This is a genomic window from Mesorhizobium sp. LSHC420B00, from assembly GCF_000503055.1.
In the GTDB taxonomy this organism is placed as follows: domain Bacteria; phylum Pseudomonadota; class Alphaproteobacteria; order Rhizobiales; family Rhizobiaceae; genus Mesorhizobium.
Genome location: NZ_AYVY01000003.1, coordinates 172,806 through 230,476 on the forward strand (window position 1 = coordinate 172,806; position 57,671 = coordinate 230,476).

Here is a 57,671-nt window from a genome sequence, read left to right on the forward strand (position 1 = left end):
CAGCTGCAGCCAGAAGCCGACCGACCAGCCGAAATGCATGACCATTGCCGAGACCCCGGCAAGCGCAATGTCGGGTTTGCGCTGACTGACCGCGGTCCAGAAGCCGTAGCCAAGGCAGACCGAGACCCATAGCAAAAGCGGCACGGCCGCCAGCCAGTGGACGAAGGAAAAGGCGGCGAGAAGAACCACGGGAAACACCAGAAGCGGCACCATCTGCCGGATCTTCGGGATCATGCGGTGCTTGAGAACGTTCTTCGCCCGGCCGCGGCCATAGCCGAGATACTGAAAATAGAGGCCCTTCAGCGAGGAGCGCGGGTAGTAGACCATTTGTGTCTTACCGGTCATCCAGATCCGGTAACCGGCCTGACGGAGCCGATAGTCGAGTTCGGCATCCTCATTGTGGCTGAACGTCTCGTCATAGCCGCCGACCGCGGTGAAGGCCGATATCCGGATCAGCGCATGGTGGCCATGATCGACCCATTCCCCCGCCGAAAGGTGCCGATGCTTGGAGCCGCCCGTGCCGAGCCTGGAATTCTGGGCCGCGGCCGCCGCCTTCTGCACCATGCCGCTGCCACTGGTCAGCATCGAGACGACGACCGAATCCGCCCCGGTGGCCTGCGCTTCTTCGACCAGCCGGTCGCAATAGTCGGAGGGATAGCCGCCATGCGCGTCGATGCGAATGAGATAGTCGACGCCCTCCCCGAACCTGGCAACGGCGAGATTGATCGCCGCGCTCTGCAAGCGCTTTTCATTGTGGAGCAGGACCACCCGCTGATCTTTTGCGGCGATATCCGCGACGATCGTCCTGGTGCCGTCCGTACTGCCGCCATCGGCAACGATGATCACCGCGCCCAGCCTCTTGGCCGCAGGGCGGAGCTCTCGAAGCAACGCGCCGATATGGGGCGCTTCGTTCAGGCACGGAACCACGATCATGCAGGATGGGAGCGTTTCGGTTTGCGTCATCGGCCGTCCTTCTATGCCAATGCTTCGGCAGCATATGGACCGGGCGCCGCGGCAAGGCCGCGGAGTTTTTCGACGAGCGCCCGGCAATCGGCGCGGTCGTAGCTCCAGGTGCGCGGATTGCGGGCGAGAACACGTGCCCTCAATGTCTCGAACCGATGCTGCTCCATGGTGCCGAGGGCAGCTTCGAGCGCCTCGGGCGTGGCTTCTGGCAAAAGAACGCCGATGCCTTGCCGATCGAGGAACCGGCCGGTCTCGGTGTTGCCCATCGAGATCGGCACGGCTCCGAAGCGGCAGCCCTCATAGAGACGGTTGGGCAGCAGCCATTCGGAATTCAGGCCCTGCTCAAAAAAGTCGATGGCCCAGGAAAAGTGAACCTCGCGGTAGATCGCCGCCATATCCTCCGGATTGCGATAGGGTCCGCCAAACGAGAGCCAGGGTTCCGATTCAACAAAACCGTGGAAATCGGGAAATTCGGACAACGCCGGGCGGCCTCTGAGGACGATTTCGAAGCGGCCGTCGAGGCGGCGCGAAAATTCGGCCAGAAGCTCCAGGGAGCGGCGGCAGCGGAGCGCCCCGAACCAGCCGATTCGCCAAGGCGGCGCAACGGGATTCTCCTCCGTCATGCGGTCATCCAGGGAAGCCGCGGCTGGCTCGAAATACTTGTTTTCGAGCAGTTCGACCGGCGCGGCAATCTGTCCGAACGGCTTGAAATAATTGGCGATGAAGGCCGGAGAGCTGGTCACCAGAAGCTTCACATCCCTGGCCAGGAAGCGTTCTGCGCCGCGCATCGCCCAGCCCAGCGGATCGTCGCGAAGCAGCAGACGATGGATGTCGAGGCACTCGTAGACAATCGGCACCGTTGCCTGGAAAGCCGACCTGGCCCGCCGGGCAAGCGCCAGCATTTCCAAATTGCGCGCGATAATGAGGTCGGGCCGTTGCATTGAACCCAGCTTGGAGCCGGTCGAGACCACCGCCTTCATGATCGCCGCCAGACGCTGGGCGAATCGGCCATCACGCGTCGGGCCGAGATCGATCGGCTGCAAGCCCTCGACATCAGCAACCGCGCTTGCCGTTCGACGAAAGCCCGCCAGCGTAACCTGGGCGCCGCCTGCCTTGAGCATTATGATCCGCCGGCGCACTGCCGGGTCGGAGACGTCGTGTACCAAGTACAAGACATGCAGCATGAAAACTCGACCGCTGTTGGCCCGCCCGCGACAATGCTAGTACAGCTCTTGCTGCATCGCAACATTTTTGGTTGCAGCGTAGCAAAGATCCACATTTTTTGTTGCACTGCAAAATCGATGGGTTAATCTCGCTCTGCTTGGGCCGCATGGACCGCGCGTTGGCCCTGCCATTGGGCTGCGCGCCAATAATCACGACGCGAGGACCATCCTTGGCGTGCAGCATTTTCGGCCAACCCGCACCTCGGCATCCGTCGACCGAACCGCGGGACTACTCACGAAATGAGGTCATTCAATGAAGATCGCGGTTGAAAACACCGTCTGCCTGAATACCGGAGACGCAGCGATTCTCCTGGCGATTCGCCATGTTTTCAAGACGATCGTGCAGGACGATATCCAGTTCTACGTCTTCGACAGCCAGCCGGAGGTGGCGGCGAGGCTCTACACGAAGAAGGAGTATCCAGATCTCGAATTCCACAAGCTGCTGTCGGAATCGCTGTTCCGCTACAAATACGGCAGTGGGCTGAAGAACCTGTTCAAGCCGATCTACAATCGGCTCGTACTCAATGCCCTGCGGCGGTTCGGCATCCGCGGCGTTCTCGGGCGTTTGTTCAGCTCAAGCAATCGCCGTGGTCTCGAGATCTACAAAGACGCCGACCTCGTGGTCACGACAGGCGGAACCTATCTCGTCGAGACCTACAATCTGGAACGGCGCCTCAATCAATTCCGGATCGACGCGATTCTGGGCAAGGACCCGGTCTTCTTCACGCAATCGCTCGGCCCGTTCAACAAAAGTTACAATCGCCAGGAGTTGAGCCCGATCTTCGACCGGAGCCCGCTCATCCTGCTGCGCGATGAACGTTCGAGAGGCCACATTGTGGACATGGTGAAAGACCCCGGCAAATGCCACGTCGTGGCCGACGCCGTCTTTGCGCTGGCCGATACCGACAGGATCGGAAGTTTTCTGGCCTCCGGCCAGTCGGCGACTGTCACCGGCCGCGTCGCCATTTCCGTCCGTCACTGGAACTATGTCAGCGACGGCGAGGGCGGCATGCGCCGCTACATCGACTCGATCCGCGAGATTGCGACCATCCTGGTCAGGGACCACGCCAAGCAGGTGACCTTCGTCTCTACCTGCCAGGGCGTGCCGGAATACGCCCATGACGATTCCAAGACGGCGCGGGCGATCGTTGCCGAACTCGATCCGGAGATCGCCAAGCATGTGAGCGTGGACGCTTCGTTCCACACGCCGGAGCAACTGATGGCCCTGGTGAAAGGCTTCGACTTCGTCGTCGCGACGCGCATGCACATGATGATCATGTCGCTCTGCGTCGGCACGCCGGTGCTGCCGATCGCCTATGAATTCAAGACCAAGGAACTCGCCAAGCGGATCGGCGTCGCCGACCTGCTGCTCGACATCGACACGGTAACGCCCGAGGAAGCGAGCGAGAAGCTCGGCAGACTTACCGCCAATCTCGACCTCTATCGCAGGACGAGCCTTCAGGCAGTGCTTGAGGAGCATGCGTCGGCGATGTCGGCAGGTGAGCTTTTGAGGCCGGTTATTGCCTGCCTAGCGGGCGTTGCGCATGGCGCTGGAAAGCGTGGTGAACAACGCACTGCGCGACTGGCGAAGGGCAAGCATGAGGATCAGGCCGATCGAATAATTGAGGGCAACCGCCAGGACCACCGCGAGCAGGTCTGACTGGCCGGTCAGCGATACGGGCAACTCCCGGTAGACGGACCAGGCAAGCAGCGACGACATGATGAAAAGCCCCTGCATGATCAGGAAGTCGGCTGCGGTCACCGGGCCGACCCGGTGGACAAGAACGGCAAGCACCGGGACGCGCAGCATATAGCCGCTGATCGCGTAGGCCGCGGCGACACCGACGGCGCCCCAGTGCAGGCCGATGATGAAGGCGGCGACCGTCGTCAGCGACGAGTAGATGCCCCAGTGGAACATGGTCTTGGTCTTGCCCTGGCAGATGAAGATCCATCCGGTGGTGCTTGAGACGGACTGGATCAGGCTGGCGATGCCCAGCCAGGCGAAGATCGGCGCCACCGCTGTCCAGCGCTCGCCGAAGAGAAGCCCGACGACCTGGTCCGACGTCAGCGTCAGCGCCGCGATGCCGGGCATGGTGATGGCCGCCAGCATCCAATTGGTCCGCACATAGATGTCGCGAAACCGCGCCTTGTCCTCATGGATGCGGCTCAGCAGCGGCACCATCACGCGTGTCAGCGGCTGGTTGATGTTCTGCAGCGGAAACAGCAGGAGCTTATAGGCGCGGTCATAGTAGCCGAGTTCGATCGCGCCCGAATATTTTCCGATCAGGATGTTGTCGAGATTGCGCGAGAAGAAGTTGGCCAGATTGAAGCCGGTCAGATTGGCGCCGAAGGACAATATGTCGGTATCGACCTTCAGGTCCGGCCGCGACGGCGTCCAGCGCGCCACCTGCCATGCCGCGGCCAGCGCGACAACAGCCGAAACCGCCGGGCCGATGACCAGCGACCAGTAGCCCAGTCCCGCATAGGCGGCGATTGCGGTAGTCGCAAGTCCGGCAGCGGCGGTTATCACATCGTTCAGCGCGAGCTGGCCAAAGCGCAAATGACGGTTCATCAGCGCCAGCGGCACCGCGGCGAGGCTGCCAAGAAGCAGCGGCAAGGCAGAGCCGATGGTGATCCCGACCATGCGTTGATCGCCGTAGAAGGCGGCGATGGCGGGCGCCAGGCATGCCACCACCACGGCACTGCCCAGCCCAACCAGCGCACTGATCCAGAATACCTGGTTGAGCTGTTCGGTGCTGATGTCCTTGCGCTGGACCACAGCCTGCTGCAGGCCTAGGTTTTGAAGCAATCCGACAAAGGCCACGATCGGCCCGACGGAAGCCACGAGACCAAAATCCTCGGGGACCAGCAGACGCGCAAGCACGATGACCGAGAGAAACTGGATCGCCATCTTGAAGCCTTGCGCGCCGATCGTCACCACGCCGCCGCGCAGAGCGACGCGACCGAACTGGGGGGGCGGGTTGGCGTTCATGCCGGGCGCCTGGCTTCGGCCAGTTGAGCAACGATCTGCGCAAAACGTTCGTTGAGCAGGTCCGCGTTGAAATCCTGCTCGATCTTGCGGCGCGCCGCACGTGCGATGCGCTCGCATTTGTCCGGGTTCTCGGCCACCCAGACAAGCTTGCGGGCCAACGCCGCAACGTCTCGCTCCGGTGCGAGGAAGCCTGTCTCCTGATCCTCGATCAACTCGGGGATGCCCGAGTGATAGGTGCTGACAACAATCAGCCCGGCGGCCATAGCTTCCATCAGCGCCACCGGAATACCCTCGAGATCGCCGTCCTGTGCAGCAACGCTGGGCAGCAGGAATACGTGGGCGTCGCGCAGGCGCTGCTTGACCTCGGCGTGCGGGCGCGGCCCGAGGAAAGTCACCCTGTCGGCAACGCCGAGATTTGCGGCGAGCTTCTTCAACTCTTCCAGCAATTCGCCGCCGCCAATCACCGTATAGACCCAGTCGCGCCGCGGAAGGCCGGCGAGGGCGCGCAGGGCGAATTCGATGCCCTTCTTTTCGGTCAGCCGGCAGACCGAGATGAAGGACAGCGTGTCCCGGTCCCAGGAACGCCAATGATAGCTGATCTCGCCCGGCCGCACGCCCATATGGTGAACCATGACTTGCGCGGCAGGCGCGCCGACGCCGATCAGGGCGTCGCGGAAAAACGCGTTCACCGGCAGCTGGAGAACGCCCTTTTCGAAAACAACCTTGTAGCGCGCGAGCGTGTCGTCATGCAGCGGTTCGCCGACATCGCGGCCGTGGAATATGGTTACCAAAGGAGCGGAAATCCGGCCTCGTTTCATGGCGCGGGCAACGCGCATGCCGTTATTGCCGAAATGCGCGACGATCACATCGGCGTTCTGCAATTTGCGCGCAAAGGCGATGTCGATAACGGTCGAGAGCTTATCCCAGAACCTGCCCGACCATCTCCTGAGCGTCGGGCGAAAGCGCCCCAGTCCGCCCCACCAGCAGACGACCTTGCCAGGCAGCGCCTGCCAGCGGCGATCGTCGATGTTGCTGTCCTTGCCGAACGACGTCTCGTTGCAGACGACGCCGACTTGCATGCCGCGCTCGAGGCACCCTTCTATCTGGTCGAGGACGAAGGTCTCCGACAAAGAGGGGAACTTATCAACTACGAAGCAAATCTTCATCGAATGGACGATCTTTCGAGGCCGGTCGGCGATCTGCTCGCGCGGATGAGGGCTGAAGCCCGTCGCCGCCGTGCGAGGCGCCCCAAGCGTCTGGTGTTGTGCGTGCCGTTGTCCCAAAGCAGCTCCCACCCCGGTCAGGCGCGAGAGCCGGCTTTTGGGCAACGTGTATGGTTTTGGACGAAATGCATCAGGCGGCATGCTCCAGCGCGCCTTGCCTGGCGTTGTCGAGAACACCGAGGAAGGTCGCGAACTGAATGTCTGGATTCATTTGCGGCCGCTCCGAAAACAGCTGCGCCGCCGCCGACAGCCTGTCGTACTCGGCCTTGTCGCTCCATAGCCGCCTGACCGCGGCGACCCAGTCGTCGAGCGGTGCGTCATAGTCAAGTACAACGCCGCCGGCGCCGATCGCTTCCGGCAGGCCGCCGCGGCGGGACCCGACGACCGGAATGCCGCTGCAATGGGCCTCGGATGCCACGCGCCCCCAGGCCTCTTCCCATTTGCTGGGCGCCAGCAGGATCTTGGTGCGGCCATAGACCGTCTTCATGTCGCTGGTACGGCTTTCCAGCCTGACGTTGCGCAGCGGCGCGATGGTCCGTTCGATCTGCGCCCGGTGGTCGTCGTCGAGCTTCCAGCTTTCGACGAACAGAAACGGGATTTCGGGGCATTGGCCGGCGATGCGCACGGCGAGTTCGAACCCTTTTTCATTGTAAGGGTTGATCAGCGTGACGAATTCGCCGGTCGTCGGGGTGCTGTAGAGCCCGGGATTGATGGTCGGCGGAATCACGGTCGAGTCGATGCCGAACCTTTCCTTATAGGTGCGCGCGGTGAATTCGGAGTTGGCGATATAAAGCGCCGAATGCAATTCGCGCAGGTCGCCGGCCAGCTCGTGGAATTCGACGTTCCGCAGATAGACCACCAGCGGCACGCCGAGCGCCTGCAGCGCCTTTCCGATCGGCACCGATTTGTGGCACTGCACGACGGCGACATCGGGATCGAGCCGTTCGACCGCGAAGCGCGCCGCCTCCCAGGGAAACCATGCCCGCACGACCGGATAGCCGGGATAGCTGTCGATGACCGCACGCTGGCGAAGCAGCTTCATCTTGGCGCGCGCCTTGAAGCCGAACATGCCATCACCGAACAGTGCCGCCAGGACCGAGGCGTCATGACCGTGCTCGCGCAGCTGCTCGACCAGATGGTGCGTGCTCGACTGAACGCCACCGCTGAACTGCGGCGTGTAGCCGTTGCCGCCTGCAAACAGAACTTTCATGGACCTGGCTCCTTGCTGGACCGCCCTATCGTCACGCCGCCATTCTGCCGATGCTGTGGTATTCGATGCCGTGGCGGGCGATGACCTTGGGGTCGTAGAGGTTGCGTCCGTCGAAGATGACGGGCGTGGTCAGCGCGTCCTTCAATGCATCGAAGGACGGCGCACTGAAGCTCTTCCACTCGGTCACGATCAAGAGCGCGTCGGCGCCTCGCACAGCGGCCTCTTTGGTGCCGCACAGCTGCAGGTCGTCGCGCAACCCGTAGATCGCCTGGCATTCCTGCATCGCCTCGGGATCGTAGGCCTGCACATTGGCACCGGCGGCCCAGAGCGCCTCCATCAGCGTGCGGGCCGGGGCTTCGCGCATGTCGTCGGTATTGGGCTTGAAGGCCAGGCCCCACAGCGCAAAGGTCTTGCCCTTGAGATTGCCCTTGAAATAGCGGTCCACCTTCTCGAACAGGACCGACTTCTGCTGGTTGTTGCGCTCCTCGACGGCACGCAGCAGCTTGGCGTCGAACTTGATGGCTTCGGCGGTCTTGATCAGGGCGCGCACATCCTTCGGGAAGCACGAGCCGCCATAGCCGAGGCCCGGATAGATGAAGTGGTAGCCGATCCGCGGGTCGCTGCCGATGCCCTTGCGGACCTCCTCGATGTCGGCGCCCAGTTGCTCGGCCAAATTGGCCATTTCGTTCATGAAGCTGATCTTGGTCGCCAGCATGCAATTGGCCGCGTATTTGGTAAACTCGGCACTGCGCACGTCCATCACGATCATCTTTTCGTGGTTGCGGTTGAACGGCGCGTAGAGCTCGCGCATCACCGCCTCGGTGTCCTCGTTGCTGGTGCCGACGATGATGCGGTCGGGCTTCATGCAGTCGCTCACAGCGGACCCTTCCTTGAGGAATTCCGGATTGGAGGCGACGTCGAAAGCCAGATCCTCGCGCCCGCGCGCCCTCAGCGTCTCGGCAATCCTGGCCTTTATCCTTTCGCAGGTGCCGACCGGCACGGTCGACTTGCCGACGACGATCTTGGGCGCGTCCATCTCACGACCGATAGCCTCGGCGACGGCCAGCACATATTTCAGGTCTGCCGAACCATCCTCGCCCGGAGGCGTGCCGACCGCGATCATCTGGATCTGGCCATGCTTGATCGCCGCGGCGGCGTCGGTGGTGAACTTGATGCGGCCGGCGGCATGGTTCTCCTTGACCATGTTTTCGAGCCCAGGCTCGAAGATCGGGACATGGCCCTGGTTGAGCCGCTCGACCTTTTTCGCGTCGATGTCGACGCAAACCACCTGATGGCCGACTTCGGCAAGCACCGCCGCCTGTACAAGACCGACATAGCCGATTCCAAAGACAGTCAAATTCATTCGGTTTCATTCCTGTTCAAGGCTTCGGGCCTGTTCGAGCTTCGGGCTTCGGACCACCTTCGGCCCGGCCGGTTCAGATGCGCTTCTAGTTCGTTTTGCATGACAGCGATTCCGGGAATTGGCAGGGCTGGCCGAGTGCGGTGAATGCAACGCGGTCCACTTGCATGGCGAGCTTGCGGCCCGGATCCGAGAACGGCCCCATCCAGCCCTTCATAGTATCGCTGCCCCACAGGCTGAAATAGATCCTTTGCGAATGGGTGGGCAGCTTCGCCGGATCGGTGATCTCGTGGACAAGCTTGCCGTTGACGTACCAGCGCAGCCGGTCCTTTTCCCAGACGAAGGCGTAGTCGTTGAATGCCTTGTCGGTGCCGCCGGCGACGTCGACCAGCTTCTCGTTCTTGCCCTTGCCGGCTATGTAGGCGTTGACCTGGACCTTGGACGTGTCCTTGGTCAGCACCTCGAAGTCGATTTCATCATGCGGCTGCTTGTCGGCATCGCCGACGAAGCTGAAGAATGCCGCGTTGACGCCGGAGCCCGTGTCGGTCTTCATCCGCGCCTCGTAGGTGCCGTAGCCGAAGCGCTGCTTGGTCTGGATCTCGGCGCAGGCGAATTCGCGATCCTTCAGCTTGCGCTTCTCGAAACCGAGCGTCAGCATGCCGTCGGAAAGGCCGATCAGGCTTTTGGACCAGGTGCAGTTCTGATGCTTGCCGTTCGTCCAGCCGTCGGAAATGTACCAGCGCGCGCGACTGAGGCTGGTGAAATCATCGACAAAGGACGGCGCGGTTGGGAGATCCTGGGCGCGGACGGGCACCAGGCCCGCAACCAGGCTGCCGAGAACGATCAGCAGAAACGCGCCGTCTGAACGGAGCCGCCGCAGCTTGCCTGGGGTCGGGCGCGTGAGCGGGGTGCCGCCGGTTGCCGGGGTGGACGTGCTTTTAGGATCTGCGTTCATATCAAACTCACCTTTGTGCTGTGCGCCCCCAAAGCGATCGTTCGAACCGTGATGAAACAAGCTAATCTTGACCTCTTCGCTCCTAGGCTCCTGTAGCGTGCCCAAAACCATTGCGCCGACCCCGGGATGTTCGCTCAACCTGTGCCGGGACCGGCGGGTTTCACAAAATCGGTCCTTATGTCTGGGCCGTTCTGCCGATCCTCCTCGAAGATTTCATCCAGCGAATGACGGAGATCCTTCATCATCTGCTTCTGGCGCGAGAGCGCAGCGATGCGCCGCTCGCAATTCAGGATCGACCTAGTCAGTTCGCCAACTTCGGAAGACCTGCGGGAGGAGACCGCCCCGTTTTCCATGGCCTCGACCAGGAAGGCGGCATTGGTGGCCGTTGTCCTGTAGCGGTTCTCAAGTCCGTTCTTCTCCGCCTCGACCTCGGCCGCGATCTGGTCCAGCAGCTTCGCCAAGCGATCGAGTCGCGCGGTGTCGGTCTGCGTGTCGCGCGCCGGATCTCTCGATCGGAAGCGAAAGATCGAGGCCATGCAGTCAGCGCCCCATCATCGTCGAGACGATGACCGGCCTTGGCGCCCGTCCACGTTCAAAAGACATTTCTCGCATCGTCCAGCTCCTCTGACAGGGGATGTCTCGGGCCAGTTCGGTTGGCCGTCCAAAATTGCTGCACCGCAACATAGATTGCCATTCCCCGCGCGCATAGGCAACCACCTAGATCGTAAACTCATAAATCGCGTCGAAATGGTGCGAGCCGACCGAGGTAAGGCGATCGCCACGTTGACGAGCCTAGCTTTCGCCGGCTGTGCTGGTTCCGGCCATGAGGAAGCGCAGCGGCGGCACATGCTGACGCTTCGCGGCGAAGCCAGCGCGGCGAAACAGCGCATCCAGCTTGTCGGAGGCAACGCCGCGGACGACGGCCGTGAGGTTGGACGAGCCGGCCAAGGCATAGGCCACAGCCGGCGCCAGCCCGCGCTCAGTCTTCACGTCTAAGAACTTCCGCAACCGGTATTTGTCGCGAATGTGCCGCTCGTGCCTTCTCAGCGCAGCCTTCGATGCCTCCGGCAAACTGTCGATCGCAAGCAGTGCCAGGTCGGCATCGGCCAGATGCTTCAGATCCTGGGTGTTGTGCCGTCCGCTCAGCGAATCGGCGCGCACGATCGCGCCGTAGCCACAGGATTTGATGACCTTGAAGCGCGCGCCATGCGCAACCGCGCGCGCATAGAGTTCATAGTCTTCGCCAAGGCGCAGCTTCTCGTCGTAGCGCAGCCCATGCCGATCGAGGAAGGCGCGGCTGATCACGGGTTTGAGGAAGCCCAGTTCCCCTCGTTGCACACGGCGCCTGGAGATGTTGGCGTCGATGAAACCCTCGAAATCGAGGAATTCCGGCTCGGGCGAAAACGGTGGAGCGACGATTTTCGAGACGTCGGTTGCCGCGTCATCCCTGACAAGCATGATGTTGTCTGCCGCGAAATCCCAATCGGTGCTGGCGAACAGTCTGTGAAACCTGCCTTCGAAAAAGAAATCATCAGCGTCCAGGATGCTGATGAACGGCGACCTGGAACCGGCTATCGCGGCGTTGCGGGCAAAGGAGGGGCCGCGATTGACGTCGAAGCGGATGACGGAAAGGCGGCCCGTGCCGTCGTCGGCTGCATGGGCGACTTTCGCGGTATCGTCGGTGGACGCGTCGTCGACGACGATGACTTCCGCAACCTCCGGCTCGCGCAATGCCGATGCAATGGCAGCCGGGATTGTCCGCGCCGCGTTACGGGCAGCGATGATCACGCAGACTTGGGATGATGTCATGGACATGCCTCTCGATTGCAGAAATCGTTGCGGATTTCCTCGCCCTCCCCGCTCAATGCCTCACCGCCCGTCTGACATGCATCGGCCCAAATGCCTATGCTGCAAGTGCGAAGCAAGCATCGCCAAAATCATCGGCGCCGTCCAGTTTTTCATTTGGTTGGGTGTCATGACGCGGCTGGGCAGGCGGCGAGCCGCAATCGGGATAGCTCCCGAAAGGCGCCGCTTGGCAGAGCCGCTCCTGCACGGCCCGGATCAAGCCACTGGCGCGCTCAGTTGGCCAACCAGTCACTGCCGAGTAGGTCGTGGCGATGGAGAGCGGCCGCTTGGTGGAGGCCGGGAGCATCGAGGAATTGAAGAAACGGGATGCCGACTTGCGGCGTGTTGCTGGAGGCCAACGCCCGAAATCAGTGAAGGCCTCTCCTGGCGCTTAATTTCTCGCCTTCGGCCGCTTCGTTCGAACTCAGCTTTCGTTCTGCGTCGCGAATTTTGTCGGCCGAGGTCGGGGCATTTCTTGCGACCATGGCAAAGACCAGCAGAAAATAACCGAGTTGGATGACTATGGCGCAGCCGATGACGCGAAAAAGCGTCGTGCCGAGCGAGGCGCCGCCCAAATAGGACCAGACGACCACGATCGCCAGCGCAAAACACATTCCGATAATGAACTTTGGCAGTGACATACCCGATGGCCCATCAACCGGCTCGGGAAAAAATGTCGACAAGCCCACCCCGAGCACCTCCCTTAAACTCTGCGAGCTTGTTTAGGTTGCCCGCTTCTGGCCGGTTGCTTCCGGCCTTGCCCAATCTGTCCATACTCCGACAGAAACAATTTGCAACTCTATTGAGGCGAGCAATAGGCGGCAAGGGCAGCTACGGAATAATTTTAAGCGAATCCTCAGGATCGCCTCTGCCATGGTGCAATGCACACGTCGGCATCACCACTGATTGACGGATATCGACTCGCTCCAGTAAGATTTATAATATTGACCAGTATCTTATCATAACATCAGTCGATATTTTGAACTTCTAAATGACGGCAAAGCTCCACAACCGGGTATAAAGAGCGATTCGCCCAAAATCAGCCCCAAAATTGGACTAAATTTTCCAAAATTGCCCATAATCTGTCGCCTTTGCGACATAAAGGCAAAATTTTGTGCAGGACGAGTTCATTATTTAGTCAGTTCATGACGCGACTATTACAGCCGGCTGGGAAATTGTGTGTTGCGCTGCAACATTTTTTTGGTATCGTGCGCTAAACCATCCGTTCAACGTATGGAGTTTACGCATGAGGGACGTAGCCAAGCCGGCCGACGCGGATTTTTCGCAGGCCGGCGTCGATTTTCCGCCGCCGATCGGCGGCCTGCTCAAACGCAGCTTCGATATTGCCGGTTCGCTGATCGGCCTGGTCGCTCTCAGCCCGCTGTTCGTGATGATAGCGCTGCTTGTCAGGTTTTCCGATGGCGGGCCGATTTTCTATGGTCATAGCCGGATCGGCCGCGGAGGACGGATTTTTCCGTGCCTCAAGTTCCGCACTATGGTTCCAGACGGCGAGCGGGTGCTTGCTGCCTATCTAGCCGCGAATCCGGAGGCCAACGCCGAATGGATAGCGACCCGCAAGTTGAAGAACGACCCGCGGATCACGCGCGTCGGAGCGGTGCTGAGGAAGCTCAGCCTCGATGAGTTGCCGCAGATCATCAACATCCTGCAGGGGGATATGAGCCTGGTTGGGCCTCGTCCCGTGGTACGCGATGAGTTGGAGATCTATGGCAATTCGGCCGTCTATTACCTGAAATCGCGCCCCGGCCTGACCGGGCTCTGGCAGGTTAGCGGACGCAACGATGTTTCCTACGACAGCCGCGTCGCGTTCGATCGACACTATGTCGAGAACTGGTCGATGTTCGAAGACATTCGCATCATCATCAAGACCGTACCTGCGGTCTGGATGTCGCGAGGCTGCTACTGACGGCCGCTTGCTGGCCGTGCATCGAGGAGCGACTGTCCAGAATTCGAGCCCGGAACTCAGGCATCGGGACTCAGGCATCGGGCGGGGCAAACCAGATCGGAAACGCTCAGTTGAAAGCAGATATAATCGATATCTTTTGCACCGGCATTCTCTCCAGACGCATGCGGCGAGTACGACTTTTGACGACTTGCCTCACGCTGGCGACCGGCCTGTCGCTGGCCCTGCCGCAGTTTGCCTTCGCCGATGACTATCGGCTTGGAGCACAAGACAAGCTAACCATCCGCGTAGCGGAATGGCAGACCGTCGAAGGCACGTTCCGTGACTGGTCGGCCATCAATGGAGAATACACGGTCGGGCCGGCAGGAACCTTGTCGGTGCCGTTCGTCGGCGAGATGCCCGCATCCGGCAAGACGACCTCGGAGATCGCGGCATCGCTCGGCGAGGCGCTACAGCGTAAGCTCGCCCTGGCTGACAAGCCCGAGGCTTCCGTCGAAATGGCGCAGTACCGGCCGTTCTATATTTCTGGCGAGGTGCAATCGCCCGGACAGTATCCTTGCGTGCCTGGGCTGACGGTGCTGAAAGCGATGAGCATTGCCGGCGGAACCCGGCGGAACTCGGAGAGCGGGCAGCGCTACGACCGCGACCTGATCAATGCCAAGGGCAATTTCGACGTACTTCAAGACCAACAGGTCAGGCTGATCGTCAAGCGCGCCCGCATCGAAGCGGAACTGGCGAACAAACCGTCATTCGAAGTGCCGAAAGAAGTGGCCGACGATCCGAAGCTGCCCAGCATCGTTGCCGATGAGACGGCGATCCTGGCGGCCGACCAGAAGAAACTCAACCTACGCTTGCAGGCGCTCGACGACTTGAAGGCGCTGCTGCAGAGCGAGATCGATTCGCTGCAGAAAAAGATCGTCAACCAGCAGAAGCAGGTCGATCTGGCGAAGGAGCAGCTCAACGGTATCGGCTCGCTGGCGCAAAAAGGCCTGGTCGTCAACACCCGGGTTTTGAATTCCCAGCAAACCATCGCCGACCTCGAAGGCCAGATACTGGATTACGAAACGGCGATTCTCACGGCCAAGCAGTCGATCAGCAAGGCCACTCAGGACGCTATCGATCTGGAGAACACCCAGAACTCCACCCTCGCGACCGACCGGCAACAGACGGAAGCCGACCTCAACGAAGCGACGCTGAAGCTGAATATGGAAAAAGGCTTGATGACCGAAGCCCTGTCGGGCAACCCCATGCCGCAATTCTATGGCAACAACGAACCAGCCGCCATGTCGTTTTCCCTGGTGCGGGTGGTCGACGGCAAGACCAGCGAAATCACCGCCGACGAAGACACGCCGGTGCTGCCCGGGGACGTGATCAAGGTCAAACCGGCGCCCCTGGCCATCCAGTAGCTTCTTTCCACCGGAGCGAAGCACCCACCTCGCAGGCGGCGGCCTGCGGGGTTTTGGGCTTCGTATTTTATGGATCAGAAAACAAGGCGGCCTTTGGGCGACGAACAGCCCGGATCGGCCCGCTCTAGCCTCGCACGGCGTCCGGTTCCTCGAGATGGTTCGCGGCGCTCCACCGGGAACGGGCGACGGACGGCACCTTCACCAGCTTGAAGTAGCTGTAATACAGCAGGAACGATCCCATGATGTAGGGATTGAGGGTCTCGACCTCGACGAAGGAGCGGATGAACAAAAGCACCATGACGCCTGCGAGAATCACAGACTCGGCTTGCCATGTCCTGAATATCAGCGCCGAGACGTGCCCCCAGAGCGTGCGCAGGATGATCAGCGACAGCAGTGTCGCTCCGACGAAGCCGAGTTCCACCAAGGTCTCGATGTAGGTGTTGTGGAAGTGGAAGCCGCTTCGGGCGGCGATGTAGAATTCATTCCACAGCCGCTCGGCCTCGGAGAAGCCCTGCACCCAATACGCCGCGTAGCCGACGCCGAGGATGGGCGATTGCTGCGCGGCATTCCAGCCCTGCTGCCAGAGGTAGGTTCGTCCGGTGAGCGTCGAATCCTTGCCGAAGAGGCCAAGGACAAAGTCCATTAGCCCGAGATTCAGCGCAATCACGGTGCAGGCGACCAGCCCGCCTGCACCGATCACGAAAATCACCCGGCGATGGCGGAGCGAAAGCAGCTTGCCCATGGAAAGCAGCGCGACCAGGGCGAGAACCGCCGGGGTCGATGCCATCGAAGTGGCCGAATGCGACACGACCAGCAGATAGCCCGACAGAAGGACGATCGGAACAATCAACAAAAAACCTATGCGGCCGCGCCTGAGAAAGGCCAGGTAGACAACGCAGAAATAGATGCCAAGCGATGCGACAAAGCCGATCTGGTTCTTGGAGCTGAAAGCGCCGACGAAATTGTATGTCCCGTCGAGAACGTCGTAGGAATAACTCGCGACCTTGAGCGAGTAGAGCAGGACGACGAAAATCCCTATCAGGGCGCCTATGGTCAAGGTCCGGACGCTGACGGTGCGAGCGGCAATGTAGGCGCAGGCGATATGGGAACAATATTGCACGGCCGTCCTTGCCGTCGTGCCGGGAGCTGCCGACCAGAATACCGAGAAGCAGACATAGGCTGCAAACGCCAGCGGAAGCCAGGCGCTGGAAGCGTGCCTTAATATTTTCCGGTAGTCGACCAGGATGAGCGGCAGCCAGACCGCATAATAGGCCAGGATCATGGCCTGGCCGAAAATGGTCGAGTAGGAGAACGCCCAGATCGAGAGGGCAACGGCAAAGCTGCCATAGACCGTGTTCTTGTCCGGATCGATCAACAGAGATTTTGGAATCTTCATCTCGGTATCGGTTTTCCGCCCTTGCAGCTCAATGCCGATTTCATGGGCCGCTCATGAGTCGATTCATTGGATCGATGGGAGCCTCGCCTGCAGGCGCTCGCATTGTGCAGTGCAATATAGCGCATCCGGCGCCGCATGTCACCTGGATGACAAACTGGGCGAAGTCGTTCCTGCAGTTCTCCCATGCCGGACGAGACGATTTGGCCAGGAGGCAGTGCCGTTCAATTGCCTGGTGCTGGCCCATCACGAAGCTGTTCGGAGGCTGCAAGTCCGCGCTTGAACTTGTCCGCCGTTGACTTCACATTCGCCGCCGATTGGGAGGAAGACCACATGCCGATGAGTTTCGCGGGACGATTTGCCGGACGATCTGCTGTTATCACCGGCGGCGCCTCAGGCATCGGCCTTGCCGTCGCGCAAAGGATCACTAAGGAAGGCGGGCGTGTTTCGGTCTGGGATCGCGATGCCGCCCAGATCGAGCAGGCCAAGGCCATTGTTCCAGGCCTGCACAGCGTCACCTTAGACGTCGCCGACCCCATAGCGGTCGAAGCCGCCGCCCGAGAGACGATCCAAGCGCTTGGCGCAGTCGATGTCCTTGTCACCAGCGCTGCCATCACCGGACCGAACATGACGACCTGGGAGTATTCCGTAGAGGATTGGCGCCGGGTCATCGACATCAACATCAACGGCGTCTTCTTCTGCAACAAAGCGCTGGTCCCGCATATGCTCGAACGCAATTACGGCAGGATCATCAACATCGCCTCGATTGCCGGCAAGGAAGGTAACCCGAACGCCTCGGCCTACAGCACCTCCAAGGCCGCGGTGATCGGCATGACCAAATCGCTTGGCAAGGAACTGGCCAAGACCAGGGTAACGGTGAACTGCGTCACGCCGGCGGCCGTGCGCACCGCGATCTTCCAGCAGATGAGCCAGCAGCACATCGACTTCATGCTGTCCAAAATACCAATGGCGCGGTTCGGCGAGGTCGAGGAGGTGGCGGCGCTGATTTGCTGGATCGCGTCCGAGGAATGCTCGTTCACGACGGCGGCCGTCTTCGACGTCTCCGGCGGCCGGGCGACCTACTGAGGCCGGCCGGACGCAAACCGCCCGACCGGATCGCGGCGCCTCAGTCGTGGAGCTGCCGCGAGATCGGCGGGCCGATCGAAAAGTCGCTGAATGTGACCTCGAAGCCCTCGCGCTGCGGCGAACAGCACATCATGCCGACATCGACCGTTTTCGAGGGTGGGAAATAGGCAAGCCGCACCGGCTTCCAATGCTTGTCGGACGCGTCCAGATACTGGACACGGATCGTCTCGGCATGACGCGTCAAGCGGATCCTGACGCCGTCCGGGTCGGCCGGAATATTGGCCAGCGACCAGTCGGAGGCATCGTTGGTGACGACGACGGAAAAATACATCAGCCCGTCGGTGTATTCGATGCCGGCCTTGATCCAATGGGTCTCGCTCAGGCGGACCATAAGCCCGGCTTGGTCGTAAAGCACCTCATAGTGCCCCTTGACGGTGACTTCGGCGCTGAAATCGCCCTCGACCTCACGATAGAGGAAATGGCCATTGTCGCGCCAGAAGCCGTAGAACGTCTCGCGCCAGAAGTCTGTCTCCTTGCCGGTCCGCACATGCACCGTATTGTCGCCGAACTCGTAGTGCGGCGGCGGATTGAGCCAGGTCAGGTCCGTATTTTCAGATGCCATCGATTTGCTCGCCTGCCTGGCTGGTCCCGGATGAGTGCCGCCGTGATCAGCCAGCGAAGGTATAGGCGGTCTTCACGGTGGTGTAGAACTCCGCGGCGTAACGGCCCTGCTCGCGCGGGCCATAGCTCGATCCCTTGCGCCCGCCGAAAGGCACGTGGAAGTCGACGCCCGCCGTCGGCAGGTTGACCATGACCATGCCGGCTTCCGAATTGCGCTTGAAATGCGTGGCATGCTTGAGGCTCGAGGTGCAGATGCCGGACGTCAGCCCGAACGGTGTGTCGTTGGCCACCGCCAGCGCCTCATCATAATTCTTGACGCGGATGACGTTGGCGACCGGTCCGAAAATCTCCTCACGGGAAATGCGCATGGCGTTGGTGGTTTCGGTGAACAGCGCCGGTTGCAAATAGAAGCCGCGGGTTTCGCGATCGAGCCGCTCACCGCCGAAAGCGAGATCGGCACCTTCCTGACGTCCGATGGCGATATAGTCCTCGTCCTGTTTGAGCTGGCTCTGGTCGACCACCGGCCCGATCTGGGTCTTGGCATCGAGAGCGTCGCCGATGACCAGCTTGCCCAGGCGATCTTTCATCGCCTCGACGAAGCGGTCATGGATGCCGTCCGTCACCACCAGGCGGGACGACGCCGTGCAGCGCTGGCCGGTCGAGAAGTAGGCGCCGTTGACCGCGCAGTCGACGGCGACGGCAAGGTCGGCATCATCGAGCACGACAAGCGGGTTCTTGCCGCCCATTTCGAGCTGGAACTTGCGCATGTGCTCGACGCTGGCGGCGGCCACGCGCTTGCCGGTGCCGACCGAGCCGGTGAAGGTGATGGCGTTGAGATCAGGGCTGTCGAGCATGGCCTGGCCGACCACCGAACCTTTGCCCATCACCAGGTTGAGCACGCCGTTGGGCAGTCCGGCGCGGTGCAGGATGTCGACAATTGTCCAGGCGCTCTCCGGAACGAGTTCCGCCGGCTTGAAGACGATAGTGTTGCCGTAGGCCAGCGCCGGAGCGATTTTCCAGGCCGGAATGGCGATCGGGAAATTCCACGGCGTGATGATGCCGACGACGCCGACCGCTTCGCGGGTGATCTCGACGCCGACGCCGGGCCGCACGCTTGGCACCAGCTCGCCCGACAGGCGTAGCGTCTCGCCGGCGAAGAAGTCGAATATCTGGGCAGCCCGCACAGTCTCGCCAATGCCCTCGACCAGCGTCTTGCCTTCCTCGCGCGCCAAGGCCCGGCCGATTTCATCTTTCCGCGCGGCGATCTCGTCCGACGCCTTCCTCAGCACCGCGTGGCGTGCCAGCAGGCCCGATCGGGACCATGCCGGAAATGCCGCCTTCGCCGCCGCGATGGCCTGCCGGGCGTGCTCGGCGCCTCCCGATGCATATTCGCCGACCACGTCGTCGAGATTGGACGGGTTGATATTGCGGCAGCCGGCATCGCCCACCCACTCGCCATCGATGAGGTTCTTTCGAAACGGGATCATGTCGCTGTCTTCCTTGTCGTCCTTCGATCGCCGTCTATCTGGACCACCGACCGCCACACCGCAAGGCCGAAAGGCGGGCAAACTTCTCCTCCTCGACAGGCATGTGATAGGGGTCGGGCTGGAAAAGATGATTCCAGTATGGTGCGTCGTGGATCGCACGGGAGGAAAAGTATCATGTCCGACAACGCGTTGCCGCTGGTGATCAGCGCACCCCATCCACGCACGCTCGACCTGATCTTCACGCCGGCTGCGCTGACGAAATTTCGGTCGAAATACCGCATCGTCGAAACATCGCCCGAAGGTGTCGCGGCGCTGCCGGCCGATATCCTTGGCGAGGCGCGCTACATTGTCGGCCAGCCGCCGATCGCGCCAGAGACACTGGAAAAAATGAAGGCGCTGCGCTGCATCTTCAATGTCGAGAGCAACCTCATCAACAACATGCCATATGAGACGCTGTTTTCGCGCGGCATCCATGTCGTCACCACTGGGCTGGTCTTTGCCGAACCGGTGGCCGAGCTCGGCCTTGCCATGGCGCTCAACCTTGCCCGCGACATCGTCGATGCCGACCTCGCTTTTCGTCAAGGCAAGGAATTGTGGGGCGGCGACGGCAACCGGACGGCGCGGCTTCTTTCCGGCGCGGATGTCGGCATCATCGGCTTCGGCGATCTCGGCCGCGCGCTCAACCGGCTTTTGACGGGTTTTCGCACGCGGCCAAAAGTCTTCGACCCGTGGCTGCCGCCGTCGATCCTGATCGAGAACGGCGTTGAGCCGGCCTCGCTCGATGAAGTCCTGTCGAGCAGCGATTTCGTCTTCGTCGTCACTTCGGTGACCAGCGAAAACCAGGGTTTCCTCGGCGCCGAAGCCTTTGCCAGGATGCGCGAGGGATCCGCTTTCATCCTACTCAGCCGGGCTGGCGTGGTCGATTTTCCGGCACTGATGGATGCTGTCCGCAGCGGCCACATCGTCGCCGCCAGTGATGTTTTTCCTGAGGAGCCGCTGGCCCAAGATCACCCGGTCCGCACATTGCCGGGGTTCCTGCGCTCCGCCCACCGGGCCGGCGCACTCGACATCGCTTTCAAGCGGATGGGCGACATGGTGCTGGAAGACATGGACCTGGTCGACCGCGGCCTGCCGCCGATGCGTTCGAAGCGGGCCGAGCGTGAGACCGTTTCGCGAATGCGCTCAAAGCCGGTCGACAAGAATTAAGCCGTCTGTCCCGACGGTCGCACATGCTCAGATCGTGAAGGACCAAAACAGGCAGGCCAGTGTCGCAGCGGCGAAGACGACGAAGAACAGGCTTCTCAACAGGATGTTGCGCCGCAGTTCGTTGATGAAGAGATGGCATCCGACGATGGCTGCGACAAACAGGAACCGCCAGTTCAGCAGTGCCGAGAGCACATCGTGCTGACCGAAAGCAAATCTGGCGGCGAGACATCCAACGATGACCGCGAACAACACGATGACCGTCCAGAAGATTGCATCGGCGGCATGCGTCAGGACGATGCCGGCGAGCCTGATCGGCAGAACCATCATCAGCAGTGCGCTGAGGAAGTAGACCGCCGCGAGCGGAATGAATGCCCCTGCATCGGCGACGTCACTCAAGCGCTTGGCGCCGATCGCGCCATAGGGATAGCCATGCCTGGCCACCGCCAGGCTGAGCGCCATCAGCAAAGCCGTCAGCACGGCCGCAAGCGCGAATGAGGTCAGGGCTTTACTCATGGGGCTCCCGTTCCGAACGAATCGAAGTCAGAACGGTGGTAGCCTATGGTTTGTAAATTGCTAGTAAGCATCATGCAGCGGCGCGGCAGGGTTCCTCGGCGCATTCACTCTGCAGCTTGCAGACGCCGCCCGTCGATAATGGTCTTGATCTCGGCGCGGCAGGAGCCGCAATTGGTGCCGGCGTGAAGGGCGGCGCCGATTGCCGCGACGCTGGTGCAGCCGCCGCGCACCGCTTCCGCGATCTGGTTGGCACCGACCCCGAAACAGGCGCAGACGATGGCGCCGCGGTCGACGCTCTTGCCGCCAGGCCTGCCGGCGACGATCGCCAGCCGCGCCTGCCGATCGGCATGGTCGGCACCCAGTTGTTCGGCCGCCCAGCCGCGCGACACCGCTACCGGGGTAGGCGCAAGATAGAGCGCGCCGACCAGCCGACCGCCCGCGAAACGGGCGAAGCGATGGTGCCCGCCGGCGATGTCGTGATAGGCGAGCGCCTCGCCTTCCGGGCCGAACAGCGCGGCGGCAAACCCGGTCCAGTCGCGGCTGTCCTGCAGCGCAATTTCAAGGCGCCAGCCGGCGGGGCAGCGGGCGAGGCTCCAATAATCGGCGTCGATGGATGCGGGCCGTTCCGCAAGCACCGCGAAGCCGAAGGCCGTGGCGGCGAACCGCTCGATTCGGGCGGCAACGTTCTTTGAAGCCGGCTGGCCTGAAATCGCATCAGTCGTCGGCGCGACCAGGGCATCGACGCGCGCGCGCGCGGAAAACTGATCGGTCCAGTGCATCGGCACGAACACAGAGCCTTGGCGTTGGCGCCCTGTCACCAGCGCGCGGACCACGACCTCGCCATAAGCTGTCGAGACGCGCACAATATCGGCATCGCCGATGCCGTAGTGCTGCGCATCAGCCGGGTGAATTTCGACGAAAGGCTCGGCCATGTGCTGCGACAGGCGCGGGCTCTTGCCGGTTCGCGTCATGGTGTGCCAGTGGTCGCGCACGCGCCCGGTGTTGAGCACCAACGGGTAGTCCAGGCTGGTGCGGGTTTGGGCGGTTGGGCGGATGGCAATAAAGCGTGCCTTGCCGTCGGGTGTGTAGAAATTGCCGTTGGCAAAGAAGCGGGTGCTTTTGTCCTCCGGCTGGCGCCACGCACCCCCCTCTGGCCTGCCGGCCATCTCCCCCTCAGGGGGGGAGATTGGCAGTTTTGCCGGCACCGCCTTTTCAGCAATGGTAACGATTGGCGAAACCGGTGGCGACATCCAATCTCCCCCCTTGAGGGGGAGATGGCCGGCAGGCCAGAGGGGGGTGCCTTGGCTCGGCGCTGGCCATTGGAATGGCGCCAATTTCTCAAAGGTCCCTGAATCAATCGCGCCATACGCGCCTATATCAAAATCGCGCGCGCCGTCATTCTCGAAACCCGACAACGCCGCATGCTCGGCGAAGATGTCGGCCGCCGACACATGCGAAAAAGCTTCGGCAAACCCCATCCGCCTGGCGACTTCAGCGATGATCCACCAATCTGGCCTTGCCTCGCCGGGCGTGGCCAAAAAAGCCCGCTGGCGCGAGATGCGGCGCTCCGAATTGGTGACGGTGCCGTCCTTCTCGCCCCATGCCGCCGCCGGCAGCCGGACCTGAGCATGGCGGACCGTGTCGGTCTCGCCCAGCACGTCCGAGACAACGACAAACGGGCAAGTCTTGATCGCCGCCTCGATGGTATCGGCGTCCGGCATCGAATCGACCGGATTGGTCGCCATGATCCACAGCGCCTTGATGCGTCCGTCGGCCACCGCTTGGAACATCTCGACCGCTTTCAGGCCGGGCTTTTCGACGACGGTCGGCGCGTTCCAGAAGCGCTGCACGCGGTTGCGGTGCTCGGGGTTTTCGATCTCCATGTGGGCGGCCAGCATGTTGGCCATGCCGCCGACCTCGCGGCCGCCCATAGCATTGGGCTGGCCGGTCACCGAAAACGGCCCGGCGCCGGGCTTGCCGATGCGGCCGGTGGCGAGATGGCAGTTGATGATGGCGTTGACCTTGTCGGTGCCCGAAGACGACTGGTTTACGCCCTGGCTGTAGACGGTCACCGTCTTCGCCGTCGCGGCAAACAGGCTGTAGAAGCGGGACAGTTCGTCCTCACTGAGACCCGTGGCAGCCGCGATGCCGGCAAGGTCGAGCGCCGAGGCAGCGAAAAGCGCTTGCCCGAATCCGGTCGTGTGCGCCGTGATATAGGTACGGTCCAGCGCGTTATGCTGGCCGAGATAGGCGAGCAGCCCTGTGAACAAAGCGACGTCGCCATCGGGCGCGATCGCCAGATGCATGTCAGCGATATCCGATGTCATGGTGCGGCGTGGGTCGATCAGCACCACCTTCATCTCGGGCCGCTTTTCCCGGGCAGCGGCAATGCGCTGATAGAGCACCGGATGGCACCAGGCGAGATTGGAGCCGACGAGCACGATCAGGTCGGCAAGTTCCAGATCCTCGTAATTTCCCGGAACCGTGTCCGAGCCAAAGGCGCGGCGGTGGCCGGCGACCGACGAGGCCATGCACAGGCGCGAATTGGTGTCGATATTGGCCGAGCCGACAAACCCCTTCATCAGCTTGTTGGCGACGTAGTAGTCCTCGGTCAGCAACTGGCCGGAAACATAAAAGGCGACCGAATCGGGGCCGTGTTCGGCAATGGTTTGCGAGAAGGTCGAAGCGACTAGATTGAGCGCTTGGTCCCAGTCGGTACGGCGACCGTGGATTTCCGGATGAAGCAGCCTGCCGTCGAGATCGATGGTCTCGGCCAGTGCGGAGCCTTTGGAGCAGAGGCGGCCGAAATTCGCCGGGTGGTCCGGGTCGCCACGAACGGTTATTTCACCGTCCGCGGCGACCTTCGCCAGCACGCCGCAACCCACCCCGCAGTAGGGGCAGGTGGTCCTCACCTCGCGCGCTTCATCAATCTGCATGGTTCACGCCGCGCGGCTGGCCAGCGCTTCCAGCGCAATGAACAGCCGCTCGCCGTCGATCCGCACCGGAATGGTGCGCACCACGCCCTCGTCGGCGCCGAGCGCCTTGCCTGTCTCGAGCGAGATCACCCAATTGTGCAAAGGACAGGTCACCGCCGTGCCATGGACGATGCCCTGGCTGAGTGGCCCACCCTTGTGCGGGCAATGGTCGTCGATGGCGAAGACTTGATCGTCGGCCGTGCGAAAGACGGCGATCTTTCCTTCGGGTGCGGCGACGCAGCGCGCACCGCGACGCGGAATGTCCGAGAGCGTGCCGATGGATACCCAATTCATGTGGCTATTCCTCTTTTGCGCGTGTTCTTGTCCGGAAACCGCATTCCACTTTTCGGGAACACGCGCCTACTCCGCCGCCTGCGCAAAGCCGACCGAAGCCATCGGCCGGAATTCATGCTTGTCCTTGCCGGAAGCACGTTCCGACCACGGGTCGACCTGGGCGAATTTCTGCGAGAAGACGAAGCGCGCGAAATAGGCCTTGCGCTTCTCGCCATCGTCCATGATCTGGCGCTTGATCTCGGCGATGCCGACGCGCTTGGCCCATTTGTAGATACGCTCGAGATAGCGGCCCTGCTCGCGATACATCTGCGTCAACGCCACGATATGCTCCAGCGCCTCGTCCTCGGTCTTGACCAGGCCGAGCACTTCGGTGCCCTTGATGTCGAGCCCGGCGGCGCCGGCGAAATGGATCTCGTAGCCGCTATCGACGCAGATCACGCCGACATCCTTGCAGGTCGCCTCGGCACAGTTTCGCGGACAGCCCGATACCGCCATCTTGACCTTGGCAGGGGTCCAGGAGCCCCACATGAATTTTTCGATACGGATGCCCAAACCGGTCGAATCCTGCGTGCCGAAGCGGCACCAGTCGGAACCGACGCAGGTCTTTACGGTGCGCAGCCCCTTGGCATAGGCGTGGCCGGAGACGAAGCCAGCCTGGCCGAGATCGGCCCACACCGCCGGCAGGTCTTCCTTGCGGATGCCGAGCATGTCGATGCGCTGGCCGCCGGTGACCTTGACCATCGGGATCTCGAACTTGTCGACGACGTCGGCGATGGCGCGCAATTCGGCGGCGTTGGTGACGCCGCCCCACATGCGCGGCACCACCGAATAGGTGCCGTCCTTCTGGATGTTGGCGTGAACGCGCTCGTTAATGAAGCGCGACTGGTAGTCGTCGGCGTATTCGTCGGGCCAGTCGCAGACGAGATAATAGTTTAGCGCCGGCCGGCATTTGGCGCAGCCGCAGGAGGTCTTCCATTCCAACTCCTGCATGACGGCGGGAATGGTCTTCAGGCCCTTGGCCTTGATCAGCCGGCGGACCTCGTCATGACCAAGCGCGGTGCAACTGCACATCGGCTGGACCGCCGCGGGGTTGTATTTGTCGCCGATGGTCAGCACCATCAACTTCTCGACCAGTCCGGTGCACGAGCCGCAGGAGGCAGACGCCTTGGTGTGCGCGCGCACGTCGTCGAGCGAGGTCAGGCCCTTGGCCGTGATCGCGCCGGTGATCTTTCCCTTGCATACGCCGTTGCAACCGCAGATTTCCGCATCATCCGGCAAGGCTGCAACGGCCGCCATAGGGTCCAGGGGGGCGCCTCCCTGGTAGGACTGGCCGAAGATGAGCGTATCGCGCATCTCGGATATATCGGTCTGCTTCTTCTTGAGGTCGTTGAACCAGGCGCCGTCGGCCGTCTCGCCGTAGAGCACTGTGCCGATGATGCGGTCGTCCTTGAGCACCAGGCGCTTGTAGACGCCGGCCGCCGCATCGCGCAGCACGATCTCCTGGCGGTCATCGCCCTCGGCGAAGTCGCCGAGCGAGAACAGTTCGATGCCGGTGACCTTGAGCTTGGTCGGCGTGTCCATGTGGACGAAAGCCGCTGCCTCATTGCCGGCCAGATGGCTGGCGGCGACGCGCGCCATCTCGTAGAGCGGCGCGACCAGCCCGTAGACCTGGCCGTTGACCTCGGCGCATTCGCCGATTGCATAGATGTCGGGATCGTTGCTGCGCATGCCGGCGTCGACGACAATGCCGCGATTGACGGCAATGCCGGCTTCCTTCGCCAGGACCGCGTTCGGCCTGATGCCCACGGCCATGACGACGAGCGTTGCGGGAATGACAGTGCCGTCGGCAAGCTCCACCCGCTCGACCTTGCCGTTGCCGGTGATCGCCTGGGTGTTGGCCTTGGTGATGACCTTGATGCCGCGCTGCTCGACGGCGCGCTGCAGGAGATATCCGGCGGCCGGATCGAGCTGACGCTCCATCAGCGTCGGCATGACATGCAGCACGGTGACGTCCATGCCTTGCGCATTTAAGCCCGCTGCTGCCTCGAGCCCGAGCAGGCCGCCGCCAATGACCACAGCCTTGGCCCGCGACTGGGCGGCAAGCATCATGGCCCGGACGTCGTCCAGATCGCGATACGTGAGCACGCCCGGCAGGTCATGGCCCGGCACCGGAATGATAAACGGCACCGAGCCGGTGGCGATGACGAGTTTGTCATAGGGCTCGGTCACGCCATGATCGGAGGTGACGGTCTTTGCCTGCCGGTCGATGGCGACGATCTTGTGGCCCTTGTAGAGGGTGATGCCGTGCTTGATGTACCAGCCGTCGCCATGGATGATGATCTCTTCATAGGCCTTTTCGCCCGACAGAACCGGCGACAGCATGATGCGGTCGTAGTTCACGCGCGGCTCGGCGTTGAAGATGGTGACCTGGTAGCGCCCAGGCGCCTTTTCCAGGAGGTGCTCCAGCATGCGCCCGGGGGCCATGCCGTTGCCAATGATAACGAGTTTCTCGGTCATGTCCTGATCCACTCCGGTCTCACTCAGCCGCGTAGGAAAGGCCTGAAGCTTCGTCAGACGCCGTGCGCTCCATCCGCCGGATGGAAAAATGCATCCAGGCAAAGCAGGTGGCGACGATGACGAAGAGCAGCATGAAGCAGCTCGACCAGACGCCGGTGAGGTCGTTGAGCGCGCCGAAGACGATTGGCAGGATAAAGCCGCCGAGCCCGCCAATCATGCCGACAACGCCGCCGACCGCGCCGACACTCTGCGGATAGTAAGCCGGGATGTGCTTGTAGACGGCAGCCTTGCCAAGGCTCATGAAGAAGCCGAGCACACAGGCAACGGCTATGAAGGCGAGCGGGCCGACCTCGAAATGGAAGGCGATCGGCCCGCTGACACCGCGCACGACGTAGTCTGCCGAGGGGAGAGACAGAACGAGAGTCGCGGCGGCACTGACAGCGAAGGTCCAGTAGAGCACGGTGCGGGCGCCGATCCGGTCGGAAAGCACGCCGCCATAGGCGCGGAAAATACTTGCCGGAATTGAATAGGCCGCGCCGATCATACCGGCGGTCGCAAGCCCGAAGCCGTAGACGCCGATCAGGTAGCGGGGCAGCCATAGCGAGAGCGCCACGAATGCACCGAAGGCGAAGAAATAATAGAAGGCGAAGCGCCAGACCTGCAGGTTCTTGAGCGGCGCGAATTCCTGCCAGAAGCTTCTCGAGGGCGCGGCCTTGCCGGCGCGGCGCTCGCGGATGACCGGATCGTCGCCGGTCGTGAACCAGAAGACGGCGGCCATGACGACGAGTGCTGCCGCCCAGATCAGCGCGACCGACTGCCAGCCCCAGGAGAGAAGCACGAACGGTGCCAGGAACTTGGTGACCGCGGCGCCGACATTGCCGACACCGAAAATGCCAAGCGCCGTGCCCTGCTTGCCGGCCGGGAAGAAGCGCGAGACATAGGCGACACCGACGGCGAAGGAACCGCCAGCGAGCCCGACGCCCAGCGCAGCGACCAGCNAAGAAGCGCGAGACATAGGCGACACCGACGGCGAAGGAACCGCCAGCGAGCCCGACGCCCAGCGCAGCGACCAGCATCTGCCCGTAGGTGTGCGCAAAAGCGAGCAGAAAGGTCGCGACCGCCGCCGCAAGCATGGTCGCGGTGTATACCAGCCGTCCGCCAAAACGGTCGGTCCAGACACCGAGCACCATACGCACGAGCGAGCCGGTGAGGATCGGCGTGCCGACGAGCAGGCCGAACTCCGTCTCGTTCAGCCCCAGCTCCTGCTTTATGCGCACGCCGATGATTGAAAAGATCGTCCACACCGCGAAGCAGACGGTGAAGGCGATGGTGGACATGACAAGCGCCTGCCGGGGAGCACTGTCCTGGCTGGGCGCGGCTGGGAGATTTACGGTCATTTTCTGGCTCCGGTTAGCGGCGTGGGAAGCACCGCCCTTGTGCTGTTCGTTCGCGACTGTCAGCGGCGCGGCATCGCCCGCAGCGCGCTGACGGCGAGAAAATCGCGGCGCGCGTGAAGTCCGCGAGGGACGCGCCAGTTCCGATCCGTTTCGTCATCGTCGTCTCCGGTTGGGCGCCGCTTGGGACCAGCGCCGTCGATTGCATCAAAACAAAAAAGCCGCCGGCCAGGTCTTCGCGTCCGGAGTTCCGGGAGCGCGTGTGGACCTGAGCGGCAGCTTTGCCTGTAGCGCCCGCCATTGGACGCCGTGTCACTTGGCCCTTGCGGACCTACATTTTGAAAAGCAGGAAGCGTGCCAAGTCGACAGCGCTCTGAATTATCGAATGAAATCAATGTGAACTGCAGCCGCGCGACTCTTGACCAAGCTCGGCAGCGGATCAAAGATTAGTCAGAATGCCTTGCACAGCAGCATAATATTTGTGCAATGCGGCAGATTGCCCATTGCCGATGCAGATTGCCAATGATGATGACGAGTTTTCCGGTTATTGCCTTACTCCGCGGCTTCGACGAAGCGGTGGCGTTCGTAGAGGAATTTCAGCACCGCCTCGCGGCAGCGCAGGAAGGTGCGGTCAGAGGAAAGCTCGATCCGCCGACGCGGCCGGGCCAGCGGCACGGGAAGCACCTCGCCGATGGTGGCCGCCGGGCCGTTGGTCATCATGACGATGCGATCGGACAACAGCACCGCCTCGTCGACATCGTGGGTGATCATGACGGTCGTCGAGCCGAGCCTCGAATGGATATCCATCACCGCGTCCTGAAGATGGGCGCGCGTCAGCGCGTCGAGCGCGCCGAAGGGCTCGTCGAGCAGCAGGATCTTCGGCTCCATGGCCAGCGCCCGGGCGATGCCGACGCGCTGCTTCATGCCACCCGAAATCTCGGCCGGACGTTTGTCCTTGGCATGCGCCATCTGCACGAGATCGAGATTGCGCATGATCCATTCATGCCGCTGGGCCCGGCTCTTGCTCCGGCCAAAGACCTTCGTGACTGCCAAATTGATGTTCTCGTAGACGGTGAGCCAGGGCAGCAGCGAGTGATTCTGGAACACCACGGCGCGTTCCGGGCCAGGGCTGTCGACTTCCTTGTCCTCGAGCAGCACGGCGCCGGCCGAGACCTTGGTCAGGCCGGCGATCAGGTTGAGCAAGGTCGACTTGCCGCAGCCTGAATGGCCGATGATCGAGACGAATTCACCTTTGTCGATGGTCAGCCGGATGTCCTTCAGCACGTCGCTGACCTGGCTGCCGCGGGCGAAGGATTTGTCGATGTGGTCGAGTTTCAGATAGGCCGTCATCGTCCCTCTCCTCACTTTGCCGTTGTGCCGCGGGTGACGAAGACGCCGACCGCCGCGACCAGGCGGTCGAGGCAGAAGCCGGTGACGCCGATATAGGCGAGCGCGACGATGATGTCGGGCAGCCGCGATGAGTTCCACGCGTCCCAGATGAAGAAGCCGATGCCGACGCCGCCGGTCAGCATTTCGGCGGCGACGATGGCGAGCCAGGACAGACCGATGCCGATGCGCAGGCCGGTGAAAATGTAAGGTGCAGCTGCCGGCACCATGATCTTCACGAAGAATTCGAACTGGTTGAGCCTGAGGATGCGGGCGACGTTGCGGTAGTCCTCAGGGATGTTGCGGACGCCGACCGCGGTGTTGATGATGATGGGCCAGATCGAGGTGATGAAGATGACGAAGATCGCCGACGGGCTGGAATCGCGGAACGCCGCCAGCGACAGCGGCAGCCAGGCGAGCGGCGGCACCGTGCGCAGGATCTGGAACACCGGATCGAGGCCGCGCATCGCCCAGATCGACTGACCGACAAGCGCGCCGAGCGCAACGCCGACGATCGCCGCAAGGCCGAAGCCGACGGCGACGCGCTGCAGCGAGATCAGCACCCGCCAGGCGAGCCCGATATCCTGCGGGCCGTTGTCGAAGAACGGATGGGCGATCAGGTCATAGGCCTCGTTCCACACCTGGCTTGGCGGTGGCAGGCTGGCTGTGGGCGACGAACAGGCGACCTGCCAGACGACGAGCATGATGGTGATGACAATGACCGGCGGCACCAGCGTGCTGGCCAGCTTGCCGGCGATCGCGGCCGGGTCGAAGCGGCGCCGCGCCCTGGCGGTGAAAGCGATGACCTCGGCGGGCTTGGCCGGCGCGGGGAACGGCTTCACCTTGCTGTCCTCGATGGCTTGGATAGACATTTCTCGAAAACTCCTTGGCAGCACATGCACAACGGGCGGCGTTGCCAACGCACTGTCGCGCATCTATGTCGGGCTCAGGCCGACGCCTTGATCTTCAGGCTGTCGAGATAGGCCGACGGATTCTCCGGATCGAAGATCTTGCCGTCGAAGAAGGTTTCGGTGCCGCGCGACGAAGACGCCGGAATATCGGCCGCGGCGACACCAAGATCCTTGGCCGCCTCGCGCCACAGATCCTCACGGTTGACCTGGCCGACCAGTGCTTTGATGTCGGTGGTCGGCGCGAACTTGCCCCAGCGGATGTTCTCGGCGAGGAACCAGCTGTCGTGGCTCTTGAAGGGATAGGACACGCCGCCCTGCCAGAACTTCATGTAGAGATCGGTGCCGTTGGCGACGCGGCCATTGCCGTAGTTGATGTCGCCCTTGAGGCGGCCGATGATGTCGGCGGTCGGCACGTTCATCCACTGCCGCTTGCCGATGATGGCGGCCATCTCGTCCTTGTTTTCTTTTGCCTCGCACCATTGCTGGGCCTCCATGACGGCCATCAGGATCGCCTTGGTGGCGTTCGGATATTTGTCGATGAAGGCGGCGCGCAGGCCGAGCGCCTTTTCCGGATGGCCCTTCCACAGTTCGCCGGTGGTGGCGGCGGTGAAGCCGACGCCCTGATGGACGAGCTGCTCGTTCCATGGCTCGCCGACGCAGAACACGTCCATGTTGCCGACCTTCATGTTGGCGACCATCTGCGGCGGCGGCACGACGATGGTCGAGACATCCTTGTCGGGATCGATGCCGCCGGCAGCCAGCCAGTAGCGCAGCCAGAGGTCGTGCGTTCCGCCCGGGAAGGTCATGGCGGCCTTGACCTCCTTGCCCGCGGCCTTCTTGGCGGCGAAGGCTTCCTTCAGCTTTGAGGCATCGAGGCCGACGCCGGTGGCGGCATATTCCTGGGCGACGGAAATGCCCTGGCAGTCGTAGTTGAGCCTGGCCACGATCGCCATCGGCAGCGGCTGCTTGTTCTGCGTCACCTTGCCGGTGTGCATCAGATAGGGCATCGGCGTCAGGATATGGGCGCCGTCAATGCCGTTGGCTTCGCCGCCGAGCACCAGATTGTCGCGCGTTGCCCCCCACGAAGCCTGCTTGAGCACCTCGACATCGGGCATGCCGAATTTCTCGAACAGGCCTTTCTCCTTGGCAATCATCAGCGGCGCCGCATCAGTCAATGCGATGAAGCCGAGCTTGGCGCCCGTGACTTCCGGTACGGTGGTCGCCGCATAGGCGCCGGAGGGCAGCAGCGAACGCGCCGCGGCCAGCGTTGCCGCGGTGGCCGCGCTGATCCTCAGGAAATCCCGGCGGCTGATCGCCGTTTGGGCGGAATGGCTATTGGTGCGTTTCGTCATCGTCATCTCCGGTTGGGCGCGGCTTGGGATCGGCGCCGTCGATTGCGTGTTCGACCAAAACAAAAAGCCGCCGGCCAGGCCGCGCGCGTCCGTCCATCCGGGATCGCGTGTTGACCTGAGCGGCAGCTTTGCCTGTAGCGCCCGCCATTGGACGCGTATTCCGTGACCCGACAAGAGTCTGCCTATTACAAAGCAGGAACCGTGCCAGTTTCGGAATGGACGACAAACATCAATGATATCAAGGGCATGCCAAATCGTCGGCGCGCCGGCCCGCCGGGCGAGCAAGCCAAACATTGTTCATTAGCGCAGTTGCACGCACATTTTTTGTGCAGTGCACAAGAATGCCGCGGAAATGATCAGGCTTCGGCGCGCGCCAATTTCTGGCCGGCAATGTAGGCGTCGATCTCGTCGGGATCGAAGATTTGGCCATCGAAGAAACCGTCGGGACCGAGCACCAGGCTTGCCCCCGCCGAACCGACCGGAGTCGCGGCCTTCAGCGCGCCCTCGACCTTGGCATTGGCACCGGGAAGCGCCACGCCAAGCCGCTTCAATGCCGAGCGGTAGAGATCGGGGCGGTAGCAGTCGCGGGCAATAGCGAGGTTTTCCGGCGTGTGCGCGACATGCCCCCAGCGCACCATCTGCGTGTAGAACCACAGCGCATGGCTCTTCCACGGGAAGTTTGCCGCCTTGTCGAAAGGCAGAAAGAAATCGCCGACGCTCAGTTCGGCGCCGCCGCCGAGCGCAAGATGTCCGCTGAGGATCGGCATCTGCAGCGCCGGCTCAAGCCCGAGGAAGGCCGGCTGCGCCATCAGGGCCGCAAGTTCGCCGCGGTTTGCCGGATCCTGGCACCAGCGCGCCGCGTGATGAAGCGCGCGCAGCAAGGCTGAGAGCGCGTCCGGCTGTTTTTCCGCCCATGCCTTGCGCACGCCGACGACTTTCTCCGGGCTGGTCTTCCAGATGGCCGCCTTGACCGTGGCGATGTGGCCGGTGCCGGCGACGACGGAGGCGCTGTTCCAGGGTTCGCCGACGCAGTAGCCGTCGATCCTGCCGGCAGCGAGCGCGTCCGCCATGAAGGGGGGCGGCACGATGACGATTTCGATTTCACGCGATGGGTCGATACCGCAGGCGGCGAGCCAGTAGCGCAGTTCGTAATTGTGCCCGGAATGCGGATGGACGACGGCGAAGCGAAGCGGATCGCCACCGGCATTCGCCCGTTCACGAATCAGCGCTCCCAATGCCTTGCCGGCCCGCGCCGGATCGAGGTCGGGTCGGGCGCCGTGCGCGGCCATGCCGGCCCAGACGGCGTTCGAAACCGTCACGCAATTGCCGCCGAGGCCGAGCGAGAACGGCACGACCGTGTCGGAGGCGAGCGGCGTCAGCCCCAGATTGCAGGCGATCGGCATCGGCCCCAGCATATGCGCGAGATCGAAATGGCCGATGGCGATGCGGTCACGGATGTTGGCCCACGACGTTTCCCGGTTGAGCGTCAGGTCGATGCCTTCGCGTAGCGCGAAGCCGATTTCCTTCGCCGCGACAAGGACAGCGCTGTCGAAGAGCGGCATGAAGCCAGCATTGATCCGGTGCTCGGCCGCCATCGTCAACTCTCCTCGGGATCCAGAAGGCCTGCCGCCGTCACCAGGCTCTGGGCGATTTCGGCGATCTTGCGGTTCTGGTTCATGGCGGTCTTGCGCAGCAGCGTATAGGCCGCGTCCTCCGACAGGCCGCGCGACTTCATCAATATGCCCTTGGCGCGATCGATCACCTTGCGGCTTTCCAATTCGCTGCGGGCTTCTTCCAGTTCGCGCGCCATGCGCGAAAACGCGTTGAAGCGGCTGATCGCCATATCGAGGATCGGCTTGACCCGCTCCTGACGCAGGCCGTCGACGACATAGGCCGACACCCCGGCTTCCACCGCGGCTTCGATCGAAGCCTGGTCCGAGCGGTCGACGAACATGGCGATCGGCCGCTTCACCACGCGCGAAAGCTGGAACATGTTTTCGAGCATGTCGCGGTTGGGATTTTCGAGGTCGATGACGATGACGTCGGGTTCGATCTCGGCGATCCGCCGCGCTATGCCGGCGACATCATGGATGACCGTGACCTGCTGATGCCCGGCCTCCCGCAATCCCGCTTCGATGATCGAAGCGCGGATGTGGTTTTCATCGATCACCAGAACAGTGAGGGATTTGCGGATCATGCCGCATTTTGCGCAGGCGAGGCGATTGTGCAATGCGGCATGGCGAGATTTATGGAAACGAAGCTGGCGTCCAGGCGCCGCCTGAGGCATTAGATGCAACGGCCGCAGCGACCAACTTGATGCCGCGGGCGCCGGCACCAGCCTTCACCTTGAGCCGCACCGGCTTTGACCGCCTTCTCTATGCCGTCGGCGACAACGAGGCGGATCGCCAGGGAAGCGAGGCAAGCGAGGGAAGGCAGCGTCAAGTTCGAGCCAGAGATTAAGAAGAACGGAGCCATCGCCGCATAGGCGTCTGCCTCCGTGGGTATGGACGGATTCACTCATGCGCAATATGGATGTGGAGGCCTGCCGTGGCGTTCACATTTTCGCCGCGTCGCTAAGGCAGGTGACGATCGTTCAATGACGCTACGCAGGGCGGGTTGCCGCCCGCAGAAGTGTCGATATCAGGGGATCTGGTCGATGACCGACAACAAGCCAGACGTTACCAAGGATTGGCAAGCGACGCAGGGCCAGAAGTCCTCCGCCACGCGTCTTCGCCTTTTCGCCGCACTCTCGTGGATCGTCGCCATTGGCGGCGAGATCTACGGGGTTATTCTGCTTCGCCAGAACAAGTTCGACCAGGGACACCTGCCGCTGATCATCGGCCTTCTGGTCGGCATCGCGATTTTTGCAATCGCCGGCAACTTGCTGTGGAAGGCGGCCAACAGGCACGATCCGGCCCGTGCATCCGACGCGGCCAGGTTCTTCTTCCAAAACCAGCTCGGCGCAATCATCACGCTGATTGCCTTCCTTCCGCTGGTTTTCCTGATCCTCACCGACAAAAACATGGATCCGCAAACCAAGAAGGTTGCCGGCGGCCTCGGCGCTGCGCTGGCCGTGCTCGCGACGGTCATGGGGATCAGTTTCAAACCCCCGTCGGTCGAACAGTACACCCAGGATATGAACGCATGCGCAGCCCAGATCAAGTCGGGGCAGCCCACCACCGCCTGTTCGCCCGATGTCGCCGCTCAGGCGCAGGCGATCGCGACGGACACCGCCGCGGTGGCGGCGGCGACGCGGGACGCGAGCCACCCCGCCGGTCAGGATGTCGTCTACTGGATCGCGCCCGAAAACGGAGCCGCGAAGTCCACCGAGCCGCATGTTTTCCACCTGTGCGCAGGCGTGAGTCCGCTGAAGGACAAGACCGTGAATAGTGGTTCCGTGACGGAGGCCTACGCACAGAACGCCGTCCGCATCACGAAGCAGATCGATATGGAACAGAAGCAGTGCGGGTTCACCCCCACAACCAGCACCAACTGAACCCGCCTGCGCTCGATCCCGTCCAGCCGTTGGTCTTGTCGAGAGGGATGGCGCGCAAGCGCAGGCTCAGTATTGACCCGCCGAAGCAACGCTAAATACCGGGATCGCCCGGCTGGCCATTATTGTCCAGCTGCAAACTTATCCGCGGCGGGCAATGACTGGGCGTCCTTACGCACGGCAGCTTCCGGCCTGAGCGCTTCGAATGGAGAATGACGTTAATGCGGCGCAAAGCAGACTTCACCCCGGCCTGATCCAGCGGCGCTTTCTCAGTGCGCCTGCCCCGCCGCTTCACCCCGCCAAGCTCCCCTGCTCCGCCTCCTCGGCATTCGGATCGCCCGGCGCCGTCGCCCAGGCCAGTTCCACCAGGGTCACCGTCCGCCGTCCCCCCCGTCAAGCTGACACACGATCAGCCTCTGCTCCTCGATATAGGTCAGCAGGCGCCGTGCGCGGCGTAGCGAGTGCGAGCCGTAGGCACGGGCGATCGCGGCATCGCTTGGGCAGGGCCAGCCCTCCTTGGCGGCGCGGGCGATCATCATGAACACGCCTTGCATGTCCTCGGGCAGCAGCGAGGCGCGCGCCGAGACATCCTGCCAGGCGTCGTTGCCTGCCATGTCGGAGCCGAGCCCGGCGCGGGCGCGGGTCAGCATGCGGCGAAACTCCGGCAGGTCCGGCACGACCGCGGCGAGGCCCTCGATGCGGCAGCGGACCACGAACTCCTGATAGAGCACGCCGATGACGCGGAAGCCGGCATCGGGTTGCGCCAAGAGGCGGCTGATGGTGTCGGGACTGCGAGCAGCGCGGCATTCGCGGTCGGCTACGAAAGCGGGATGCCGAAGAGGCGAGAGAGGCAGAACCTTGGCCGCAGCATGAGCAGGCCGTGAGCAGCGATGAAGCCGGCAAAGGTCATCCTCAGGAGGCTAAGCGGTCGGCCGGAAATAGCCGATGTCGCGCTTGCCTTGCCGGGAAATATACCGTCCGTCAGGTCCCTCCATAGCGCCAATCATCGCGCACGTCCTCCCGATCAGCGCGAAAATCAGCGTGGAGCGATCTCTGCGACGAGATCGTTCGTCGTCTTGACCCCAGCCATGAAGCCGGCGGCATTGAATTCGTTCATGACGAAGAAAGCGCCGACGCCGCGTGTCGGTGCAATCGCAACATAGAGAAACATCCCTTGCAGGCCGCCGCTCTTCTGGAGGATGAGCGGGCGATGCTCGTTAGGGAGCATGATGACCCATCCGAGACCCATGGCGTCCATCGGCCCGCCGTCATCCAGCCCCATCACCGACGCGAGCCCGTCCCGGTACAAAAAAGCCGCGTGGTTCAAAAGGCGCAACTCGGCGTCGGCCGCGGAAGGCTTGTTGTCGACATGCCAGTTCATCCAGCGCAGCAGGTCGGCCGCGGTCGAGTACAATCCACCGGCGCACTCCATGGCTGTGCTCGTCGGCACGATTGGCATGGGGCTGCCGTCGAAGTTATGGCCCTGCATCAGGCGCGGCTCGTCCTCCGGTCTTGGGTTGAAAACCGTGTCTTTCATGCCGAGGGTATCGAGGACACGCTCTCGAAGGACCTCGGCATAAGGCTTTCCAGAGACATTAGCGAGCGCCGCTCCGAGGAGGTCGTATCCGAAGTTCGAATAGAGAACGGCGGTGCCCGGCGCGAACAGCAGCGGATTGTCCTTGAGGGCGGCAATCTGCGCCTCTTTGGTGTTCGTAGAGAAAGGGTCTGAGGGGGGCGCCTCGGCCACTGGCACCTCCCGCGGAAGGCCGGAAGCTTGCGCGACGAGATCGATCAGGCGGAGGGCGCGGCCGTCCTTCTCCGGGAGCGTGACGTCCCAGCCAAGGCGATCCTGCAGCCGGTCGGTGAGTTGTACCTTGCCGTCGATCGCCAGCGAGGAAAGCACACCGCCGCAGAACACTTTGCTCACGGACGCGATGCGGAACATTGTGTCGCCGTCGGGCACTTTTTCACTCCCGTCGGCAATCTTGCCGAAACCGGCCAAGGCCGTCTCGCCGTTGCGCACGGCGCCGAAGATCAGGCCAGGCACCTTGGTGGAGAGATACAGGATCGTACCGTTGAACTGCACCGCTTCCGTCAGCAGCTTGTCCTCGGCATGTCCATAAGAGGGAAGCGTGACGGCTGCGATTGCCGTCAAAGCGATGGCCATAAGTCGGCGCGATCGAGACAAACGCATTGCCAAAATCCTTTGATAAAGCTGCAGAATAAAATCTTCGGAAAAAGGGCCGCCGCGTAGTATCTTACCATCTCTCCAGAAGCAGGAGATGTCAACAGAATGAACCGAAGGGGTAATCGGCGGAGGTAGCGTAGGTTCGGCGGATATTTGCGCTACAGTCCTGCCGTATTTCTTGTCTTCGTCAGTTGATCGCGGCTGATCTCTTCATTGGCAAACCGACCCGCTGGTAATTTAGAAGATATGTAAAGCGCCGTCGGCAAGAGGGAGTGCTGTAGCGTCGAACAACTTACAATAGCGGATCTGCGTCGCGCCAATCGTCGTCGTATGATGAAGACCGCGCTCGGCCGCCGCCTCACCCCACCGCACTCCGCTGCTCCGCCTCCACCGCATTCGGATCGCCCGGCGCCGTCGCCCAGGCCAGCTCCACGAGCGTCACCGTCCGCCGTCCGCCCCCGTCAAGCTGACACACGATCAGCCTCTGCTCCTCGATATAGGTCAGCAGGCGCCGTGCGCGGCGTAGCGAGTGCGAGCCGTAGGCNGTCCCCCCCGTCAAGCTGACACACGATCAGCCTCTGCTCCTCGATATAGGTCAGCAGGCGCCGTGCGCGGCGTAGCGAGTGCGAGCCGTAGGCGCGGGCGATCGCGGCGTCGCTCGGGCAGGGCCAGCCTTCCTTCGCCGCGCGGGCGATCATCATGAAGACGCCTTGCATGTCCTCGGGCAGCAGCGAGGCGCGCGCCGAGACGTCCTGCCAGGCATCGTCGCCTATCATGTCGGAGCCGAGCCCGGCGCGGGCGCGCGTCAGCATGCGGCGGAACTCCGGCAGGTCCGGCACGACCGAGGCGAGGCCTTCTATGCGGCAGCGGACGATGAACTCCTGATAGAGCACGCCGATGACGCGGAAGCCGGCATCGGGCTGCGCCAGCACGGCGCGCAGCACCCGGTCGACGCGCTCGCGCCGCTCCGCCAGATCCTCGGCGCTGATCGGCGGCTCCACCGGTTCGGGGCGGATTTCCAGCGCCGCCGATTTCGCCGCCATCAGCTGATCGAGCAGGTCCGGCGAGGAGCGGCGCTGCGGCCGGACGGTTTCCGGCGGCGGGGCCGCCAGGATGATCGCGCGGGCATCCTCCAGCGCCGATTCCGGCAGCGGCATCAGGCGCGGGGTCGCGTTGCGCGGACTCGTATCGGTCGGGCCGATGCGCAGACCGAGCGGACGGCGCGACAGCGCCGGGCCGAGCGCCATGAACTGCCCGCGCTCGAGGTCGCGAAAAGCCTCCGCCTGGCGCCGCTCCATGCCGAGAAGATCGGCGGCGCGCGCCATGTCGATGTCCAGAAAAGTCCGGCCCATGAGGAAATTGGAAGCCTCGGCGGCGACGTTCTTGGCGAGCTTGGCCAGCCGCTGGGTGGCGATGATGCCGGCCAGCCCGCGCTTGCGGCCACGGCACATCAAATTGGTCATGGCGCCGAGCGAGAGTTTGCGCGCCTCGTCGGAAACCTCGCCGGCAACCGCCGGCGCGAACAGCTGCGCCTCGTCTACCACCACCAGCATCGGATACCAGTGGTCGCGGGCGACCTCGAACAGCCCGCCGAGAAAGGCGGCGGCGCGCCGCATCTGGTTCTCGGCGTCGAGCCCTTCGAGATTGAGCACCGTGGAGACGCGGTGGATGCGCGCCCGCTCGCCGGCGCTCTGCAGGCCGCGCTCGGTATGCTCCTCGGCATCGATCACCAGATGGCCGAAACGGTCGCCAAGCGTGACGAAGTCGCCTTCGGGATCGATGATGGTCTGCTGTACCCAGGGCGCACTCTGCTCCAAGAGCCGGCGCAGCAGATGGGATTTGCCGGAACCCGAATTGCCCTGCACCAGAAGCCGCGTCGCCAGCAGTTCCTCAAGATCCAGCGCCGCCGGGGCGCCCGCGCTCGTCTGGCCCATCTCGATCGCAACGGTCATGTCCGACTCTCCTTGGGGAGAGGGCTTATCAACCGCATCACAGCCCGTCGAGCGCGCCATGGCCGGCGCTCCGTGTTGCGCACAGGCTGGATGCTGCTAGGGTCAAAGATACGAAACGTACCGTTTCGATTCGAGACTGCCGCTAAGGGGTGGATTCCTGTCCTTGGCATCGGCAACCGGATCAAACCGATCGCCCAAAGCCTTCATTGACGCGATGGAGATCGAGCGGCCGAAGCCGGTTTTTTGCGGACATTTGCCCGCTCCTCCAGGTCTCGCCAGAAGCCAAGCACTGTCGCCACGATCGCTTCCGGCGCGTCCTCCTGCATAAGATGCTTCGCGTTCGGCACGACATGGAAGGAAGCACTCGAAATGCGGCGCGCGAGCTCGCGACCGTCATCGATGGGAATCCACTGGTCGTCCTCGCCCCACAGGATGGCAACGGGGCAACGAATCTCGCCGTAGCGCCACTCGACCTCTTGCGAGTATTTGTCATCCATCTGAGCGATCTGGCGCCAGAAAGCTTTTTGACCTTCGGCTCCCAGCCACGGCGCGAGGTAGAGCGCCATCTCGTCCTCGCGCAGCGCATTCGCTACGGCGGCGCCGATGTAGGCGCGCAGGATTGCTTCATGAATGTAGTGCGGAAGGCCGGAAAAGACCGCCTCGTGTTTCTTGGCGGCCTGAACAAGTGGTGAGCCTTGCGGGCTGATTGCGACCGGATCGATCAGCACCAGCGACCGATAGTCGAGCCCATTGAGCAAATGACCGCGTAACGCTGTTGAGCCGCCGAAATCATGCGCGACGACATCGGGGGCACGCAGGCCCCAATGATCGTAAAGGGCCGCGAAAAGCTCGTTCTGAATGCCACGAGACACGTCGCTATCGGGTTTATCAGATCGACCATAGCCGAGCATGTCAAAGCAATAGATTCGCCTCTGTTGGCCGAGCAAAGGCGCAATTCTACGCCATGCCGACGATGAGAAAGGCGTGCCATGCAGCAATACCGCGGGTGAGCCCTCGCCCATCGCGCCCCAGGCGATCGAGTTCCCTTGAAAGGTGAAGCGTTCAGGAAGAGGCCAGTCCGCTGTCGCCATCAGTCTCTCCTCCGATCCTAGCGCAGCCAGAGACCTACCCAACGGCAACCCATGGATCAGGTTCCAATGGTCCGCCTTTCACCGGCTGGCCTGCTTGGCCCTCGGCGATCCGGCGCGCGCAGCCGCTGCAAGAATGCTCTCCATCAGGTCCTTTTCGCGCAGCGGTTTGCCGAGCAGCGGCACGTCGGGGGGCCGGTCGGCGATCGCGTCGGCGTCGGCATATCCGGTTATCATCACCGCCGGCCAATCGGACCGCAGATTGCGGGCGAACCGGATGACCTCGAGCCCCGAGACGAGCGGCATGGCAAAATCGGTGACGATGACATCGAAATCGTACGGCGCCCGCTCGATCATCGCCAGCGCTTCCGCACCGCCCCCGGCGCAGGTAACCGCAAAGCCATGTTGGCGAAGCGATTGCGCCGTCAGTTCCCGCAGTACATTGCTGTCGTCAATCAGCAGGACCGACGGATAGTCCTCGCCGGCATTCACGACGGTGTTGTCGGCATCGGACTTGTCGGCGATTTCCACCGGGCGCTCGATTGAACGCGGCAGCCAGAGCTGGACGGATGTTCCACTGCCGACGGTGCTCTCAATGCGGAGCGTGCCGCCCGATTGCTTGACGAAGCCATGCACCGTGCTCAGACCGAGGCCAGTGCCCTTGCCGACCGGTTTTGTGGTGAAGAACGGTTCAACGACCTTGGCGAGAATGTCGGCCGGTATGCCCGACCCCGTATCCTTGACGGTGACCACGACATAGTCGCCCGCCGAAATATCCTCGGCTGCACTGCCTAGCGTTCGATTTTGCGCCTCCACGATTATCGTGCCGCCGGACGGCATGGCATCGCGCGCGTTGAAAACCAGGTTCATCAGCGCCAGCTCCAGCTGGCCGGCATCGACATGCGCCGGCCACACCGTGTCGTCGACAAGCCAATCGAAACGGATCAGGCCGCCCAGAACCGGGGCCACCAACCCGTTCATGGTGCCGCCAAGCGCAGCGAGGCGCACGGCCTGCGGCCTCAGTGTCTGGCGGCGCGAGAACGCAAGCATGCGGTTGACGAGCTCGGCGCCTTGTTTTGCCGACCGGCGCGTCAGTTCCAGAACTTGCCTGGCCTGTCCATCGAACTCGGCGTGGCGCTCGAGCAATCCCAATCCGCTGAGAATTGCGGCAAGCAGATTGTTGAAATCATGCGCCAGGCCGCCGGTAAGCTTGCCAATCGCGTCGAGGCGCTGCGATTGCAGCAGCTGGTTCTCAAGCTCGCGCCGCTCGGTAACGTCCAGCAATGTGCCGAGGATCTCGGGCCTCTGGCCATCGGAACCGTTCGACAGGACGCCCTGGTCGAGGAAAATCCGGTAATTGCCGTCGGCGCATTGCCAGCGGAATTCGCAGGTGTAGGAGCCGATGGCCTTGGCTGCGAGCAGGGCTTGCCTCACTCTCGGCAGATCGTCGGGATGAACCCGGCTTAGGCCGAAGCCTGGATCGGAGGTCAGCCGTTCGGCAGGAAAGCCGGTCAAGCGTTCGACCCCTTCGGTGACAAAGCTGGCGCCGAACGGCGGCTCCGCCGCCCTTGCGTGGAAGCAGACCGGAAGAGAGCTCAAAATGGCATGCTGCCGCTCCTGGGCGCTACGCAGCGCCCGCTCGGCCTCGAGTTTTTCCTGCTGCGCCTGCAGTGCCTGGGCCAGCAGCCGTTGCTCGGCAGCCGCCTTTTGCTGGATTTCGAGCGTCTTCTCATGAAGTTCGACGAACACGGCTACCTTGGAACGCAGCATGGCCGGGTCGAAGGGCTTGAACACGTAATCCACCGCGCCGGCGTCATAGCCGCGCAGCATGTGGGCGTCTTCCTTGTTGATGGCGGTGAGAAAGATTATCGGCGTTCGCCTGGATTGCTCGCGCTGGCGAATCAATCCAGCGGTCTCGTAGCCGTCCAGCCGAGGCATCAGCACATCCAGCAGGATGACGGCGAAATCCTCTTTCAGCAGAGCGCGCAGCGCCTCTTCGCCCGACTGCACGCAGACGACTTCGCCGACAGGGGCCAGAACCTCGCCGATCGCCAGCAGATTGCGCTCGTCGTCATCCACGGCCAGGATGCGCGCCTTTGCCGGCCCTGTCGCCGGGGCCATAACCTCCAGCTTCCTCGCTCCGTTTCTCGACAGTTTCTGCATCGAGCGGCCGTCAGTTCACTGCCATGAGCGTCTTTTCCGGACCATGGACACGGGATCGCGAGCGGCCGATCCAGACACGCAGCAAGGCCAGCAGCAGGTCGAGGTCGACCGGCTTGGCGATATAGTCAGAGGCGCCGGCGTCGAGGCACTTCTGCCGGTCGCCCTTCATTGCCTTGGCGGTAACCGAGATCAACGGGATATGGGCGATTGCCGGCATGCCGCGGATCTGCCGCATCGTCTCGTAGCCGTCCATCTCCGGCATCATGATATCGATCAATGCGGCGTCGATATCCGGGCTCTGCTCCAGAAGCGCAATACCTTCCCTACCGCGCTCCGCGTGCAGCACCTGGATGTCATAGGTCTCAAGAACGCTGGTGAGCGAATAGATGTTGCGGATGTCGTCGTCGACGATGAGGACCTTTGCGCCGGCGAGGTCGAATTTATCCGGCTGTTCGGCTGCCGAACTGTCGTGGCCTCGCCCCGGGAGCGTTGCGGATATCAGGAGAGCCAGCTGCGCGAAATTCTCCGCCCGCGGAACGTCCGCCAATGCCGGATGCAAGGCGAGCGACTGTTGCAGCGCTTCCGGATGCGGCGCGAAGAACAACAGTCGCGACACGGACTGCCCGAACAGGACGGCAATCTCATCCAGCATCTGGGCGTTGTCCTTGGCCGAGCGGCCAAGGCCGAGCACAACGGCATCATAGCCGGCGATGCCGATGTCGTCGGCATTCGCCGCGACGCGGCCGATCGCGGTGACCGAGGTGACGCCGTCGCGGATCGCCTCGATCAACGAGAGACGGCGCTCGGGATCGGTATCGGCAATGAGGACTCGGCGCTGGACGCGGAGCTTTCTGGAGTGAATGTCCTGGAAGACCTTCATCAGTTCGTCCGCCGACACGGGCTTGGTTGAAATACTGGATGCGCCCTTGCGGGCAAGCACCTCGATATCTTCGGCACCCGAGATGACATGGACGGGAATGTCCTTGGTTTTCGGGTCATGGCGAAGCAGATCGAACAACACCCAGCCGTCGATATCCGATAGTCCGAGATCCAGCGTGATCGCATCGGGAACCAGCTTGCGGGCCAAAGCCAGCGTGCCAGAGCCCGCGGTCGACAGGACGCCCTTCAGCCCGGCCGAACGCGCCAGGCCGAGCAGCAAACCGCCAAAGGTCGGGTCGTCCTCGACGATCAGCACGACCCTATCTTCCGGTGAGATCGTATCGCGGTCATCAAGCAATTCGGAGGATGGCGGGCTCGGCTGCGCCGTCGTCGCGACCACCTCCATCGCCGGCAGCAAGGCCGCTTGCGGGGCCAAGGCCATCCGAGGTCCGTCGAACGGGATGACCAGCGTGAACGTCGAACCCTTGCCCGGCGTGCTCTCGACCCGCAATTCGCCGCCGATCAGCCGGGCGATCTCCCGGCTGATCGAGAGCCCAAGCCCGGTGCCGCCATATTTGCGACTGGTGGTGCCGTCGGCCTGCTGGAAGGCCTCGAAAATCAGCTTCTGCTTGTCCTGCGGAATACCGATGCCCGTATCGGTGACCGCGATAGCGAGCGCTTCCATCGGTTGCACCGAGCCGTTGTGACGGCCAGTCTTTTCGGCCCGGAAATTCAAGCTGACTTCGCCCTCGGAGGTGAACTTGAACGCGTTCGACAAGAGGTTGAGCACAATCTGCTGCAAGCGCTTCTCGTCGGTGCGGACGGTCTCCGGAAGCTCGGGATCGACGTTGATGGCGAAGCCAAGCCCCTTGTCGGTCGCCAGCTGCCGGAAGGTTCGCTCCATATGCTGGCGAAGATGCACCACCGGCATGTCATTGATATCGATCGAGACGGTACCCGATTCGATCTTCGACAGATCGAGGATATCGTTGATGAGGCTCAAAAGGTCGGTGCCGGCCGAGTTGATGGTGCGCGCGAACTCGACCTGCTTGTCGTTGAGATTGCCTTGCTGGTTGGTTGCGAGCAGGTTTGAAAGGATGAGCAGCGAGTTCAGCGGCGTACGCAGTTCGTGGCTCATATTGGCGAGGAATTCCGACTTGTATTTCGAGGTAAGCGCCAGCTGCTCGGCCTTCTCCTCCAGCGCACGGCGCGCCATCTCGATTTCGAGGTTCTTGTTCTCCACCTGCTTCTTTTCGTTCTCGAGCAACTGCGCCTTTTCCTGCAGCTCCTCGTTGGTGGCGTGCAGCTCTTCCTGCTTTTTGGTCAGCTCGGTCTGACGCGCCTGCAGCTCCGAGGTCAGCAGCTGCGACTGCTTGAGCAGGCCTTCGGTGCGCATGGTGGCGGCGATGGTGTTGAGAACGATGCCGACGGATTCCATCAGTTGGTTCAGGAACGACTGGTGCGTGTCGCGGAATTCGCTGAACGAGGCGAGTTCGATGACGGCCTTCACCTCGTCTTCGAACAGAGCCGGAAGAATGATCACGTTCGCTGGCGCGGCATTGCCAAGGCCGGACGTGACACGCAGGAAATTGGGCGGCACATTGTCCAGCATGATGGCGCGCTTGTCGGCGGCACTTTGCCCGACAAGGCCTTCGCGCAGATCGAGGCGTTGCTTGATCTCCGCCTTGCTTTCGGCGCCATAGGAGGCGGCGAGTTCCAGATAGAATTCATCCTCGTCGCGGTTGGTCACGTAGAACACGCCATATTGCGCATTCACCAGCGGGGCGAGTTCGGACATGATGAGACGCGAGACCGTGGCCAGGTCGCGCTCGCCCTGCAGCATGCGCGAGAACCGGGCGAGATTGGTCTTCAGCCAGTCCTGCTCGGCATTCTTCAGCGTCTGGTCCTTCAGATTGCGGATCATCTCGTTGATGTTGTCCTTCAGCGCCGCGACCTCGCCGGAGGCCTGGACGCTGATCGAGCGGGTCAAATCGCCCTTGGTCACCGCCGTCGACACCTCGGCAATCGCGCGCACCTGCGTGGTCAGATTGGCGGCGAGCTGATTGACGTTGTCGGTCAGGTCGCGCCAAAGGCCGGCAGCGCCAGGCACACGGGCTTGGCCGCCGAGCTTGCCTTCGATGCCCACTTCGCGGGCGACGTTGGTCACCTGGTCGGCGAAGGTCGCAAGCGTCTCGATCATGCCGTTGATGGTGTCGGCGAGCGAGGCGATCTCGCCCTTGGCATCGACCGTCAGCTTGCGCTTGAGATTGCCTTGCGCGACCGCCGTCACGACATCGGCGATGCCGCGCACCTGGTTGGTCAGGTTCGTCGCCATCAGATTGACGTTGTCGGTCAGGTCCTTCCAGGTGCCGGCGACGCCCTCCACCCGTGCCTGGCCGCCAAGTTTGCCCTCGGTGCCGACCTCGCGGGCGACACGCGTCACTTCGCCGGCAAAGGAGTTCAACTGGTCGACCATGGTGTTGATGGTCGATTTCAGCTCCAGGATCTCGCCCTTGACGTCGACGGTGATCTTCTTCGACAGGTCGCCGCGCGCCACTGCGGTGGTGACCTCGGCGATGTTGCGAACCTGGCCAGTCAGGTTCTCGGCCATCGAATTCACATTGTCGGTCAGATCTTTCCAGGTGCCGGCAACGCCGCGCACCTGCGCCTGGCCGCCGAGCTTGCCCTCGGTGCCGACCTCGCGCGCCACGCGCGTCACTTCCGAGGCAAAGGAATTCAGCTGGTCGACCATCGTATTGATGGTGTCCTTCAGCTCGAGGATCTCGCCGCGCACGTCGACCGTGATCTTCTTCGACAGATCGCCAAGCGCCACCGCAGTCGTCACCTCGGCGATGTTGCGCACCTGCCCGGTCAGGTTGGCGGCCATCGCATTGACGTTGTCGGTCAGGTCCTTCCAGGTGCCGGCAACGCCGCGCACCTGCGCCTGGCCGCCGAGCTTGCCGTCGGAACCGACTTCGCGCGCCACGCGCGTCACCTCGGAGGCGAAGGAATTCAGCTGGTCGACCATCGTGTTGATGACGTCCTTGATCTGCAGGATCTCGCCCAATGCATCGACCGTGATCTTCTGGGTGAGGTCGCCGGTCGCAATTGCCGTCGCCACCTTGGACACGTCGCGCAACTGCACGGTCAGATTGCCGGCCATGGCATTGACATTGTCGGTCAAATCTTTCCAGGTGCCGCCGACACCCTCGACATGCGCCTGGCCGCCGAGCTTGCCTTCCGATCCCACTTCGCGCGCCACACGCGTCACTTCCGAGGCGAAGGAATTGAGCTGGTCGACCATCGTGTTGACGGTGTCCTTGAGCTCCAGGATTTCGCCCTTGACGTCGACGGTGATCTTTTTCGACAGGTCGCCGCGGGCCACTGCCGTGGTGACCTCGGCGATGTTGCGCACCTGTCCGGTCAGGTTGGCGGCCATCAGGTTGACGTTGTCGGTCAGGTCCTTCCAGGTGCCGCCGACGCCCTTCACCTCGGCCTGGCCACCGAGCTTGCCTTCGGTGCCGACCTCGCGCGCCACACGCGTCACTTCGGACGCGAAGGAGTTCAATTGATCGACCATCGTGTTGATGGTGTCCTTGAGCTCGAGGATTTCGCCCTGCACGGCGACAGTGATCTTCTTCGACAGGTCGCCTGAAGCGACGGCGGTCGTTACCTCGGCGATGTTGCGGACCTGGCCGGTCAGGTTCTCGGCCATCGAATTGACGTTGTCGGTCAAGTCCTTCCAGGTGCCGGCGACGCCACGCACCTGAGCCTGGCCGCCGAGCTTGCCCTCGGTGCCGACCTCGCGCGCCACGCGCGTCACTTCGCCGGCAAAGGAGTTCAGCTGGTCGACCATGGTGTTGATGGTCGATTTCAGCTCGAGGATCTCGCCCTTGACGTCGACTGTGATTTTTTTCGACAGGTCGCCAAGCGCCACAGCCGTGGTCACCTCGGCGATATTGCGCACCTGGCCTGTCAGGTTTTCGGCCATCAGGTTGACGTTGTCGGTCAGGTCCTTCCAGGTGCCGCCGACACCTTCGACGCGCGCCTGGCCGCCGAGCTTGCCTTCGGTACCGACCTCGCGCGCAACGCGCGTCACTTCCGAGGCGAAGGAATTGAGCTGGTCGACCATCGTGTTGATGGTGTTCTTGAGCTCGAGGATTTCGCCCTTCACATCGACGGTGATCTTCTTCGACAGGTCGCCGGAAGCGACGGCGGTCGTCACCTCGGCGATGTTGCGCACCTGCCCGGTCAGGTTCGTCGCCATGGCGTTGACGTTGTCGGTCAGGTCCTTCCAGGTCCCGGCCACACCTTTCACGCGGGCCTGGCCGCCGAGCTTGCCTTCGGTGCCGACCTCGCGCGCCACGCGCGTCACCTCCGAGGCGAAGGAGGCCAGTTGCCCGACCATGGTGTTGACGATCTTGCCGATGCGCAGGAATTCGCCGCGCAACTGCCGGCCGTCGATTTCGACCATCATCGTCTGCGACAGGTCGCCTTTGGCGACCGCGCCGATGACGCGCGCCACTTCGGCCGTCGGCTGAACCATGTCCTCGATCAGATCGTTGACGGAACGGACGCTCGATTCCCAACTGCCGGTAGCGTTGCGGACACGGCCGCGTTCGCCGATCCGGCCATCCTTGCCGACGACCTTGCTGAGGCGTTCGAACTCGCGCGTGACCTGATCGTTGAGTTCTACGATTTCGTTGAAGGTGTCGGCGATCTCGGAATCGAGGCCGGTGTAGACATTATCGATGCGAACGGAGAAATCACCGCTCCGAAAAGCCTTCAGCGCGTTCAGTATTTGACGGTGGTCCAATTGCCTTGTGGATGCAAGCACGCTCACAGCGCCCCTCCCAGCTCACGGATTTCTTGAATGTCTTGGTGAAACTGTCCCCTGCGGCCGACACAACTCCCCGCAAGCGCAATAACGCGGCATGCTCGATTTGGTTCCAGACGAAATTGCCGCTATGCGGCAGGAATTTCGCAGCCGCATTCACGAAACGACGAGCAACAAAGATCTATAATGGTTGTATCGATCACTATTTATGCCAAACGGAACATCTCGAAAAAACTCTCGTTGGGTATAGATCGCGATAGAGCGATGCAACTCGATGGAGACACTAAGATGATGAAAATTCTCTCTGCATTCCTACTTGCTATCGGCCTGGCCACATCTGCCATGGCACAATCGATGGGCTCCGGGACCGGTAGCGCCGATGGCAATACCGGCGTCAACACAGGCACTTCCGGCGGCAACATCGGGACCGGCAGCGCAACTACCCCGAACACGATCGATCCGAACGCAACGAACGCCACCACGCCGCAGACAAACGGTATGGAGGACCGCTGCAAGGATACGGCGGGCAGCGATACCGACAACAATACCCCCAGCGGCGCCATGACGTCGGATATGCAGAACTGCAACAAGTAACGGAGTTTTGCTCAGCGGTCATTTCAGCCCGCTGCCTGGTTCAGACCCGGCGCTCGCGGTTCAAACCACAGCCAGAAAAATGCACTGACCGGGCACGGGCTCACTACTTTTGGACCGGCGAGCCCAAGCCGGGCGGCCGACTACACTAGTCTCAGCTAGGTTCCGCGATAGGCGGCGGGCAGCCCGGTAGCGCAAAGAGTGGGGGAGTCATTTCCAAGCAGTTATATGCGACGATGGCTTAGTCCAATTTAATGGACGATTTCGGTTAAGCGCTGCAACTGATAAAACAGTTAGGAAACAGTTGGCACTCTCGCTGAAAACAGCGGCGGAACAGTGTCCGATGCGCACTGAAAACAGTGAAGGAACAGCGACCCGGGCAAGGGAATTTCATGCCTGAAAACAGACCGGAAACAGACGGGACGCGACCCTGGATTCTGGCGCACTATGTCCAGACTCCAATAGCGCGCGACGAATGGGATTCGCGACCAGTACGCGCGCCAGGGGGAGTTAGCTCAAAGAACCTGTATTAGGTGGCAGTTAGATAGTGTCTCAGTTTGAAATTTTGCCGCACGCCGCTCGCCTGTCGCACCGCGCACGGCGCACGACCGGCCGAACCAAAGAAGAGGCGCGCTCCCTTGTTTCGCGCCGTATCCCCATCTAGCCTGCACTACTTTCAGTTGTGGGGATCGGGTATGAAACAGAATCAGGTTGGCACTCGGCGATCATTCGCAGGCAACGCATTGGCCATCGGGCTTTTGATGTCGAGCATATCTCTGGCAGGGTGCACTACAGTTTCGACTAGCGGCGCGGATGGATGGCTTACGAAGCGAACTGCTTACGGGGTTTCCGACGCAATGGCTAAGAAGGGCATGATGCCCGTAGCCGTCGACTGCCGGTTCGATAGAACAGATCCGGACAATGCGGCCTTTGGATCCAAGGTTACGTGGAAACCTGCCCCACCAAACTTCCTCTGGCAGTGGCATGTCGGCTATCCCGATTACGTTGCGACGAAGGAAGCTAGATCACGCGCAATGGGCCTCCATCGCGTGTTTTCGAAAAGGGTTCGTGATCAGGCAACAGGTCAAGTGGTTCAGTGTTCGATCTGGACGAATTGAAGCCGCTCGGCCTCGGCCCAAAAGGGAATCGATTCCGGCTTGGGGGTGACTACCGATAAACGCGATTATCGCTGGCGTCCGTCACAGCTGAAGAGGGAACCGATGGCAGAAGCTCAGCACATCACGAAGATCGTCGACGGCGTGGCAGCCTACGACTCGGAGAAAGCGAAATGAGCCACCAAGCTGCAATAATGCGAGCACTTCTCGTTGGCATCCCTTTCCTGATTCTTATGGCGTTTCTGCTTTGGATGGCAAACCGCTCAAGGATCGTCATGGCAAACGCCGCGAAAGAGATCGCCAAAGAAATTCGGGAAAATACGGCAGCGGTGAAGGCTCTTAGCGAGCGTATCGACAAAATGAAGCGTTAGTCCAAAAGACCGATTTTCATGTGGCGATACCGGGCGCCGTCGAGCCACCGCATCCAATTGGCCGGTATAATTAGCGGTATCCCGGTCGACCGCTGCAGCTGAAAACAGTTGGGGAACAGTAGCTTCGGACCTCAGTCTTGGCTCGGCTTACCAGACATGCGGTTGTCGATATCAGTCAGCTTGGCCAAGATGCCTTCTTGCGCCTGCACCATCGCTTGCTGAACATGGATGAGTTTGAACGTGAGCCAGATAGAAACCCAAAGGCTTGCTGCGAGATAAATCAGCATCGGCATCCAGGAGATGAAGATCCCGAGCAGCGAGTTTTCCGATTCCATATTGCCCCCACATACGATGTTGCCGCGATATCCTTGCCGCCGGGCGTGCATGAACGCAAGCTACTGGCGCCAAGATCGATATCTTGTCCACCGCTGTCAGGCATTGCTGCTTCGGACCTGAAAAATGTTTTGTGCGGTGCGCTGGCGGTGCCCCGGACCTTTCCAAGGCAAGGGCCCCTGAGGGGGTGGAAACTAATTTTCTGAAAACGTGAAAGAACTTTTGGTGGAGCCAATCGGAATCGAACCGACGACCTCTTGAATGCCATTCAAGCGCTCTCCCAACTGAGCTATGGCCCCACTCCGGCAGTTCGCCGGCGCCGTTTCCGGCGAAGAGATCCGGCGCGGGTTGAGACCGCGTCGTTAGTGCAGGCGGCTTCTAACCCCGCCTTCAGTCAATATCAAGCCTTCAAGAACCGCTTTTTCTAGGCAGCGCCGCGAAAGCCGGCGAATGCGGTTCGCTCAGACTTCGTCGTCGTCTTCGCCGACGCCGATCATGTCGGCAACGTCGTCGTCTTCTTCCTCCTCGTCGGCAAGGAACGCGTCATCCTCGTCATCGCCAAGGTCAACGTCGTCCTCGTCATCGCCGAGATCGGGAAGCTCGTCGGCCTTCGCGTCCTCGTCCGCCTCTTCGAGAGAGACGACCTCGACGCCCTCTTCCTCCTCGGCGTCCACTTCCTTCTCGGCAACTTCCTCTTCCTCCTCGAGGGCGGCTATCTTGCCTTCCTCGAAATAGGAGCGCGGATAGCTCTTGCCCGTGTAAGGCGAGACGATCGGGTCCTTGTTCAAGTCATAGAATTTTCGACCCGTCTCCGGGTCGATGCGTTTGGTGCCAAGTTCGGGTTTTGCCACAGCAAGCCTCGTCGATGAAAGTTTGGTCCCCTTAACCAGAGTTTACGGCGCTGTCAAAGCGAAAAGCCGGCGTCCCAAAAAGCTTGAATTCGAAGGCCTTCGTACCAAGGGGATGACCATCTCGATCCGCCATGATAGGAGACCGCGCAAACCACAAGAAAATGGCCGGCCGCCGGCGTTTCCAGGAAAGAACCATGTCGCACACTGCCGCCCCGAAGCAGGCCACCGCCCGAAAATCATCTGGTCTTTCCGGCGCGGCACGGGTGCCGGGCGACAAGTCGATCTCGCACCGTTCCTTCATGTTTGGCGGGCTGGCCTCCGGCGAAACCCGCATCACCGGACTACTGGAAGGCGAGGACGTGATGCGTACGGGCGCTGCCATGAAGGCGATGGGCGCTCATATCGAGAAGCATGGCACTGAGTGGGTGATCCGCGGAACCGGCAATGGCGCGCTGCTGCAACCGGAGGGCCCGCTCGATTTCGGCAATGCCGGCACGGGCTCCCGCCTCACCATGGGCCTGGTCGGCACCTATGACATGGAAACCACCTTCATCGGCGACGCCTCGCTGTCCGGCCGGCCGATGGGCCGCGTGCTCGAACCGCTTCGCCAGATGGGCGTGCAGGTGCTGAAGGCGACGCCCGGCGACCGCATGCCGATCACGCTGCGCGGGCCCAAGCACGCCGCGCCGATCACCTACCGCGTGCCGATGGCCTCGGCACAGGTCAAGTCGGCGGTGCTGCTGGCGGGGCTGAACACGCCGGGCATCACCACGGTCATCGAGCCGGTGATGACGCGCGACCACACCGAAAAGATGCTCAAGGGGTTCGGCGCCAATCTGTCGGTCGAGACCGACGAGCGCGGCGTGCGCCACATTTTCATCGAAGGCCAGGGCAAGCTCACCGGCCAGACCATCGCGGTGCCTGGCGACCCCTCCTCGGCCGGCTTTCCGCTGGTGGCGGCGCTGATCGTGCCGGGCTCGGACATCACCATCGAAAACGTGCTGATGAACCCGACCCGCACGGGGCTTCTTTTGACGCTGCAAGAAATGGGCGCCCGGATCGACATTCTCGACCGCCGCAATGAAGGCGGCGAGGATGTTGCCGACCTGCGCGTGCGTTACTCCGAGCTGAAAGGCGTCACCGTGCCGCCCGAACGGGCGCCGACCATGATCGACGAGTATCCGGTGCTTGCCGTGGCGGCGAGCTTTGCCGAGGGCGAAACGCTGATGCTCGGGCTTGAAGAACTGCGGGTGAAGGAATCCGACCGGCTGTCGGCGGTCGCCAACGGGCTGAAGCTCAACGGCGTCGATTGCAGCGAGGGCGAGGCCACGCTGGCCGTGCGCGGAAAACCTGGCGGCAAGGGCCTCGGCCAGCATCCCAACGGACAGGGCACCATCGTCCAGACCCATCTCGACCACCGCATCGCCATGAGCTTCCTGGTGATGGGGCTGGCGACGGAAAAACCGGTAACCATCGACGACCAGGCGATGATCGCAACGAGCTTTCCGGAATTCATGGGGCTGATGAAGGGGCTGGGTGCGGAGATCGAGTGAGATACTTTTACGTTCATTGGAAACATCGCATACCGGAGGAGCCGTCCCGTCTCTGGTATGAAGTTGCCGACGACAATTTCCAGAACCGGACTATCGAGTTCTATACCGATGGCTCCGTGGGTTTTGCCATTCGCGGCGCTGCCCTCGACGGGTCGGAGGATATTGAGATCGGGGGCACCAGAAATTCCGTAGAAGGCTTTCCCGATCTCACAGAGATCAATTCCGACAATCAGTTCGAGGCCTCGGAGGTCAACGCGGTTGACTTCGAGCGTCGATGGAGTGAGGCACTTGCATCGAGGTTTCGAATGACGACAGGCTTCACCATCGCCATCGACGGCCCTGCAGGCGCTGGAAAGGGCACCCTTGCCCGACGGCTCGCCGATCACTACCGGCTAAACCTGCTCGACACCGGCCTCACCTATCGCGCGGTGGCGCATTCGCTGCTCCGGCTCGGCCTGCCGCTCGACAATGTCTCGGCCGCTGAGACCGCGGCTCGTCAGGTCGATCTGGCAAAGCTCGACCGCGCCGTGCTTTCGGCACACGCCGTCGGAGAGGCTGCCTCGAAAGTGGCTGTCATCCCGTCGGTGCGGCGCATCCTGGTCGACAAGCAGCGCGACTTTGCAAAAACCCCGCCGGGCGCGGTGCTCGACGGCCGCGACATCGGCACTGTCGTCTGTCCCGATGCCGACGTAAAACTCTATGTCACGGCCAGTGCCGAGGTGCGGGCAAAGCGGCGGCTGGACGAAATCGAGAGCATCGGCGGCACTGCCAATTTCGATGAAATCCTTGCCGATATCGTGCGTCGCGACGAGCGCGACATGGGCCGCATGGACTCGCCCTTGAAACCGGCAGCCGATGCGCACTTGCTCGACACGTCGGAAATGGCTATAGAAGCCGCGTTTCTGGCAGCTCGGGCGATCATCGATGACGTCCTGGCCAAGAGAAACGAAGCCTGAGCCGGGTTTTCCTGCCGCCGCCCATTGCCGGCGACAAAAAGAATTCCCATATCGGGCATGAACCAGCCTGCCAGCATTCTTCATGCGCCGGAATTGCCGCCCAAAGGCGGCCAGGGCTTTTTGCCCGGAACGCCGGCAGGCCAACGCAACGCTAACCCACGGCGCCCGCCCCGCGACAGATTGCGGGGCATTCCAGGAGAAACTATGTCAGTTGCAAATCCCACTCGCGATGATTTCGCGAGCCTGCTCGAAGAATCATTTTCCGCCGGCCATTCCGGCGAAGGCCAGGTCGTCAAGGGCATCATCACCGCCATTGAGAAGGACATGGCCATCATCGACGTCGGCCTCAAGGTCGAAGGCCGCGTGCCGCTGAAGGAATTCGGCGTCAAGGGTAAGGACACGACGCTCAAGGTCGGCGACACGGTCGAGGTCTATGTCGAGCGTATCGAGAACGCGCTTGGCGAAGCCATGCTGTCGCGTGAAAAGGCCCGCCGCGAAGAGAGCTGGGTCCGTCTCGAAGAGAAGTTCACCAAGGGCGAACGCGTCGAAGGCGTCATCTTCAACCAGGTCAAGGGCGGCTTCACCGTCGACCTCGACGGTGCCGTGGCTTTCCTGCCGCGCAGCCAGGTCGATATCCGCCCGATCCGCGACGTCTCGCCGCTGATGCACAACCCGCAGCCCTTCGAGATCCTCAAGATGGATCGCCGCCGCGGCAACATCGTGGTGTCGCGCCGCACCGTACTCGAGGAAAGCCGCGCCGAACAGCGTTCGGAAATCGTGCAGAACCTCGAAGAAGGCCAGGTGGTCGAAGGCGTCGTCAAGAACATCACCGACTATGGTGCGTTCGTCGACCTCGGCGGCATCGACGGCCTGCTGCACGTCACCGACATGGCATGGCGCCGCGTCAACCATCCGACCGAAATCCTCAATATCGGCCAGACGGTCAAGGTGCAGATCATCCGCATCAACCAGGAAACCCACCGCATCTCGCTCGGCATGAAGCAGCTCGAGAGCGATCCGTGGTCCGAGATCGGCACCAAGTTCCCGATCGGCAAGAAGATCAAGGGTACCGTTACCAACATCACCGACTACGGCGCATTCGTCGAGCTGGAGCCGGGCATCGAAGGCCTCATCCACGTTTCGGAAATGTCGTGGACCAAGAAGAACGTGCATCCCGGCAAGATCCTGTCGACGACGCAGGAAGTCGACGTGGTGGTGCTCGAAGTCGATCCGGCCAAGCGCCGCATCTCGCTCGGCCTCAAGCAAACGCTGGAGAACCCGTGGGAGGCCTTCGCGCGCAGCCATCCGGTCGGCAGCCAGGTTGAGGGCGAGGTCAAGAACAAGACCGAGTTCGGCCTGTTCATCGGCCTCGAAGGCGATGTCGACGGCATGGTCCACCTTTCCGACCTCGACTGGACCCGTCCGGGCGAGCAGGTGATCGAGGAGTACAATCGCGGCGACATGGTCAAGGCGCAGGTGCTCGACGTCGACATCGACAAGGAGCGCATCTCGCTCGGCATCAAGCAGCTGGCCAAGGACACGGTCGGCGAAGCGGCGACGTCAGGCGAACTGCGCAAGAACGCAGTCGTCACCTGCGAGGTTATCGGCGTGAAGGATGGCGGTCTGGAAGTGCGGCTGGTCGACAGCGGCATCGAGACCTTCATCAAGCGCTCCGACCTCAGCCGTGACCGCGACGAGCAGCGCCCCGAGCGCTTCACTGTCGGCCAGAAGGTCGACGCCCGCGTCATCGCCTTCGACAAGAAGACCCGCAAGCTGCAGGTCTCGATCAAGGCGCTGGAAATCGCCGAAGAGAAGGAAGCGGTCGCCCAGTACGGTTCGACTGACTCCGGCGCTTCGCTGGGCGACATCCTGGGTGCCGCGCTGAAGAAGCAGGGCAGCTAAGCCAACACTGCGCCTCGCGCAGGTTGTAAACGAAACAAAAAGCCCCGCCGGAGCGATCCGGCGGGGCCTTTTTTGCACCCGACCTGAATTTCAGGCCCTGCCGTAAAGCGGCACCAGCGTGCCGCTCATCGCCAGATTGGCCGGCGAAGCGAGGTAGGCAATGGCCTCCGCGGCTGCTTCCAAGCTGACCCATTTGCTGAAATCGGCGCCCGGCATGTCAGCCCGGGTGGCCGGCGTGTCTAGGGTCGAGGGCGCCACGGCGTTGACCAGTATGCCCTTGCCCTTCAGCTCTTCGGCCATCGCCACGGTCATCGCGGCGACCGCCGCCTTGGCGGCAGCGTAAGCCACCTTGCCGGAGCCGCGCCGCGGATCGAGCCCGGCTCGCGCGGTGACATTGACGATGCGGCCCGATACGGAAGATTCCAGCATCGAGCGTATCGCCGCGCGGCAGCACAGGAAGGTGGTGCGGGCGTTGGTGTCCATCATCTCGGCAAAGGAGGCGGGCTCGATCTTCTCGACCGGTGCGGCGGTGAAGCCGCCGGCCAGATGCACCGATGCCCACAAATCCGGAACGCTAGCATAGAAGGCATCGACCTTGGCAGCGTCGGCGAGGTCGACATTGTGCGCCAGCCTGACGCGGTCATGTGCCGGGAAGGGAAAATGGGCAGGCGCGGCAGCGTGGGCATTGGGCACATGGCAAATCGCGCCCTGCTCCAGCAGTTTCCCTACGACCGCGCCGCCAAGCGCCCCGGTGCCGCCGGTCACCACGATATGTCTGCCGTCCAGTGTTTCCGTCATATTCGACCGCTCCGTCGTTGCGCGCCGCCGATGCGGAAGGTCGCGCCTTTCGCGCAATCACTCAACCGAAATCTCGATGACGTAGGGTCGTCCCGCCGCCCGCGCGCGCCGTAGCGCGTCCGCCAAGCCGCCGGCGCCGGAAATCCGCTCGGCGGCAATGCCATAGGCTTCGGCCAATTTGCAGAAATCCGGCGGTGCCGGGGAGACGCCGACCGGCTCGACGCCGACATCGAGCATCGAGGTTTCGATCTCGCGGTAGCCGCGATTGTTCCAGACGGCGAAGATCACCGGCGCCGCCGCGTCGAGCGCGGCGCCCAGTTCCGGCAGGGTGAACTGGAAGCCGCCGTCGCCGGTGAGACAAACGACCG

At 62.3% G+C, this 57,671-nt stretch carries 41 protein-coding genes, 1 tRNA gene and 5 pseudogenes (2 of these 47 cut by a window edge); 13 read left to right on the forward strand and 34 right to left on the reverse strand.

Annotation, left to right across the window (positions count from 1 at the left end; genetic code table 11):
- Together X760_RS48555 and X760_RS48560 are read right to left on the reverse strand one after the other, a co-directional pair.
- Positions 1-963, reverse strand: partial view of a glycosyltransferase family 2 protein gene (locus tag X760_RS48555; protein WP_023717981.1) — the 5' portion only. It extends 33 nt beyond the left edge of the window; only the first 963 of its 996 coding nucleotides appear in the window; its start codon is at positions 961-963; the stop codon falls past the left edge of the window.
- 11 nt (positions 964-974) lie between these two features.
- Complete coding sequence (locus tag X760_RS48560; RefSeq protein ID WP_023717982.1) at positions 975-2,147, reverse strand: glycosyltransferase; 1,173 nt, start codon at positions 2,145-2,147, stop codon at positions 975-977.
- Positions 2,148-2,439: 292 nt separating this feature from the next.
- Here X760_RS48560 and X760_RS77840 point away from each other — a divergent pair.
- Positions 2,440-3,492 (forward strand): annotated as a pseudogene (locus X760_RS77840) (polysaccharide pyruvyl transferase family protein); the annotation flags it as partial.
- Between the two features lie 222 nt (positions 3,493-3,714).
- On the opposite strand, the gene X760_RS48565 reads toward X760_RS77840, so the two are convergent.
- From X760_RS48565 to X760_RS48605, 8 genes are all read right to left on the reverse strand, one after another.
- Positions 3,715-5,178, reverse strand: coding sequence for a lipopolysaccharide biosynthesis protein (locus X760_RS48565; protein WP_023717984.1), 1,464 nt, complete (start codon positions 5,176-5,178; stop codon positions 3,715-3,717).
- Positions 5,175-6,461, reverse strand: a complete 1,287-nt coding sequence (locus X760_RS48570; RefSeq protein ID WP_245278534.1) for a glycosyltransferase — start codon at positions 6,459-6,461, stop codon at positions 5,175-5,177. The genes X760_RS48565 and X760_RS48570 overlap by 4 nt, the downstream gene beginning before the upstream one ends.
- Before the next feature lie 70 nt (positions 6,462-6,531).
- Entirely contained in the window at positions 6,532-7,611 is a 1,080-nt protein-coding gene (locus tag X760_RS48575; RefSeq protein ID WP_023717986.1) for a glycosyltransferase, read from the reverse strand.
- Positions 7,612-7,642: 31 nt separating this feature from the next.
- On the reverse strand, positions 7,643-8,974 hold the full coding sequence (locus X760_RS48580) for a UDP-glucose/GDP-mannose dehydrogenase family protein (RefSeq protein WP_023717987.1): 1,332 nt from the start codon (positions 8,972-8,974) through the stop codon (positions 7,643-7,645).
- Between the two features lie 85 nt (positions 8,975-9,059).
- Positions 9,060-9,926, reverse strand: coding sequence for a family 16 glycosylhydrolase (locus X760_RS48585; RefSeq protein ID WP_023717988.1), 867 nt, complete (start codon positions 9,924-9,926; stop codon positions 9,060-9,062).
- A 134-nt stretch (positions 9,927-10,060) separates the two neighbouring features.
- Positions 10,061-10,462: a hypothetical protein gene (locus X760_RS48590; RefSeq protein ID WP_023717989.1), complete on the reverse strand. Its 402-nt coding sequence runs from the start codon at positions 10,460-10,462 to the stop codon at positions 10,061-10,063.
- 256 nt (positions 10,463-10,718) lie between these two features.
- Positions 10,719-11,741, reverse strand: a complete 1,023-nt coding sequence (locus tag X760_RS48595) for a glycosyltransferase family 2 protein (protein ID WP_023717990.1) — start codon at positions 11,739-11,741, stop codon at positions 10,719-10,721.
- Between the two features lie 398 nt (positions 11,742-12,139).
- Positions 12,140-12,412, reverse strand: a complete 273-nt coding sequence (locus X760_RS48605; protein ID WP_023717992.1) for a hypothetical protein — start codon at positions 12,410-12,412, stop codon at positions 12,140-12,142.
- Positions 12,413-13,017: 605 nt separating this feature from the next.
- Between X760_RS48605 and X760_RS48610 the strand changes: the two genes are divergently transcribed.
- Positions 13,018-13,695: a sugar transferase gene (locus tag X760_RS48610; protein WP_023717993.1), complete on the forward strand. Its 678-nt coding sequence runs from the start codon at positions 13,018-13,020 to the stop codon at positions 13,693-13,695.
- A gap of 161 nt (positions 13,696-13,856) precedes the next feature.
- Positions 13,857-15,098 carry a polysaccharide biosynthesis/export family protein gene (locus tag X760_RS48615; protein WP_156948041.1) on the forward strand — a complete coding sequence of 414 codons (1,242 nt, stop codon included), beginning with the start codon at positions 13,857-13,859 and terminating at the stop codon, positions 15,096-15,098.
- Positions 15,099-15,222: 124 nt separating this feature from the next.
- Here the strand turns inward: X760_RS48615 and X760_RS0137355 are convergent, their stop codons facing one another.
- Positions 15,223-16,494 carry an O-antigen ligase gene (locus X760_RS0137355; protein WP_031193672.1) on the reverse strand — a complete coding sequence of 424 codons (1,272 nt, stop codon included), beginning with the start codon at positions 16,492-16,494 and terminating at the stop codon, positions 15,223-15,225.
- A 330-nt stretch (positions 16,495-16,824) separates the two neighbouring features.
- Between X760_RS0137355 and X760_RS48620 the strand changes: the two genes are divergently transcribed.
- Positions 16,825-17,577 (forward strand): SDR family NAD(P)-dependent oxidoreductase, encoded by a 753-nt coding sequence (locus X760_RS48620; protein WP_023717995.1) that lies wholly within the window; start codon positions 16,825-16,827, stop codon positions 17,575-17,577.
- A 40-nt stretch (positions 17,578-17,617) separates the two neighbouring features.
- On the opposite strand, the gene X760_RS48625 is transcribed toward X760_RS48620, so the two are convergent.
- Together X760_RS48625 and X760_RS48630 are read right to left on the reverse strand one after the other, a co-directional pair.
- Positions 17,618-18,199, reverse strand: a complete 582-nt coding sequence (locus tag X760_RS48625; protein WP_023717996.1) for a DUF1349 domain-containing protein — start codon at positions 18,197-18,199, stop codon at positions 17,618-17,620.
- 46 nt (positions 18,200-18,245) lie between these two features.
- A complete protein-coding gene (locus X760_RS48630; protein WP_031193674.1) occupies positions 18,246-19,682 on the reverse strand; it encodes an aldehyde dehydrogenase family protein in 1,437 nt (478 codons plus the stop codon).
- Between the two features lie 177 nt (positions 19,683-19,859).
- Here X760_RS48630 and X760_RS48635 point away from each other — a divergent pair, with 177 nt between their 5' ends.
- Positions 19,860-20,891, forward strand: a complete 1,032-nt coding sequence (locus tag X760_RS48635) for a hydroxyacid dehydrogenase (protein WP_023717998.1) — start codon at positions 19,860-19,862, stop codon at positions 20,889-20,891.
- 27 nt (positions 20,892-20,918) lie between these two features.
- Here X760_RS48635 and X760_RS48640 read toward each other — a convergent pair whose 3' ends face one another.
- The 5 genes and pseudogenes from X760_RS48640 to X760_RS48660 all read right to left on the reverse strand — a co-directional run bounded on the left by X760_RS48640 (position 20,919) and on the right by X760_RS48660 (position 28,527).
- Positions 20,919-21,404 (reverse strand): hypothetical protein, encoded by a 486-nt coding sequence (locus tag X760_RS48640; protein ID WP_023717999.1) that lies wholly within the window; start codon positions 21,402-21,404, stop codon positions 20,919-20,921.
- A gap of 104 nt (positions 21,405-21,508) precedes the next feature.
- Positions 21,509-24,340 carry a nitrate reductase gene (locus tag X760_RS48645; protein WP_023718000.1) on the reverse strand — a complete coding sequence of 944 codons (2,832 nt, stop codon included), beginning with the start codon at positions 24,338-24,340 and terminating at the stop codon, positions 21,509-21,511.
- 3 nt (positions 24,341-24,343) lie between these two features.
- A complete protein-coding gene (gene nirD, locus X760_RS48650; RefSeq protein WP_023718001.1) occupies positions 24,344-24,673 on the reverse strand; it encodes a nitrite reductase small subunit NirD in 330 nt (109 codons plus the stop codon).
- Between the two features lie 66 nt (positions 24,674-24,739).
- The gene (gene nirB, locus X760_RS48655; protein WP_023718002.1) at positions 24,740-27,190 is read right to left on the reverse strand and encodes a nitrite reductase large subunit NirB; all 2,451 of its coding nucleotides are present in this window, start codon (positions 27,188-27,190) and stop codon (positions 24,740-24,742) included.
- Positions 27,191-27,209: 19 nt separating this feature from the next.
- Positions 27,210-28,527: pseudogene (locus tag X760_RS48660) on the reverse strand (MFS transporter).
- On the opposite strand from X760_RS48660, the gene X760_RS77845 reads away from it, so the two are divergent.
- Positions 28,472-28,678 (forward strand): hypothetical protein, encoded by a 207-nt coding sequence (locus X760_RS77845; protein WP_245278541.1) that lies wholly within the window; start codon positions 28,472-28,474, stop codon positions 28,676-28,678. The pseudogene X760_RS48660 and the gene X760_RS77845 sit on opposite strands and share 56 nt — an antisense overlap.
- Before the next feature lie 458 nt (positions 28,679-29,136).
- Here X760_RS77845 and X760_RS48665 read toward each other — a convergent pair whose 3' ends face one another.
- The 5 genes from X760_RS48665 to X760_RS48690 all read right to left on the reverse strand — a co-directional run bounded on the left by X760_RS48665 (position 29,137) and on the right by X760_RS48690 (position 34,430).
- Complete coding sequence (locus X760_RS48665; RefSeq protein WP_023718003.1) at positions 29,137-29,934, reverse strand: ABC transporter ATP-binding protein; 798 nt, start codon at positions 29,932-29,934, stop codon at positions 29,137-29,139.
- Between the two features lie 11 nt (positions 29,935-29,945).
- On the reverse strand, positions 29,946-30,842 hold the full coding sequence (gene ntrB, locus X760_RS48670) for a nitrate ABC transporter permease (RefSeq protein WP_023718004.1): 897 nt from the start codon (positions 30,840-30,842) through the stop codon (positions 29,946-29,948).
- Between the two features lie 74 nt (positions 30,843-30,916).
- On the reverse strand, positions 30,917-32,233 hold the full coding sequence (locus tag X760_RS48675) for a CmpA/NrtA family ABC transporter substrate-binding protein (RefSeq protein WP_023718005.1): 1,317 nt from the start codon (positions 32,231-32,233) through the stop codon (positions 30,917-30,919).
- Between the two features lie 356 nt (positions 32,234-32,589).
- Positions 32,590-33,828, reverse strand: a complete 1,239-nt coding sequence (locus X760_RS48685) for a CmpA/NrtA family ABC transporter substrate-binding protein (RefSeq protein ID WP_031193676.1) — start codon at positions 33,826-33,828, stop codon at positions 32,590-32,592.
- Positions 33,829-33,830: 2 nt separating this feature from the next.
- Positions 33,831-34,430: an ANTAR domain-containing response regulator gene (locus X760_RS48690; RefSeq protein ID WP_023676288.1), complete on the reverse strand. Its 600-nt coding sequence runs from the start codon at positions 34,428-34,430 to the stop codon at positions 33,831-33,833.
- A 459-nt stretch (positions 34,431-34,889) separates the two neighbouring features.
- Between X760_RS48690 and X760_RS48700 the strand changes: the two genes are divergently transcribed.
- Positions 34,890-35,729 carry a hypothetical protein gene (locus X760_RS48700; protein ID WP_023718009.1) on the forward strand — a complete coding sequence of 280 codons (840 nt, stop codon included), beginning with the start codon at positions 34,890-34,892 and terminating at the stop codon, positions 35,727-35,729.
- A gap of 288 nt (positions 35,730-36,017) precedes the next feature.
- On the opposite strand, the pseudogene X760_RS48705 reads toward X760_RS48700, so the two are convergent.
- The 6 genes and pseudogenes from X760_RS48705 to X760_RS48730 all read right to left on the reverse strand — a co-directional run.
- Positions 36,018-36,496, reverse strand: a pseudogene (locus tag X760_RS48705) (ATP-binding protein); the annotation flags it as partial.
- Positions 36,497-36,762: 266 nt separating this feature from the next.
- The gene (gene ampH, locus X760_RS48710; RefSeq protein WP_245278535.1) at positions 36,763-37,893 is read right to left on the reverse strand and encodes a D-alanyl-D-alanine-carboxypeptidase/endopeptidase AmpH; all 1,131 of its coding nucleotides are present in this window, start codon (positions 37,891-37,893) and stop codon (positions 36,763-36,765) included.
- A gap of 379 nt (positions 37,894-38,272) precedes the next feature.
- Positions 38,273-39,866 (reverse strand): annotated as a pseudogene (locus tag X760_RS48715) (ATP-binding protein).
- A 203-nt stretch (positions 39,867-40,069) separates the two neighbouring features.
- Positions 40,070-40,957, reverse strand: a complete 888-nt coding sequence (locus X760_RS48720) for an alpha/beta hydrolase (RefSeq protein ID WP_023718013.1) — start codon at positions 40,955-40,957, stop codon at positions 40,070-40,072.
- A 78-nt stretch (positions 40,958-41,035) separates the two neighbouring features.
- Positions 41,036-43,075 (reverse strand): response regulator, encoded by a 2,040-nt coding sequence (locus tag X760_RS48725; protein WP_245278536.1) that lies wholly within the window; start codon positions 43,073-43,075, stop codon positions 41,036-41,038.
- A gap of 52 nt (positions 43,076-43,127) precedes the next feature.
- A complete protein-coding gene (locus X760_RS48730; RefSeq protein ID WP_023718015.1) occupies positions 43,128-48,833 on the reverse strand; it encodes a HAMP domain-containing protein in 5,706 nt (1,901 codons plus the stop codon).
- Positions 48,834-49,121: 288 nt separating this feature from the next.
- Between X760_RS48730 and X760_RS0137385 the strand changes: the two genes are divergently transcribed.
- Both X760_RS0137385 and X760_RS48735 read left to right on the forward strand, forming a co-directional pair.
- A complete protein-coding gene (locus tag X760_RS0137385; protein ID WP_031193686.1) occupies positions 49,122-49,427 on the forward strand; it encodes a hypothetical protein in 306 nt (101 codons plus the stop codon).
- Positions 49,428-50,712: 1,285 nt separating this feature from the next.
- A complete protein-coding gene (locus X760_RS48735) occupies positions 50,713-50,910 on the forward strand; it encodes a hypothetical protein (protein WP_031193688.1) in 198 nt (65 codons plus the stop codon).
- A gap of 131 nt (positions 50,911-51,041) precedes the next feature.
- On the opposite strand, the gene X760_RS48740 is transcribed toward X760_RS48735, so the two are convergent.
- The 3 genes from X760_RS48740 to X760_RS48750 all read right to left on the reverse strand — a co-directional run bounded on the left by X760_RS48740 (position 51,042) and on the right by X760_RS48750 (position 52,094).
- The gene (locus X760_RS48740; RefSeq protein ID WP_023718019.1) at positions 51,042-51,245 is read right to left on the reverse strand and encodes a hypothetical protein; all 204 of its coding nucleotides are present in this window, start codon (positions 51,243-51,245) and stop codon (positions 51,042-51,044) included.
- A gap of 221 nt (positions 51,246-51,466) precedes the next feature.
- Positions 51,467-51,542 (reverse strand) — tRNA-Ala (locus X760_RS48745).
- A 162-nt stretch (positions 51,543-51,704) separates the two neighbouring features.
- Entirely contained in the window at positions 51,705-52,094 is a 390-nt protein-coding gene (locus X760_RS48750) for a TIGR02300 family protein (protein ID WP_023718020.1), read from the reverse strand.
- Between the two features lie 194 nt (positions 52,095-52,288).
- Between X760_RS48750 and aroA the strand changes: the two genes are divergently transcribed.
- From aroA to rpsA, 4 genes and pseudogenes are all read left to right on the forward strand, one after another.
- Positions 52,289-53,647: a 3-phosphoshikimate 1-carboxyvinyltransferase gene (aroA, locus tag X760_RS48755; protein WP_023718021.1), complete on the forward strand. Its 1,359-nt coding sequence runs from the start codon at positions 52,289-52,291 to the stop codon at positions 53,645-53,647.
- A pseudogene (locus tag X760_RS79065) lies at positions 53,644-53,925 on the forward strand (hypothetical protein); the annotation flags it as partial. The gene aroA and the pseudogene X760_RS79065, both read left to right, overlap by 4 nt.
- 27 nt (positions 53,926-53,952) lie before the next feature.
- On the forward strand, positions 53,953-54,603 hold the full coding sequence (gene cmk, locus X760_RS48760) for a (d)CMP kinase (RefSeq protein ID WP_023718022.1): 651 nt from the start codon (positions 53,953-53,955) through the stop codon (positions 54,601-54,603).
- A 204-nt stretch (positions 54,604-54,807) separates the two neighbouring features.
- A complete protein-coding gene (rpsA, locus tag X760_RS48765; protein ID WP_023676278.1) occupies positions 54,808-56,505 on the forward strand; it encodes a 30S ribosomal protein S1 in 1,698 nt (565 codons plus the stop codon).
- Between the two features lie 90 nt (positions 56,506-56,595).
- Here the strand turns inward: rpsA and X760_RS48770 are convergent, their stop codons facing one another.
- Together X760_RS48770 and X760_RS48775 are read right to left on the reverse strand one after the other, a co-directional pair.
- Positions 56,596-57,303 carry an SDR family NAD(P)-dependent oxidoreductase gene (locus X760_RS48770; RefSeq protein ID WP_023718023.1) on the reverse strand — a complete coding sequence of 236 codons (708 nt, stop codon included), beginning with the start codon at positions 57,301-57,303 and terminating at the stop codon, positions 56,596-56,598.
- A 57-nt stretch (positions 57,304-57,360) separates the two neighbouring features.
- Positions 57,361-57,671, reverse strand: partial view of a 5-guanidino-2-oxopentanoate decarboxylase gene (locus X760_RS48775; protein ID WP_023718024.1) — the end only. Its footprint extends 1,270 nt past the window's final position; 311 of the gene's 1,581 nt are visible here — the last part of the coding sequence; the start codon falls outside the window, past its right edge; the stop codon is at positions 57,361-57,363.

Excerpts from the sequence above, each read along its gene's own strand:
- X760_RS48560 (WP_023717982.1), bottom strand. The coding sequence starts at position 2,147 with ATGCTGCATGTCTTGTACTTGGTACACGACGTCTCCGACCCGGCAGTG.
- X760_RS48565 (WP_023717984.1), bottom strand. The coding sequence starts at position 5,178 with ATGAACGCCAACCCGCCCCCCCAGTTCGGTCGCGTCGCTCTGCGCGGC.
- X760_RS48575 (WP_023717986.1), bottom strand. The coding sequence starts at position 7,611 with ATGAAAGTTCTGTTTGCAGGCGGCAACGGCTACACGCCGCAGTTCAGC.
- X760_RS48580 (WP_023717987.1), bottom strand. The coding sequence starts at position 8,974 with ATGAATTTGACTGTCTTTGGAATCGGCTATGTCGGTCTTGTACAGGCG.
- X760_RS48585 (WP_023717988.1), bottom strand. The coding sequence starts at position 9,926 with ATGAACGCAGATCCTAAAAGCACGTCCACCCCGGCAACCGGCGGCACC.
- X760_RS48590 (WP_023717989.1), bottom strand. The coding sequence starts at position 10,462 with ATGGCCTCGATCTTTCGCTTCCGATCGAGAGATCCGGCGCGCGACACG.
- X760_RS48595 (WP_023717990.1), bottom strand. The coding sequence starts at position 11,741 with ATGTCCATGACATCATCCCAAGTCTGCGTGATCATCGCTGCCCGTAAC.
- X760_RS48605 (WP_023717992.1), bottom strand. The coding sequence starts at position 12,412 with ATGTCACTGCCAAAGTTCATTATCGGAATGTGTTTTGCGCTGGCGATC.
- X760_RS48610 (WP_023717993.1), top strand. The coding sequence starts at position 13,018 with ATGAGGGACGTAGCCAAGCCGGCCGACGCGGATTTTTCGCAGGCCGGC.
- X760_RS48615 (WP_156948041.1), top strand. The coding sequence starts at position 13,857 with ATGCGGCGAGTACGACTTTTGACGACTTGCCTCACGCTGGCGACCGGC.
- X760_RS0137355 (WP_031193672.1), bottom strand. The coding sequence starts at position 16,494 with ATGAAGATTCCAAAATCTCTGTTGATCGATCCGGACAAGAACACGGTC.
- X760_RS48620 (WP_023717995.1), top strand. The coding sequence starts at position 16,825 with ATGCCGATGAGTTTCGCGGGACGATTTGCCGGACGATCTGCTGTTATC.
- X760_RS48625 (WP_023717996.1), bottom strand. The coding sequence starts at position 18,199 with ATGGCATCTGAAAATACGGACCTGACCTGGCTCAATCCGCCGCCGCAC.
- X760_RS48635 (WP_023717998.1), top strand. The coding sequence starts at position 19,860 with ATGTCCGACAACGCGTTGCCGCTGGTGATCAGCGCACCCCATCCACGC.
- X760_RS48640 (WP_023717999.1), bottom strand. The coding sequence starts at position 21,404 with ATGAGTAAAGCCCTGACCTCATTCGCGCTTGCGGCCGTGCTGACGGCT.
- X760_RS48645 (WP_023718000.1), bottom strand. The coding sequence starts at position 24,340 with ATGCAGATTGATGAAGCGCGCGAGGTGAGGACCACCTGCCCCTACTGC.
- nirD (WP_023718001.1), bottom strand. The coding sequence starts at position 24,673 with ATGAATTGGGTATCCATCGGCACGCTCTCGGACATTCCGCGTCGCGGT.
- nirB (WP_023718002.1), bottom strand. The coding sequence starts at position 27,190 with ATGACCGAGAAACTCGTTATCATTGGCAACGGCATGGCCCCCGGGCGC.
- X760_RS77845 (WP_245278541.1), top strand. The coding sequence starts at position 28,472 with ATGATTGAAAAGATCGTCCACACCGCGAAGCAGACGGTGAAGGCGATG.
- X760_RS48665 (WP_023718003.1), bottom strand. The coding sequence starts at position 29,934 with ATGACGGCCTATCTGAAACTCGACCACATCGACAAATCCTTCGCCCGC.
- ntrB (WP_023718004.1), bottom strand. The coding sequence starts at position 30,842 with ATGTCTATCCAAGCCATCGAGGACAGCAAGGTGAAGCCGTTCCCCGCG.
- X760_RS48675 (WP_023718005.1), bottom strand. The coding sequence starts at position 32,233 with ATGACGAAACGCACCAATAGCCATTCCGCCCAAACGGCGATCAGCCGC.
- X760_RS48685 (WP_031193676.1), bottom strand. The coding sequence starts at position 33,828 with ATGGCGGCCGAGCACCGGATCAATGCTGGCTTCATGCCGCTCTTCGAC.
- X760_RS48690 (WP_023676288.1), bottom strand. The coding sequence starts at position 34,430 with ATGATCCGCAAATCCCTCACTGTTCTGGTGATCGATGAAAACCACATC.
- X760_RS48700 (WP_023718009.1), top strand. The coding sequence starts at position 34,890 with ATGACCGACAACAAGCCAGACGTTACCAAGGATTGGCAAGCGACGCAG.
- ampH (WP_245278535.1), bottom strand. The coding sequence starts at position 37,893 with ATGGCCATCGCTTTGACGGCAATCGCAGCCGTCACGCTTCCCTCTTAT.
- X760_RS48720 (WP_023718013.1), bottom strand. The coding sequence starts at position 40,957 with ATGGCGACAGCGGACTGGCCTCTTCCTGAACGCTTCACCTTTCAAGGG.
- X760_RS48725 (WP_245278536.1), bottom strand. The coding sequence starts at position 43,075 with ATGGCCCCGGCGACAGGGCCGGCAAAGGCGCGCATCCTGGCCGTGGAT.
- X760_RS0137385 (WP_031193686.1), top strand. The coding sequence starts at position 49,122 with ATGATGAAAATTCTCTCTGCATTCCTACTTGCTATCGGCCTGGCCACA.
- X760_RS48735 (WP_031193688.1), top strand. The coding sequence starts at position 50,713 with ATGAGCCACCAAGCTGCAATAATGCGAGCACTTCTCGTTGGCATCCCT.
- X760_RS48740 (WP_023718019.1), bottom strand. The coding sequence starts at position 51,245 with ATGGAATCGGAAAACTCGCTGCTCGGGATCTTCATCTCCTGGATGCCG.
- aroA (WP_023718021.1), top strand. The coding sequence starts at position 52,289 with ATGTCGCACACTGCCGCCCCGAAGCAGGCCACCGCCCGAAAATCATCT.
- cmk (WP_023718022.1), top strand. The coding sequence starts at position 53,953 with ATGACGACAGGCTTCACCATCGCCATCGACGGCCCTGCAGGCGCTGGA.
- rpsA (WP_023676278.1), top strand. The coding sequence starts at position 54,808 with ATGTCAGTTGCAAATCCCACTCGCGATGATTTCGCGAGCCTGCTCGAA.
- X760_RS48770 (WP_023718023.1), bottom strand. The coding sequence starts at position 57,303 with ATGACGGAAACACTGGACGGCAGACATATCGTGGTGACCGGCGGCACC.